General features: G+C 71.4%; 51 protein-coding genes and 1 pseudogene (1 of these 52 only partly in view). 28 read left to right on the forward strand and 24 right to left on the reverse strand.

The window, feature by feature from the left end:
* Positions 1-236: 236 nt before the first annotated feature.
* Positions 237-563, forward strand: coding sequence for a YiaA/YiaB family inner membrane protein (locus ACIBM5_RS11020; protein ID WP_391585007.1), 327 nt, complete (start codon positions 237-239; stop codon positions 561-563).
* A gap of 30 nt (positions 564-593) precedes the next feature.
* Here ACIBM5_RS11020 and hrpA read toward each other — a convergent pair whose 3' ends face one another.
* Positions 594-4,547: an ATP-dependent RNA helicase HrpA gene (hrpA, locus tag ACIBM5_RS11025; protein WP_396006546.1), complete on the reverse strand. Its 3,954-nt coding sequence runs from the start codon at positions 4,545-4,547 to the stop codon at positions 594-596.
* A gap of 311 nt (positions 4,548-4,858) precedes the next feature.
* On the opposite strand from hrpA, the gene ACIBM5_RS11030 reads away from it, so the two are divergent.
* Together ACIBM5_RS11030 and ACIBM5_RS11035 are read left to right on the forward strand one after the other, a co-directional pair.
* Complete coding sequence (locus ACIBM5_RS11030; RefSeq protein WP_391585009.1) at positions 4,859-5,650, forward strand: dioxygenase; 792 nt, start codon at positions 4,859-4,861, stop codon at positions 5,648-5,650.
* Positions 5,651-5,874: 224 nt separating this feature from the next.
* The gene (locus tag ACIBM5_RS11035) at positions 5,875-6,384 is read left to right on the forward strand and encodes a hypothetical protein (protein ID WP_391585010.1); all 510 of its coding nucleotides are present in this window, start codon (positions 5,875-5,877) and stop codon (positions 6,382-6,384) included.
* 174 nt (positions 6,385-6,558) lie between these two features.
* Here the strand turns inward: ACIBM5_RS11035 and ACIBM5_RS11040 are convergent, their stop codons facing one another.
* From ACIBM5_RS11040 to ACIBM5_RS11060, 5 genes are all read right to left on the reverse strand, one after another.
* A complete protein-coding gene (locus tag ACIBM5_RS11040; protein ID WP_396006547.1) occupies positions 6,559-6,867 on the reverse strand; it encodes an antibiotic biosynthesis monooxygenase family protein in 309 nt (102 codons plus the stop codon).
* 120 nt (positions 6,868-6,987) lie between these two features.
* Positions 6,988-7,788: a peptidase gene (locus tag ACIBM5_RS11045; protein ID WP_396006548.1), complete on the reverse strand. Its 801-nt coding sequence runs from the start codon at positions 7,786-7,788 to the stop codon at positions 6,988-6,990.
* Positions 7,785-9,059 carry a VWA domain-containing protein gene (locus ACIBM5_RS11050; protein ID WP_396006549.1) on the reverse strand — a complete coding sequence of 425 codons (1,275 nt, stop codon included), beginning with the start codon at positions 9,057-9,059 and terminating at the stop codon, positions 7,785-7,787. The genes ACIBM5_RS11045 and ACIBM5_RS11050 overlap by 4 nt, the downstream gene beginning before the upstream one ends.
* A 67-nt stretch (positions 9,060-9,126) precedes the next feature.
* On the reverse strand, positions 9,127-11,322 hold the full coding sequence (locus ACIBM5_RS11055; RefSeq protein ID WP_396006550.1) for a glycosyltransferase family 39 protein: 2,196 nt from the start codon (positions 11,320-11,322) through the stop codon (positions 9,127-9,129).
* Positions 11,319-12,818, reverse strand: a complete 1,500-nt coding sequence (locus tag ACIBM5_RS11060; protein WP_396006551.1) for a glycosyltransferase — start codon at positions 12,816-12,818, stop codon at positions 11,319-11,321. Before ACIBM5_RS11060 ends, ACIBM5_RS11055 begins: the two co-directional genes overlap by 4 nt.
* A 238-nt stretch (positions 12,819-13,056) precedes the next feature.
* On the opposite strand from ACIBM5_RS11060, the gene ACIBM5_RS11065 reads away from it, so the two are divergent.
* Both ACIBM5_RS11065 and ACIBM5_RS11070 read left to right on the forward strand, forming a co-directional pair.
* Positions 13,057-13,929, forward strand: a complete 873-nt coding sequence (locus tag ACIBM5_RS11065) for an alpha/beta fold hydrolase (RefSeq protein ID WP_396006552.1) — start codon at positions 13,057-13,059, stop codon at positions 13,927-13,929.
* Between the two features lie 253 nt (positions 13,930-14,182).
* Positions 14,183-14,623 carry a PaaI family thioesterase gene (locus ACIBM5_RS11070; protein ID WP_396006553.1) on the forward strand — a complete coding sequence of 147 codons (441 nt, stop codon included), beginning with the start codon at positions 14,183-14,185 and terminating at the stop codon, positions 14,621-14,623.
* 85 nt (positions 14,624-14,708) lie between these two features.
* Here the strand turns inward: ACIBM5_RS11070 and ACIBM5_RS11075 are convergent, their stop codons facing one another.
* A complete protein-coding gene (locus ACIBM5_RS11075; RefSeq protein ID WP_396006554.1) occupies positions 14,709-16,115 on the reverse strand; it encodes an ATP-binding protein in 1,407 nt (468 codons plus the stop codon).
* A complete protein-coding gene (locus ACIBM5_RS11080) occupies positions 16,115-16,843 on the reverse strand; it encodes a response regulator transcription factor (RefSeq protein ID WP_396006555.1) in 729 nt (242 codons plus the stop codon). The genes ACIBM5_RS11075 and ACIBM5_RS11080 overlap by 1 nt, the downstream gene beginning before the upstream one ends.
* A gap of 359 nt (positions 16,844-17,202) precedes the next feature.
* On the opposite strand from ACIBM5_RS11080, the gene ACIBM5_RS11085 reads away from it, so the two are divergent.
* Together ACIBM5_RS11085 and ACIBM5_RS11090 are read left to right on the forward strand one after the other, a co-directional pair.
* Positions 17,203-18,030, forward strand: coding sequence for an enoyl-CoA hydratase family protein (locus ACIBM5_RS11085; RefSeq protein ID WP_396006556.1), 828 nt, complete (start codon positions 17,203-17,205; stop codon positions 18,028-18,030).
* Positions 18,031-18,135: 105 nt separating this feature from the next.
* On the forward strand, positions 18,136-18,789 hold the full coding sequence (locus ACIBM5_RS11090; protein ID WP_396006557.1) for an alpha-ketoglutarate-dependent dioxygenase AlkB family protein: 654 nt from the start codon (positions 18,136-18,138) through the stop codon (positions 18,787-18,789).
* Between the two features lie 856 nt (positions 18,790-19,645).
* On the opposite strand, the gene ACIBM5_RS11095 is transcribed toward ACIBM5_RS11090, so the two are convergent.
* Complete coding sequence (locus tag ACIBM5_RS11095) at positions 19,646-20,209, reverse strand: TetR/AcrR family transcriptional regulator (protein WP_391585026.1); 564 nt, start codon at positions 20,207-20,209, stop codon at positions 19,646-19,648.
* Between the two features lie 77 nt (positions 20,210-20,286).
* Here ACIBM5_RS11095 and ACIBM5_RS11100 point away from each other — a divergent pair, with 77 nt between their 5' ends.
* The 4 genes from ACIBM5_RS11100 (at position 20,287) to ACIBM5_RS11115 (ending at position 26,228) form a co-directional block, all read left to right on the forward strand.
* A complete protein-coding gene (locus ACIBM5_RS11100) occupies positions 20,287-21,891 on the forward strand; it encodes a carboxyl transferase domain-containing protein (RefSeq protein WP_396006558.1) in 1,605 nt (534 codons plus the stop codon).
* Between the two features lie 11 nt (positions 21,892-21,902).
* Entirely contained in the window at positions 21,903-23,972 is a 2,070-nt protein-coding gene (locus tag ACIBM5_RS11105) for an acetyl/propionyl/methylcrotonyl-CoA carboxylase subunit alpha (protein ID WP_396006559.1), read from the forward strand.
* Entirely contained in the window at positions 23,969-24,961 is a 993-nt protein-coding gene (locus tag ACIBM5_RS11110; RefSeq protein WP_396006560.1) for a hydroxymethylglutaryl-CoA lyase, read from the forward strand. Before ACIBM5_RS11105 ends, ACIBM5_RS11110 begins: the two co-directional genes overlap by 4 nt.
* A gap of 106 nt (positions 24,962-25,067) precedes the next feature.
* Positions 25,068-26,228 (forward strand): acyl-CoA dehydrogenase family protein, encoded by a 1,161-nt coding sequence (locus tag ACIBM5_RS11115; RefSeq protein ID WP_391585146.1) that lies wholly within the window; start codon positions 25,068-25,070, stop codon positions 26,226-26,228.
* Positions 26,229-26,321: 93 nt separating this feature from the next.
* Here ACIBM5_RS11115 and ACIBM5_RS11120 read toward each other — a convergent pair whose 3' ends face one another.
* Both ACIBM5_RS11120 and ACIBM5_RS11125 read right to left on the reverse strand, forming a co-directional pair.
* Positions 26,322-26,555, reverse strand: a complete 234-nt coding sequence (locus ACIBM5_RS11120; protein ID WP_396006561.1) for a hypothetical protein — start codon at positions 26,553-26,555, stop codon at positions 26,322-26,324.
* Positions 26,555-26,881 carry a DUF6247 family protein gene (locus tag ACIBM5_RS11125; protein WP_396006562.1) on the reverse strand — a complete coding sequence of 109 codons (327 nt, stop codon included), beginning with the start codon at positions 26,879-26,881 and terminating at the stop codon, positions 26,555-26,557. Before ACIBM5_RS11125 ends, ACIBM5_RS11120 begins: the two co-directional genes overlap by 1 nt.
* Before the next feature lie 220 nt (positions 26,882-27,101).
* Here ACIBM5_RS11125 and ACIBM5_RS11130 point away from each other — a divergent pair, with 220 nt between their 5' ends.
* A complete protein-coding gene (locus tag ACIBM5_RS11130) occupies positions 27,102-27,893 on the forward strand; it encodes an SDR family NAD(P)-dependent oxidoreductase (protein WP_391585032.1) in 792 nt (263 codons plus the stop codon).
* A gap of 240 nt (positions 27,894-28,133) precedes the next feature.
* Here ACIBM5_RS11130 and ACIBM5_RS11135 read toward each other — a convergent pair whose 3' ends face one another.
* Entirely contained in the window at positions 28,134-29,723 is a 1,590-nt protein-coding gene (locus ACIBM5_RS11135) for a PucR family transcriptional regulator (protein WP_396006563.1), read from the reverse strand.
* A 340-nt stretch (positions 29,724-30,063) separates the two neighbouring features.
* Here ACIBM5_RS11135 and pruA point away from each other — a divergent pair, with 340 nt between their 5' ends.
* The 4 genes from pruA (at position 30,064) to ACIBM5_RS11155 (ending at position 33,737) form a co-directional block, all read left to right on the forward strand.
* Positions 30,064-31,692 (forward strand): L-glutamate gamma-semialdehyde dehydrogenase, encoded by a 1,629-nt coding sequence (gene pruA / locus ACIBM5_RS11140; protein WP_396006564.1) that lies wholly within the window; start codon positions 30,064-30,066, stop codon positions 31,690-31,692.
* Between the two features lie 36 nt (positions 31,693-31,728).
* Positions 31,729-32,658, forward strand: a complete 930-nt coding sequence (locus tag ACIBM5_RS11145) for a proline dehydrogenase family protein (RefSeq protein ID WP_396006565.1) — start codon at positions 31,729-31,731, stop codon at positions 32,656-32,658.
* A 225-nt stretch (positions 32,659-32,883) separates the two neighbouring features.
* On the forward strand, positions 32,884-33,123 hold the full coding sequence (locus ACIBM5_RS11150; protein ID WP_396006566.1) for a type II toxin-antitoxin system HicA family toxin: 240 nt from the start codon (positions 32,884-32,886) through the stop codon (positions 33,121-33,123).
* Positions 33,120-33,737: a hypothetical protein gene (locus ACIBM5_RS11155; protein WP_396006567.1), complete on the forward strand. Its 618-nt coding sequence runs from the start codon at positions 33,120-33,122 to the stop codon at positions 33,735-33,737. The genes ACIBM5_RS11150 and ACIBM5_RS11155 overlap by 4 nt, the downstream gene beginning before the upstream one ends.
* Before the next feature lie 202 nt (positions 33,738-33,939).
* On the opposite strand, the gene ACIBM5_RS11160 is transcribed toward ACIBM5_RS11155, so the two are convergent.
* Together ACIBM5_RS11160 and ACIBM5_RS11165 are read right to left on the reverse strand one after the other, a co-directional pair.
* The gene (locus tag ACIBM5_RS11160; protein ID WP_396006568.1) at positions 33,940-34,146 is read right to left on the reverse strand and encodes a hypothetical protein; all 207 of its coding nucleotides are present in this window, start codon (positions 34,144-34,146) and stop codon (positions 33,940-33,942) included.
* Positions 34,147-34,499: 353 nt separating this feature from the next.
* Positions 34,500-34,700: a hypothetical protein gene (locus tag ACIBM5_RS11165; protein WP_396006569.1), complete on the reverse strand. Its 201-nt coding sequence runs from the start codon at positions 34,698-34,700 to the stop codon at positions 34,500-34,502.
* 176 nt (positions 34,701-34,876) lie between these two features.
* Between ACIBM5_RS11165 and ACIBM5_RS11170 the strand changes: the two genes are divergently transcribed.
* The 6 genes and pseudogenes from ACIBM5_RS11170 (at position 34,877) to ACIBM5_RS11195 (ending at position 38,161) form a co-directional block, all read left to right on the forward strand.
* Complete coding sequence (locus ACIBM5_RS11170) at positions 34,877-36,157, forward strand: Twin-arginine translocation pathway signal (RefSeq protein WP_396006570.1); 1,281 nt, start codon at positions 34,877-34,879, stop codon at positions 36,155-36,157.
* 10 nt (positions 36,158-36,167) lie between these two features.
* Positions 36,168-36,461: a 4a-hydroxytetrahydrobiopterin dehydratase gene (locus tag ACIBM5_RS11175; protein ID WP_396006571.1), complete on the forward strand. Its 294-nt coding sequence runs from the start codon at positions 36,168-36,170 to the stop codon at positions 36,459-36,461.
* Positions 36,462-36,733: 272 nt separating this feature from the next.
* Complete coding sequence (locus tag ACIBM5_RS11180; protein ID WP_396006767.1) at positions 36,734-37,300, forward strand: HD family hydrolase; 567 nt, start codon at positions 36,734-36,736, stop codon at positions 37,298-37,300.
* Between the two features lie 93 nt (positions 37,301-37,393).
* Positions 37,394-37,519, forward strand: a pseudogene (locus ACIBM5_RS11185) (NUDIX hydrolase); the annotation flags it as partial.
* A 136-nt stretch (positions 37,520-37,655) separates the two neighbouring features.
* Positions 37,656-37,919, forward strand: coding sequence for a hypothetical protein (locus ACIBM5_RS11190; protein ID WP_396006572.1), 264 nt, complete (start codon positions 37,656-37,658; stop codon positions 37,917-37,919).
* Positions 37,916-38,161, forward strand: a complete 246-nt coding sequence (locus ACIBM5_RS11195; RefSeq protein WP_396006573.1) for a hypothetical protein — start codon at positions 37,916-37,918, stop codon at positions 38,159-38,161. The genes ACIBM5_RS11190 and ACIBM5_RS11195 overlap by 4 nt, the downstream gene beginning before the upstream one ends.
* A gap of 44 nt (positions 38,162-38,205) precedes the next feature.
* On the opposite strand, the gene ACIBM5_RS11200 is transcribed toward ACIBM5_RS11195, so the two are convergent.
* Positions 38,206-38,628 (reverse strand): hypothetical protein, encoded by a 423-nt coding sequence (locus tag ACIBM5_RS11200; protein ID WP_391585038.1) that lies wholly within the window; start codon positions 38,626-38,628, stop codon positions 38,206-38,208.
* A gap of 38 nt (positions 38,629-38,666) precedes the next feature.
* Positions 38,667-43,961, reverse strand: coding sequence for a tetratricopeptide repeat protein (locus ACIBM5_RS11205; RefSeq protein WP_396006574.1), 5,295 nt, complete (start codon positions 43,959-43,961; stop codon positions 38,667-38,669).
* Positions 43,962-44,172: 211 nt separating this feature from the next.
* Here ACIBM5_RS11205 and ACIBM5_RS11210 point away from each other — a divergent pair, with 211 nt between their 5' ends.
* Positions 44,173-44,736: a hypothetical protein gene (locus tag ACIBM5_RS11210; RefSeq protein ID WP_396006575.1), complete on the forward strand. Its 564-nt coding sequence runs from the start codon at positions 44,173-44,175 to the stop codon at positions 44,734-44,736.
* Between the two features lie 18 nt (positions 44,737-44,754).
* Here the strand turns inward: ACIBM5_RS11210 and ACIBM5_RS11215 are convergent, their stop codons facing one another.
* A complete protein-coding gene (locus ACIBM5_RS11215; protein ID WP_396006576.1) occupies positions 44,755-45,717 on the reverse strand; it encodes a LysR family transcriptional regulator in 963 nt (320 codons plus the stop codon).
* Between the two features lie 229 nt (positions 45,718-45,946).
* On the opposite strand from ACIBM5_RS11215, the gene ACIBM5_RS11220 reads away from it, so the two are divergent.
* Positions 45,947-47,020, forward strand: a complete 1,074-nt coding sequence (locus ACIBM5_RS11220) for an alpha/beta hydrolase family protein (protein ID WP_396006578.1) — start codon at positions 45,947-45,949, stop codon at positions 47,018-47,020.
* 9 nt (positions 47,021-47,029) lie between these two features.
* On the opposite strand, the gene ACIBM5_RS11225 is transcribed toward ACIBM5_RS11220, so the two are convergent.
* From ACIBM5_RS11225 to ACIBM5_RS11240, 4 genes are all read right to left on the reverse strand, one after another.
* Positions 47,030-47,677, reverse strand: coding sequence for a response regulator (locus ACIBM5_RS11225; RefSeq protein WP_396006579.1), 648 nt, complete (start codon positions 47,675-47,677; stop codon positions 47,030-47,032).
* A complete protein-coding gene (locus ACIBM5_RS11230) occupies positions 47,674-48,978 on the reverse strand; it encodes a sensor histidine kinase (RefSeq protein WP_396006580.1) in 1,305 nt (434 codons plus the stop codon). The genes ACIBM5_RS11225 and ACIBM5_RS11230 overlap by 4 nt, the downstream gene beginning before the upstream one ends.
* A 1-nt stretch (position 48,979) precedes the next feature.
* Complete coding sequence (locus tag ACIBM5_RS11235; RefSeq protein WP_396006581.1) at positions 48,980-51,505, reverse strand: FtsX-like permease family protein; 2,526 nt, start codon at positions 51,503-51,505, stop codon at positions 48,980-48,982.
* 279 nt (positions 51,506-51,784) lie between these two features.
* A complete protein-coding gene (locus ACIBM5_RS11240; RefSeq protein WP_396006582.1) occupies positions 51,785-52,675 on the reverse strand; it encodes a helix-turn-helix domain-containing protein in 891 nt (296 codons plus the stop codon).
* Positions 52,676-52,844: 169 nt separating this feature from the next.
* On the opposite strand from ACIBM5_RS11240, the gene ACIBM5_RS11245 reads away from it, so the two are divergent.
* Both ACIBM5_RS11245 and ACIBM5_RS11250 read left to right on the forward strand, forming a co-directional pair.
* Positions 52,845-53,144 carry a putative quinol monooxygenase gene (locus ACIBM5_RS11245; RefSeq protein ID WP_396006584.1) on the forward strand — a complete coding sequence of 100 codons (300 nt, stop codon included), beginning with the start codon at positions 52,845-52,847 and terminating at the stop codon, positions 53,142-53,144.
* A gap of 181 nt (positions 53,145-53,325) precedes the next feature.
* Positions 53,326-53,631 carry a cupin domain-containing protein gene (locus ACIBM5_RS11250; RefSeq protein ID WP_396006585.1) on the forward strand — a complete coding sequence of 102 codons (306 nt, stop codon included), beginning with the start codon at positions 53,326-53,328 and terminating at the stop codon, positions 53,629-53,631.
* A 239-nt stretch (positions 53,632-53,870) separates the two neighbouring features.
* Here the strand turns inward: ACIBM5_RS11250 and ACIBM5_RS11255 are convergent, their stop codons facing one another.
* From ACIBM5_RS11255 to ACIBM5_RS11265, 3 genes are all read right to left on the reverse strand, one after another.
* Positions 53,871-53,966 carry a DUF397 domain-containing protein gene (locus ACIBM5_RS11255; protein ID WP_396006586.1) on the reverse strand — a complete coding sequence of 32 codons (96 nt, stop codon included), beginning with the start codon at positions 53,964-53,966 and terminating at the stop codon, positions 53,871-53,873.
* A gap of 258 nt (positions 53,967-54,224) precedes the next feature.
* Positions 54,225-54,419 (reverse strand): DUF397 domain-containing protein, encoded by a 195-nt coding sequence (locus tag ACIBM5_RS11260; RefSeq protein ID WP_396006587.1) that lies wholly within the window; start codon positions 54,417-54,419, stop codon positions 54,225-54,227.
* Positions 54,416-55,276 carry a helix-turn-helix domain-containing protein gene (locus ACIBM5_RS11265; protein WP_396006588.1) on the reverse strand — a complete coding sequence of 287 codons (861 nt, stop codon included), beginning with the start codon at positions 55,274-55,276 and terminating at the stop codon, positions 54,416-54,418. The genes ACIBM5_RS11260 and ACIBM5_RS11265 overlap by 4 nt, the downstream gene beginning before the upstream one ends.
* Before the next feature lie 437 nt (positions 55,277-55,713).
* Here ACIBM5_RS11265 and ACIBM5_RS11270 point away from each other — a divergent pair, with 437 nt between their 5' ends.
* Together ACIBM5_RS11270 and ACIBM5_RS11275 are read left to right on the forward strand one after the other, a co-directional pair.
* Positions 55,714-56,031 (forward strand): hypothetical protein, encoded by a 318-nt coding sequence (locus tag ACIBM5_RS11270; protein WP_396006589.1) that lies wholly within the window; start codon positions 55,714-55,716, stop codon positions 56,029-56,031.
* A 47-nt stretch (positions 56,032-56,078) separates the two neighbouring features.
* Positions 56,079-56,182 carry the 5' portion of a phosphotransferase gene (locus ACIBM5_RS11275; RefSeq protein ID WP_396006590.1) on the forward strand. 622 nt of this gene lie beyond the right edge of the window, so only the first 104 of its 726 coding nucleotides appear in the window; its start codon is at positions 56,079-56,081; its stop codon lies beyond the right edge, outside the window.

Genomic DNA, 56,182 nt, shown 5'->3' on the forward strand with positions numbered 1-56,182 from the left:
CACCCACCCGGGGCGGCCCTTTAGCCCCCCCCGCCCCCCCCGGCCCCCCCCCCGGCGCCCGCCCCCCCCCGGGCGCCCCCCCGCCCACCGCGCTCGTCCGGCCACGAGCGGCGGACCACCCGGCCGCCGGCCGATTGCCGGGCGGCAACGACCCGGACCCCCGACGTGATCCACCCGATCCCGATCCCGACCTCCGGCCCTCCGCCGGGGGTCGGGCCACTTGAGTACACGTACTCATGTGCGCAACGCCCGTCCGGCCCAACACTGTTGCCATGACATCGCCGCTGCGCACCAACAACACCCATGGCTTCTTCGTCCAGGCCGCGCTGTCCTTCGGCGTGTCCGTGAGTGCGGTTCTGATCGGGATCGTCTATCTGCCGGTGGACCGCTGGATTCGGGCCTTTCTCGGTCTCGGCGTGCTCTACGTCGTGACGTCGAGCATCACCATCGCCAAGGTCGTGCGTGACCGGCAGGAGAGTGAGGCCGTGGTCAGTCGGGTCGACCAGGCGCGCTTGGAGAAGCTGCTGACCGACCACGACCTGTTCAAGAACGACCTGGTCTGACGCGGCGCCGGCGCCGGAGCGTGAGACCGGCTACGACCCCAATTCCTCGATCGTCTTCAGGATCCGCTTGTCCGACACCGGTTGCGGCGTGCCCAGGGACTGGGCGAAGTAGCTCACCCGCAGCTCCTCGATCTGCCACCGAACCGCCGCGACGTCGGCCGGCATCGGCGCACCCTTGGTCTGGCGGTCCATCAAATCCCGGTAGGCAGCCTGGATCTGATGGACCTTCAGCATGCGCTCGCGGTCCCGCACCGGATCCGCCTCCAGGCGCTGCAGGCGCCGCTCCATGGCCTGGAGGTAACGATGCACGTCCGGCAGCCGCCGCCAACCCGCCGCGGCCACGAAGCCCTTGTGTACCAGCGCCGTGTACTGCGCCTTCAGGTCGGCCAGTGCCGGGGCCAGGGCCGGGCTCCGGGTCGCCTTCAGTCGCCCGGCGACGTTGTGCGACGCGCCCAGGATGCGTTCGACCTTGACCACGGTGTCCTCGGTCAGCCGAGGCAGCCCCGCCTTGACCCGGTCGCGCAGCCGGACGAAGCCCGCCTCGTCCCACACCGGGCCGCCCGCGTCCTGGATCAGCATGTCCGCCGCGCACGCGAGGATGTCCTCGAAGAGCGCATCGATGCCACCGTGCGGGTTGTGACTCAGCGTCAGCTTGGCCATGTTGGGCAGCCGACCCTGGATCTGCTTGACCGGCGACTGCACGTTCAGCAGCACCAGGCGCCGCGTCCCGAGCCGCATCGCGCGCAACTGCTCCGGCTCGCTGTCGAACAGCCGGACCGCCACCGAGGTGCCCTCGTCGACCAGCGCCGGATACGCCTTGACCACCAGCGGCCCGCGTCGCTGCTCGACCACGCGCGGCAGTTCGCCGATGGTCCACGAGGTCACGCCCGTGCGCTCGATGTCCAGCGTGCTCGCCGCCTCGGACACCGCGGCCCGCATCCGGTCGCGCAGCTTGAGCTTGAGCGCCTCCAGGTCCTTGCCCTCGGCCAGCGTGCGCCGGTCGTCGTCGAGCACGCGGAACGTCATCCGCAGGTGGTCGGGCACCTTCGCCAAGTCCCACGTCTCGCGCTTGACCGGCATGCCGGCCATCCGGCTCAGCTCGCGCTCCAGCACGTCCACCAATGAGCCCCGGCGGGCCGGGATCCGGGCCAGGATCGCGCGCGCGTAGTCCGGCGCCGGCACGAAGCCGCGGCGGATGCCCTTGGGCAGCGCGCGGATGTACGAGGTCACCAACTCCTCGCGCAGGCCCGGGATCTGCCAGTCGAAGCCGTCACCGGTGAGCTGGTTGAGCACCGCGACCGGGATGTGCGCGGTGACCCCGTCGGCGTTCGAGCCGGGCTCGAACTGGTAGGTCAGCTTGAGCTCCAGGCCCTGCTCGACCCACGTGTTCGGGTAGTCCTCCTCGGTGATCCCGCCCGCCTTGGCGTTGATCAGCATGGACTTCTCGAAGCTCAGCAGGTCCGGTTCGGTCCGGTGGGCCTTCTTCCACCACGCGTCGAAGTGCCGCCCGGAGACCACGTCGGCGGGGATGCGCTCGTCGTAGAAGTCGAACAGGGTCTCGTCGTCGACCATGATGTCCCGGCGCCGGGCCCGGTGTTCGAGTTCCTCGACGTCGGCGAGCAGTCGCCGGTTGGCGGCGAAGAACCTGTGGTGCGTACGCCAGTCGCCCTCCACCAGGGCATGCCGGATGAACAGCTCGCGGGACAGCTCCGGATCGACCTTGCCGTAGCCGACCTTGCGCGCGGCCACGATCGGCACGCCGTACAGCGTGACCTTCTCGTAGGCCATCACCGCGGCCATCTTCTGTTCCCAGTGCGGCTCGCTGTAGGTGCGCTTGATCAGGTGCCCGGCCAGCGGCTCGATCCACTCGGGTTCGATCCGGCCGGCGATCCGCGCCCACAGCCTGGACGTCTCGACGAGTTCGGCCGCCATCACCCACCGCGGCGGCTTCTTGAACAGCGCCGAGCCGGGGAAGACCGAGAAGCGGGTGCCGCGCGCGCCGCCGTACTCGCGCTTGGCCGGGTCCATCAGGCCGATGTGCGAGAGCAGACCGGACAGGATCGCGGTGTGGATGTGCTGGGTGTTCGGCTCCTGCGGCTCGCCGGTCGCCTCGATCCCGAGCGACTTGGCGGCCGAGCGCAACTGGCTGTGCAGATCCTGCCATTCGCGTATGCGCAGGTAGTGCAGGAACTCGCTCTTGCACAACTTGCGGAATCGGCTGGAGGACAGCTCGTCGCGCTGTTCCTTGATGTAGTTCCACAGGTTGAGGTACGCGAGGAAGTCGGATTCCTTGTCCGCGAACCGTGCGTGCAACTGGTCGGCGTGCTGCTGGTGTTCGACGGGTCGCTCGCGCGGGTCCTGGATGGACAGCGCGGACGCGATGATCAACACCTCGCGGACCACCCCGTTGCGGTCCGCCTCCAGGATCATCCGGGCCAGCCGCGGGTCCACCGGAAGCTGGGACAACTTGCGCCCGACCGGGGTCAGCCGCTTGCGTACGTCCGGCTCGTTCGGGTCCAGCGCGCCCAGTTCCTCCAGGAGCTGTACGCCGTCCTTGATGTTGCGCCGATCCGGCGGCTCCACGAACGGGAACGCGGCGATGTCACCCAGGCCCAGCGCGGTCATCTGCAGGATGACCGAGGCCAGGTTGGTGCGCAGGATCTCCGGGTCGGTGAACTCGGGCCGCGACTCGAAGTCCTCCTCGGAGTACAGCCGGATGCAGATGCCGTCCGAGGTACGCCCGCTGCGGCCCTTGCGCTGATTGGCCGAGGCCTGCGAGATGGCCTCGATCGGCAGCCGCTGCACCTTGGTGCGCAGGCTGTACCGGGAGATGCGCGCGGTGCCCGGGTCGATCACGTACTTGATGCCCGGCACGGTCAGCGAGGTCTCCGCGACGTTGGTCGCGAGCACGATCCGGCGGCCGGTGTGCTGCTGGAAGACCCGGTGTTGCTCGGCGGCGGACAGGCGCGCGTACAGCGGCAGCACCTCGGTGTTGCGCAACTGTCGTTTGTTCAGCGCCTCCGCGGTGTCCCGGATCTCCCGCTCGCCGCTGAGGAAGACCAGGATGTCGCCGGACGCCTCGCCGAGCAGTTCGTCCACGGCGTCGCTGATCGCCTGGACCTGGTCACGATCGTCGGGTCGGCGCTTGGCCCCCGCCTCGTCGTCGTCCTCGTCCTCGTCGAGCTCCGCGACGAGCGGGCGATACCGCACCTCGACCGGATAGGTCCGGCCGGACACCTCGATGATCGGCGCGTCGTCGAAGTGTTGCGAGAAACGCTCCGGGTCGATCGTGGCCGAGGTGATGATCACCTTGAGATCGGGGCGGCGCGGCAACAGCTGTTTGAGATAGCCGAGCAGGAAGTCGATGTTGAGGCTGCGCTCGTGTGCCTCGTCGATGATCAGCGTGTCGTACTGCCGCAACAGCCGATCGTTTTGCACCTCGGCGAGCAGGATGCCGTCGGTCATCAGCTTGACCAGCGTGTTGTCGCTGGACTGGTCGTTGAAGCGGACCTTGTACCCGACCACGTCGCCGAGTTGGCCGCCCAGCTCCTCGGCGATCCGGTCACCGACCGTGCGCGCGGCGATCCGGCGCGGCTGGGTGTGTCCGATCAGGCCCTGTACGCCGCGACCGAGTTCGAGGCAGATCTTCGGGATCTGGGTGGTCTTCCCGGATCCGGTCTCGCCCGCGACGATGACGACCTGGTGGTCGCGGATCGCGGCCAGGATGTCGTCCTTCTTCTGGCTGACCGGCAGCGCCTGGGGGTAGGCGATCGCGGGCACGGCGGCGCGCCGGTTCGCGACCCGCATCTCGGCGGCGTCGAACGCGGTGATCAGGCTCTCGGTCTCGGCGACCTGCTGCGGGCCCTTGCGGTTCTTGCGGGTCCGGTCGAGGCGACGGCGCAGACGGTCCTGATCCCGAAGCATCAGGTGGGGCAGGCGCGCCTGGAGGTCGGCGAGCTGAGATGTGGCTACTGGCGTTCCCATTACGGGGTCAAGGATAAGTGGCACCCCCGGGGCGCAGGCCAGTGGATTACTCCCGACGGCGATCCGCGCCGAATCCGCACGTGATCCCGTGCCGAATGGGGCCTGGGTCCCGCGCCGCATCCGGCCTGGATCGCGCGCCGAAACCGTGCGCGATCCCCAGGCGAATCCGGCCGTGATTCCGCACCGACACCGTGCGTGATCGCGCGCCGGTCCCGCCGGTGACGGCGCGTCGAGTTCTCCGACGATCCCCTTGGCCGATTCCTCCTGCCGTGTCAATTGTTGAACGTAGAACTACTTGGTATCCTGGCCCCATGGACACCACCTCGCCCCGGCCCAGTGCGCAGCGCATGCCCGTCGTCTACCTCGGCCACGGCGCGCCGCCGCTCGCGGACGACCCGTTGTGGACCGGCCAGCTCGCCGCCTGGTCCGCCGACCTGCCCCGGCCCACGGCGATCCTGATGGTGTCCGCACACTGGGAGGACGCCCCGATCGCACTAGGCGCGACCCGCACGATCCCGCTGGTGTACGACTTCGGCGGCTTTCCCGAGCACTACTACCGGGTCACCTACCCCGCACCCGGCGCTCCCGAGTTGGCGGCGCGGGTGCGGGCGCTGCTCGGGCCGGACGTGCGGGACGCGCCGGAGCGCGGCCTGGACCACGGCGCGTACGTACCGCTGGTCGAGATGTATCCGGACGCCGACGTGCCGGTCCTGCAGATGTCGCTGCCCACGCTCGACCCGGTCCGGCTGTATCAGGTCGGCCGACGGCTCGCGCCGCTGCGCGACGAGGGGGTGCTGATCGTGGGCAGCGGGTTCTTCACCCACAACCTGCGCGGCCTCGATCCCCGCGCGGATGCGCCGGCGCCGGGGTGGTCCCGCGAATTCGATCACTGGGGCGACGAGGCGTTCCGGGGTGGCGACGTGGACGCGCTGCTCGACTTCACCCACAAGGCGCCCGCCGCGCGCCTGGCGCACCCCCGGACCGAGCACCTCGCGCCGCTGTTCGTCTCGCTCGGCGCGGGTCACGAGGACCTGGACCGACTGAACCAGGTCATCGACGGCTTCTGGTTCGGACTCTCCAAGCGGTCCATTCAGCTGGGGTGACGGTCGCGGTGACGGCCGCGCCGGCGCGCGTGGTGGCGCGCCTGGTGGCCTGTCCGGTGGCGTGCGGGTGCGGGCGGTGCCGTGCCGCCGGCTCCCGATGCGCCGCGCCGAGGTCGGCCGGGGCGGCGCGTGTCGACTTCGATACGTGATGCTCCGAAGTAGGCCGATGTCGTAAATAAGAGGAACTGCGCCACCGCGCGCCACCGGAGCCGTAACGTAGCCGCATGGCTGCCAGAACCCTGCCACAGAGCTGCGTGGGAGTCGGCTGCATGCTCGTGCGCGAGCACCTGAACACCGAACAGCGCTTCTGGGATGCGAGGTTCTTCCCGTCCGGCGGTGTGCGGGAGGACAGCGGGTTGCTCGTCGCGCTGCTGATGGCGTCGGCCCTGCATCGGGTCGCGCGCAGCATGGGCATGGCCGATACCGACCCGGACGCGGTCATGCGGGTGCCCGTGGTGCCGACGCACGCGCTCCTGCGCACCGACCACGACGCGCTCGAAGCGGCCCGGACCTTCACGAATCCGGCCGAACTCGACGAGTTCCACACCCGCCTCACCCGGCTGTGCCCGGGTCGGGACGCCGTCTGGCCCTCGGTCCGCTGGACCGCCGAGGACCTCCTGCTGGTCTACGCCCACGCAGCCGCGACCCACCGCGTCCTCCCGACCCTGGACCCCACCCGAGCCCTGGCCGACATCGACCCGGCCCTGACCGTGGCGGGCCTGTGGGAGAAATGAGGACGACGTCGCGGCGGCAGGGCCTGTCGGGCGAGTCGGGTGCAGCCGCCGGAGTCGGGTGAAGTCGGTCGCGTGGCGCACCTGCGCGTGACTCGTGCCGTTCGGCGGTCGCAACCACGCCGAGACCCCGGCTCCGCGTGGGAACCGGGGTCTCGGCTGTGGCGGCTTCCGGGGTCAGGTCTCGTCGGTCGGGGTGAGGTTGCTTTCGTAGTGGACGATTGTCGGGGGCACCGCGAAGAACTCGCCGACGATGGCCCGCCACTGGGGGAACAGGTCGGATTCGCGGAAGCCGACCGTGTGGGCCTCCAGGGTTTCCCAGCCGATCAGCAGCAGGTACGACGTGGGCGACTCGATCTGACGGATCAGGCGCGCCCAGCGGAAGCCGGCGGACTTGGCGACGACCTCGCGGCCGCGCAGGAACGCGGCCTCGAATTCGGCCTCGCGGCCTTCCGCGACGGTGATGTCCGCGTGTTCGATGATCATGGCAGGCTCCGTGCTCGGTCGGATCGGGTCAAGGCGACACGAGGATCATGGCGAACCGCCCCGGCGCGGATCGCGCCGGGGCGGTTCGCCACGCCGACGCCGAGCGCCGGTCGATCACCCTCAGCTGAACCAGTTCCGCTTCTTGCGGGTGAGCTGGTAGCCCAGGATGCCGAAGACCACCGCGACGAAGGTCGCCATCGCGGTCCAGAACCACCGCGCGTTCGGGCCGTCCATCCAGTCCCACTGGTACCAGTGGTCCTCGTCCTGGTCCCAGGCCACCGACCGGGTGTCCGCGGTCTGCCCGCTCTTGAGCACCGAGCCGGCCTTGGTGATCGGCACCAGCGGGTCGGCCAACCGGCGGTCCGAGGTCGGCACCTGGTCGTCGCCGTCCTTGGTGTCCACCCGTACGGTCACCTTGGTCGCGGCGCCCGCGTCCAGGTCGGGCACGGCCATCGCGGCGACCCGGACGAAGTACATCCCGGGCAGCGGGTCGGTGGACCACGGCTCGGCCCAGTCGCGGACGGTGCGCGGCGTGCAGGTCAGGGCGATTTTGCTGTCGGTCTTCTGCGCCGTGGCGACCTGCCTGCCCTCGACGCACGGCTGGCGCCGGCGCAGGCCGTCGTAGATCTCGATCCGGTAGGTCACCGGGCCGCTGCGCGCGTTGCCGGGGGCCAGCTCCAGATCGACCTTGGCGTGGATCTCCTTGCCCGCCCTGGCCGGGAACTGCCAGTACAGATACTCGCCCTGGGACGCCGACCAGCGCGCCTCCTCGCCCGGTTTCAGCGTGCCCGCGCCCAGGAACGAGGTGCCCGGCGGCACGTCCTGATCGGCCATCGCCGGCGCGGCGAACAGCGTCACGCCCACGAACGCCGCGGCGACGGCCGCCAACGCCCGCTTGATTCCACGGATTGCGTTCGTCATGACATCGCCTTCCCGAGAGCCTTGAACGCCCGGCGCAGCCAACCGGCCAACAACCCGGCGATCAGGCCGAATCCGGCGAGCACCCCCAGGAACACCCAGCCCCGGCCCAGGCCGTGCACGTTCGCGGCCTTGCTGTCCGTGGCCTTGACCAGGTCCACCGTCAACTCCAGCGGCAGACCGGGCTTGGTGGCCACGTTCGGCTGCGCGGCGAACGCGTTGGTGACGACCAGGCAGATCGTCCTGGTCTTCGCGTTGTCGCTGTCGGTCTTGTACGGGTAGCGCAGACCGGCGGACTGCACGTCCGTCCGGCCGTTGCCCGCGCCCGCGTTGCCGACCAGTTCGCGGCCGTCCTCGCTGAACGCGGTGATGGTCACGTCGTAGTCGCGCGCCACCTTGCGGTCCGAACCGACCGTCGCGGTGGCCCGCAGCTCCTGGTTCGGCTGGAGCGGGACCTTGTACCAGAGGTGCTGGCCGAACTCCTCGCGGTCGCTGTACACGCCGGGCGCCAGCAACGGCGCGTCCTGGCAGCCGTTCGGGCTGCCCTTGACCGATGCGGGCGTCTCGTCCGCCTCGCGGACCGCGCGCTTGACGATCTGCTGGACCTTCTGCGACAGCTCGTCCGCGTTCAGCACCGAGGTGTAGGTGCCGCCGGTGGCCTCCGCGATGCAGGAGAGCTGACGACGGGTGTTCTCGTCCGGGACCAGGCCCAGCGTGTCCACGATCAGATTGAGGCCGGACGCGGCCAACTCGCGTGCCACGTCGCACGGGTCGGGCGGCGCGCAGGTCTCCTCACCGTCGGTGATCAGCACGATCCGGCGGCTGCCGGCCCCGGTGCCGAGGTCCTTGGCGGCCTCGCGCAGCGACAGTGCGATCGGAGTCCAGCCGGTCGGCGCCAACTTGGCGATCTCGTTCTTGATCACGACCTTGTTCGGCCTGCCGACCGGGGCCAGTTGCTGGGTGTCCACGCAACCCTTGGCCTTGTCGTTGCCCGGGTACGTGGCACCCAGCACCCGGACGCCGAAATCGGCGGGCTCCGGAACGCTGTCCACGACCTCGTTGAAGGCCTTCTTCGCGGCGTCCATGCGGGTCATCCCGCCGGCGTCGTTGGCCTTCATCGAACCGCTCACGTCGAGGACCAGCTCGACTTTCGGCGGTGGCCCGGTCGGATTCGTCTCGTCGGCCATCGCGGACGGTGCGGAACCGCCCACGACAGCCAAGGTCGTCAGCAGGCCGATCAAGCCGGCCCCGACCTTTCGCATCTTGATCGTCACGGGGGAGGATCCTACGGATCAAATCGGCCCGCCGTTTGCCGCACACCGTAGGTGGATTGACAGCCCGTCAGGCGGTTGGTGACGATTCGTCGGAAACCTTCCCCGGCGACGCGGTCAGGTCGTACAGGGTCACCCCGCCCATGGTGCTCGCGGTGAACGTCTGCTCGACCCAGGTCGCGATGGCCTGCGACGCGTTGCTGCCGCCCATGCTGCGCATGCCGCCGCCCATGCCGCCGCCGGCTCCGCCGCCGATGAAGTAGTGGATCCGACCATCCCTGACCAACTTTTGGAACTCGGCCAGGGTCGGCGAGGGATCGCTGCCGTTGAAGCCGCCGATCGGCATGACCGGCTTCCCGGTGGCGAGTTGGTAGCCGGAAGCGCTGTTGGAGCCGACCGAGGCGGCCACCCACGTATAGGAGTCGCCGTCCCGCTTCAGCGCGGCGACCACCTCCTTGCCGGGCGTACTGCCGTTGAGCAGCCCGCCCATGCCGCCCGCCCCGCCGCCCCGGCGCGGCGTCGTGCCCGGCGGGACGGTGCCGTCGCCGGGGGCGGTCCACTGACCGCGGGGGCCGCCGGTGCCGTCGGGCGCCTGCCCGTTCCGTCCCGGAACGCCCGGGAACGCCGGTGCTCCCTGGCCCGGTTGGCCACCCGGTACCTGTCCGGGCGGAGCGCCCTGGAACCCGCGCTGCACGCCCCCGAAGCCGGGTCCACCCGGTCCGCCCGGCCCGCCTCGCCCGAAGCCCATCCCGGCCGGCCCCGCGCTGGGGATCGACCCGCCCTTCGCGGTGGCGACGGTGTCCCACGTATACGCGGCCGGCCCGGCCAGCAGTGCGGCCACCGAGACCGTGGCGGCCACCGGTGCGAGCCCGCGCAGCGCGACGAACGCGGCGCCGAACACGGCCAGGGCACCGAGGATTCCGCCGACGAGTACGACGTGGCGCAACCACGGATGCCAGTCCGGTGTCCGGGCGAGCAGGTGGAACGACCACCACGCGCCCAGCGCGATCGTCAGCGCCGCGACTGCCGCCGCGTGCGGTACCCGGCGCCGCTCCCACAGCAGCGCGGCACCCATCGCCACCACCGCGGCGATCGCCGGTGCCAACGCGATGTTGTAGTAGGCGTGGAAGATGCCGGCCATGTAACTGAAGACCAGGCCGGTGATCAGCAGCCATCCGCCCCACAACACGATCGCCGCCCGGGCGGGATCGGTTCGCGGAGCGCGTCGGGTCAGCCACAGGCCCACCGTGAGCAGGATCAGCGCGGCGGGCAACAGCCAGGAGATCTGGCCGCCCATCTCCGCATTGAACAGCCGATCCCACCCGGTGGACCCCCAGTTGCCCCCGCCGCCCCGAGGACCGCCGCCTCCGCCGCCGACGCTGCCGGTCTCGTTGCCGTTGAGCCGACCCAGTCCGTTGTAGCCCAAGGTCAGTTCGAGGATCGAGTTGTGCTGCGAGCCGCCGATGTAGGGGCGGGACGATTCCGGCCACAATTCGACGATCGCGATCCACCAGCCGCCGGCGATCGTCAACGCCAGGCCCGACCAGAGCAGTTGCCGCACCCGCCGCCAGAAGCCCACCGGCGCGCACACCAGATACATCAGCGCGAAGACGGGCACGATCAGGAACGCCTGGAGCATCTTGGCCAGGAACCCGAAGCCCACGCACGCACCGGCCAGTACCAACCACCGGGTACTCGCGGACTCCTGGGCGCGCAGCGCCGCGTACGCGGCGACGGTGAGCAGCAGAACCAGCAGCGCGTCCGGATTGTTGAACCGGAACATCAGCGCCGCGACCGGCGTCAGGGCCAGCAGCGCACCCGCCAACAGACCGGCCCAGGCCGGGAATCGGCGTCGCACCGCCAGGTAGAGCACGCCGACCGTGGCGACGCCCTCCAGCGCCTGCGGGATCAGGATGCTCCACGCGTTGACGCCGAAGACGCGGGCCGACAGGCCCATCACCCACAACGACGCCGGGGTCTTGTCGACCGTGATCGAGTTGCCCGCGTCCGAGGACCCGAAGAAGAACGCCTTCCAACTATCCGTCCCGGCCTGGACGGCGGCCGAATAGAACGAGTTGGCCCACCCCGAGGCGCCCAGGCCCCAGATGTACAGAAAACCGGTCCCGACCAGCAGAGCGAGCAACGCGGGCCGCACCCACGGCGCATCCGCGGTCCGGCCACGAACCAACCGGACGAACCAGGGCTTTACGGTCGCGGTTCCGGTCTCGGGAACCGGCATCGGCAGTGGAGCCACTGCGGCGGTCATGCGTCCTCACCCGCCGCGCCGGAAGAACCGGAAGAATCGGAAGAACCAAAAGAGCCGACGGAGTCGATCGAGTCGATCGAGGTGGTCGAGGTGGTCGAAACGATGGAGTCGGTCGAGTCGGTCCGGCCGAGCACGCCCGTCATGCCGCTCGACTTCGCCGAATCAGCCGATCCCCTCGCCGTGTTGCACGTGATCGAAGTCACCGAGGCGATCCGGTCGCCCGGGCCTGTCGCGGTCGCCGCATCCACCCGGCCACCCGGATCCACGGGGTTCGCCGGGTCGGGTGGATCGCCACGATCGACCGGATACCCCGAGCGTCCGACGCCCGCCGCGCGAAACACCCACACCCGCAGCAGCAGGAACCGCACGATCGTGGCCACGGCCCCCGCACCGACCAGCGCACCCAGTTCGACCGCGCGCGCCGGATGCGCGACCACGGCGTGCAGACCGGCCAGGGTCGCGCTGCTCAACGCGAGTCCGACGACGAAGGCCAAGCCACCCTGGGCCTGATGGCGCCACACTCCGGCACGCCCGCGGATCCCGAAGGTGAACCGACGGTTGGCCGCGGTGTTCGCGATCGTGGTCATCGTCAGGGCCAGCGCGTTCGCGGCCAGCGCCCCCATGTCGCCGCGCAGCAGGGTGTACAGCACCAGGTGCGCCAGCGTGCTGACCAGCCCGATCAGCGCGAAGCGCGGGAGTTGGGCGCGCATCGCCGGTGGCAGCCGCGCCTCGCGCACCCGCGGCGGGACCGAGACCCGGAACGTGCCGGCCGCGATCCGCCGGGCCACCCGCGCCATGCCGCGCAGATCGTCCAGCGCGGTGTGCAGCACGTCGACCCGGCTGTCCGGATCGTCGATCCAGTCCACCGGGACCTCGTGGATGCGCAGCCCGTTGCGCTCGGCGAGCAACAGCAGTTCGGTGTCGAAGAACCACTCCTCGTCGTGTACGTGCGGCAGCAGCGCCTGGGCGACCACCGTGCGGGCGGCCTTGAATCCGCACTGCGCGTCCGAGAAGTGTGCCGCGAACACCCCGCGCAGCAGCAGGTTGTACGACCGCGACACGACCTCGCGGCGTGGCCCGCGGACCACCGCCGCCGAACGGGCCAGCCGGGTGCCGATGGCGAGATCGCTGTGGCCGCTGACCAGCGGCGCGACCAGCGGCAGGAAGGCGTCCAGATCGGTGGACAGGTCGACGTCCATGTAGGCGACCACGTCCGCGTCGGACTCGGCCCACACCTTGCGCAGCGCCCGGCCGCGGCCCTTGCGGTCCAGGTGCACCGCGCGTACGTGCGGCAGTTCGCGGGCGAGGTCGCGGGCCACCTGCCAGGTCGCGTCGGTGCTGGCGTTGTCGGCGACGACGACGCGGAAGGCGTACGGGAATCCGTCGAGCAGATAGGCGTGCAGGCGGCGCACGCTCGCGGCCAGGACGTGTGCCTCGTTGTACACGGGCACCACCACGTCCACGATCCGGGTGCGAATGGGTGTCGTCAGGCTCATGCCGTGACGGTGTCGAGGCGGCCTGGGAGCCGTCTGAGGCGTTTCTTAAGGTGGGATGAGAATCGCCGTGGCGGCCGGAAACCGGGGTGCCGTGGACATGTGGCCGGACGGGGGCTGGCGCGGGACGGTCGTGGGATGCGAATCTCGCGTTCCGAGACGCCTATGCTGCCGGTCGGAAGACCGGCACAGCGCGGCACAGCGATCCGGAGGTCGAATGAACACCTCGGCGGGTAGGTCAGTGGGCGCGGAATCCGCGCAACCGTTCGTGGAGGCCGCCGAGATCCCGGCCGGGGGATGGGTCTTCAACGCCCGAGTGGCCGGTCCGGCGGACGGCCGACCGGTGTTGTTCCTGCACGGGTTCCCGCAGATGTCCGCCTCCTGGACGGCGCAACTCCTGGGCCTGGCCCGGGCCGGCTACCGGGCGATCGCGTTCGATCAGCGCGGCTACTCGCCGGGCGCCCGACCGCCCCAGGAATCGGCCTACGGGCGCGACGAGTTGGTCGGCGACGTGATTGCCGTGTTGGATGCGCTCGGCGTGCCCCGGGTGGATCTGGTCGGGCACGACTGGGGCGGCGCACTCGCGTGGCAGGTCGCGGGCCTGCGACCGGAGCGCTTGCGCACGCTGACCGTGGTGTCCACGCCGCACCCGGTCGCGTTCACCGCGGCGGTCCGCGACGATGCCACCGGTCAGCGGGAACAGTCCTCGTACATGCGGCTGTTCCGCACCCGCGGGGTGGCCGAGGAGAAGCTGCTGGCGGACGACGCGGCCTACCTGCGCGCGGTTCTCGCCTCGCTGCCGGCCGAGATCACCGAACGCTACCTCGCGGTCCTGCGCGAACCGGGCGCACTGACCGGGGCGTTGAACTGGTACCGGGCGATCGACCCGAAGGTGTTGCGCGACATCGGCGACATCGACGTCCCCACCCTCTACGTCTGGAGCGACCGGGACGTGGCCTTCGGTCGCGCCGCCGCCGAGGCCACCGCTGCCTCGGTGAGCGGTCCGTACCGCTTCGAGGTGCTCGCCGGCGTCGACCACTGGGTCCCGGAAAACGGCGCGGAGGCCCTTACCGGCCTGCTGCTGGAGCACCTGGCGGCCTTCGCGCAGGAGTGACGCGGATCGCGCCCGGGTGCGGTGGGCGCCGGGATGCGCTCCACCCGGGCCCACCGGCGGACCCGGCCGGGCCGCGTCACGGTCGGGAACGAGCGTCGAGGCGGGCCGTCCCGGTGCCGGCCACCGGGTGTCGTCATGGCGACCCGACCCGGGCCGACGAGAGCTGAGGCGCGGCGGCGGGGACGGTTCGGGCCGAACGAGGGTGCGGTGGTACCCCCGCCGACCTGTCGGTGACGTGGCGTTCACTGGGGGCATGGATATCGACGGGCAGCGCAGGCGGGGACCGTTCTGGGATGTGGTGGAGGGGCGGGTCACGCCGCCGCCTGCCGCGGTGTTGCTCGGGTGGGAACTGGTCGAGGTCGATCCGGAGGCCGGGACCATCGAGGTGGCGTTCGCCGCCGACGAGCGGTTCGTGAATCCCGTCGGGGTGATCCAGGGCGGGTTTCTGGCCGCGATGCTCGACGACACCCTGGGGCCGGCGCTGGTCGCCACGTTGCCGGCGGATCGGTTCGCACCGACGCTGGATCTGCACGTGCAGTTCCTGCGGCCCGCCCGCCCCGGACGGCTGCTGGGGCGCGGGCGGGTCGTGCAACGGGGCCGGGAAGTGTGCTTCCTGGCCGGTGAACTCGTCGGCGCGGACGGCAGACCCGTGGCCGTGGCGACCGCGACCGCACGCATCCAGGTGATTCGTTAGCGGCGACCGGTGATCGTTCGTCGGCGGCGACCCGTGATCGGCGGGAGCGGCGGGCCGGCCGGGGTCGGCCATGCCCGACGCGCGCTTACCCCGCCGTTCCCGGCAGTCGGACCCTGGCGATCGTGCCGGGCCCGTCGTCCGCCGGTTCCAGGGTCACCGTGCCGCCCGCGTCGGCGACCGTACGGGCCACGATGGCCAGGCCGAGGCCGGAGCCGGGCAGGCCGCGGGCGGCGGGCGCGCGCCAGAAGCGTTCGAAGACGTACGGGACGTCGTCGGCGGCGATGCCGGGTCCGTGGTCGCGCACGGTGAGTTCGCCGTCCACCAGTCGCACCTGCACGGATGCCTCGCTGCCGGAACCGCCGAACTTGAGCGCGTTGTCGAGCAGGTTGACCACCGCCCGCTCCAGCGCCGCGGGTTCGCCGCGTACGTACCAGGGCTCGATCTCCACCTCGATCCGCGCGTCCGGTGCGCGCAATCCGGCCCGCTCCACCGCCCGTTCGATCGCGGTGTGCAGCCCGGCGCTCGTGGTCGGTGGCGTGCCGGCCACGTGCTCCGGACGTGCCAGCGACAGCAGGTCGCCGACCAGGTCGGAGAGTTCGACCAGTTGCGCCTTGACGTTGCGCAGCAGACGCTCCTTGTCGGCGGGCGGGATCGGCCGCCCGGTCTGCTCGCTGCGCAGCAGCAGGTCGGTGTTGGTGCGCAACGACGTGAGCGGTGTGCGCAGTTCGTGTCCCGCGTCGGCGATCAAGCGCTGCTGGCGCAGCCGGGAGGCCTTGAGCGAGGCGGTCATCGCATTGAACGAGCGGCCCAGGCGCGCGATTTCGTCCTTGCCGGCGACCGGGATCACGGTGTCCAGATCCTCGGTGCGGGCCACGTGTTCGGCCGCCTCGGTGAGCCGGTCGACCGGCCTGAGCGCGGCCCGGGCCACCAACAGGCCCAGCGTCGCGGCGCCCAGGATACCGATCGCGCTCACCATCGCCAGCCACACGGCCAGGCTGTCCAGCGAACTCTCGATCTCGCCCAACGGCCGGGACACCGACACCGCCGTATCCCGGCTCACGTGTTGCGTCATCACCCGGACGTGCTTGCCGTCCCTGGTCGTCGCGTCGTGGAAGACGACCTTCCGGCCCTCCGCCGCGTTCGCCGCCGCGACCTCCTTGTCCGCCGCGCTCACCGGCACCGGGCCGACCGGGTCGGTCGCGGTGCCCAACTGGGTGCACGACCACCCGTCGGCCCGGATCACCTGGTAGGTCAACAGGCCGCGCTGGAACTGCGGTGCGGGGTGGGCGCAGATGTCGGAGATGGTGGAGCCGGGCCCGCCGCGCGGATTCAGGAACGGCGTCCCGGTGGTGGCCAGGGTGCGGTCCATCTGCTCGTGCAGCTGATTGCGCGTCAGCACCCAGCAGGTCACCGCGGCCGCCGCGACGGCCAGCGCGACGGCGAGCGCGGTGAGCAGCGCCAGGCGGGCGCGCAGCGGCAGGTGACGATGCATCAGGCCGGTGTCTCCGCCGCACGCAGTACGTAGCCGACGCCGCGCACGGTGTGCACCAGTCGGGGAAGCCCGCCCGCCTCGGTCTTGCGGCGCAGGTACATCACGTAGACGTCGAGCGAGTTGGACGCGGGTTCGAAGTCGAACCCCCAGACGTTGCGCAGGATCTGCTCCCGGGTCAGCACCTGGCGCGGGTGGGTGAGCAACAGCTCCAACAGGGAGTACTCCGTTCGGGTCAGATCGATCGGCCGACCGGCCCGGGTGACCCCGCGCGCGGCGGTGTCCATCCGCAGGTCGGCGAACACCAGCGCGTCGTCCACGGCCTCGCTCGGTCCGGACATCGCGCTGCGCCGCAGCAGCGCCCTTACCCGGGCCAGCAGTTCGTCCAGTTCGAACGGCTTCACCAGGTAGTCGTCCGCGCCCGCGTCGAGCCCGGTGACCCGGTCGCCGACCGCGTCGCGGGCGGTGAGCATCAGCACCGGAAGCGTGTCGCCCCGCGCGCGTAGTCGCCGGCACGCGGTCAGGCCGTCCATCCGCGGCATCAGGACGTCCAACAGCACCAGGTCCGGCTCGTCGCCGGCGATCGCGGTGAGCGCGGCCACGCCCTCGTCGGCGAGGGTGACCCGGTAGCCCTCGAAGCGCAGGCTGGATTCGAGCGCCTCGCGGACGGCGGGTTCGTCGTCGACGACGAGGATGTGCGGCGGCGTACCGGTGTCGGCGGCGGGCGTCATGGCGGCGACTCCTTGATTCGGCGGATCCGGGGGAACGATTACTGCGGGTGGCCCCACGGTCGCACGCGGATACCCTCCGTGTGGATTCGGCACAAAGCGTGTCGTCCCAATGTGCGTGCTCGACATGAAAGGAACATGAAAGCGACGCGGTTCGATCGAAGGTGAGCCGCTCGTGTGAGGATCTAGGACGTGTCTTCGATCGCCGGTCGGGCGTCGTGGTGCTCGGCGGGGGTCGAAGACACGCCCCCACGGCACCAGTATCGCGACGGGCAGGCATCGCCGGTCGCGGCGCTGGGCCTGAGCGCGGCCCGGGCCACCCCCGGCCGTCGCGCCGACCGCCCCGAACCCGGAGGAGAACCGTGGACGCCGAGCCGGTACGCAGCACCCCGAACGCCGAGCCGGGACACCCGACCCCGACCGACGACCCGGTGCGCATGAGCCTGGACGACGGTATCGCGACCATCACGCTGGATTCGCCCGCCAACCGCAACGCGCTCTCCGCGCGTCTGGTCGCCCGGCTGCGTCACCACCTGGCCGAGGCCGGCGTGGACGAGCGGGTGCGCGCGGTGGTGCTCACCCACACCGGACCGACCTTCTGCTCGGGCATGGACCTGCGCGAGGCCGCCGCGGGCGGCATGGCCCAGGGCGCGGAGCAACTGCTCGCGCTGCTGCGCCTGGTGGTGGAGGTACCGGTGCCGGTGGTCGCGCACCTGCGCGGCAACGCGCGGGCGGGCGGCATCGGTCTGGTCGGTGCCGCCGACCTGGCGATCGCGCCCGCGCAGGCCACCTTCGCCTTCACCGAGGCGCGTCTCGGGCTCAGCCCGGCGGTGATCTCGCTGACCACGGCGCCGCGGATGGACCCGCGCTCGGTGTCGCGGTACTTCCTCACCGGCGACGTGTTCGACGGTGTGGAGGCCGAGCGGATCGGTCTGCTCACCCGCGCGGTCGACGGCGTCGGCGGTGCGGACGACGCGGTCGAGGCGCTCGTCGCCTCGTTCCGACTGTGCTCGCGCCAGGGGCTGATCGAGTCGAAGAAGCTCACCACCGGCGCGGTCCGGGCCGGCTTCGACCGGGACGGCCGAGCCCTCGCGCAGCGCTCCGCCGAGTTGTTCGCCTCCGCGGACGCGACCGAGGGCATGGCGGCCTTCCGGGAGAAGCGCGCGCCGAAGTGGGTGAGCGGCGGGTGAGCGGTATGCGACCGGCCGAGTGCGGCGGACGGCGCGTCGGCCGGCCATCGGCGGGCGGCGCGCCGTGACTTGGCGTGACCCGTCTCGGGTGATGGGTTACCCGGGGTGAGCGACGGACTGTTCCCGCTGCCCCGGGAGCGGGCCGAGATCGCACCCGGGGCCTGGCACGTACCGGACTGGCTCTCGCTCGACGAGCAGCGCGAACTGGTGGTGGCGGCCCGGGCATGGGCCGCGCCGCCAGCCGGCATGGGGCGCGTGGTGATGCCCTCGGGTGGCGTGATGAGCGTGCGCAGCGTGTGTCTGGGGCTGCACTGGGAGCCGTATCGCTACAGCGAGCAACTGCCCACCGGGGAGCGGGTGAAGCCGTTTCCGCCGCTGCTCGGCGGGTTGGCCCGGCGGGCGGTGGCCGACGTGTACGGGTCGATCCCGACCGACCCGTACGACATCGGCCTGGTCAACTTCTACGACGCGGACGCGAAGATGGGGCTGCACCGGGACGCCGACGAGGACTCGCCGGCGCCGGTGGTGTCGCTGAGCATCGGCGACGCGTGCGTGTTCCGCTTCGGCAACACCGAGACGCGCACCCGTCCGTGGACGGACGTGGAACTGCTCGGCGGCGACCTGGTGGTGTTCGGCGGCCCGTCCCGGCTCGCCTACCACGGGGTGCCCAAAATCCGCCCGGGCACCGGGGATTCGGCCACCGGCCTGACCTCCGGCCGGCTCAACATCACCATCCGGGCGTCGGGTCGACGCGGCTGAGGGCCCGCACGCGACCGGATTCGGCTTCGGATCCGGTCGCGGCCGTCCCGGGCCCGACCGCCTCGGCACCGACGCCCGGCATCCGTCCAGGGGCCCGGCTCCCGCGCCGGCCCGAGGTGGTCGCGCCCGAACCCCGCGATCTCTTCCTGTGGGACGGGGTTGACGGATCACGCCCGGGAACGGAACTCTCGTACGAGTCACCGAACGGAGTCGGTCGATCACCCATCGGATTCCTCGGGGGTCCCGGGTCCACCACGAGGCATCGTCGCGGCCCGAACGGGACCGGCCGGGCGGGCCGTTGGGAGCGTCATGTCATCGCAACGCCGCCGGGTCGCTGCGCTCATCGCCTTGAGTGTCTCGCTCCTGGTGGCGTGCGGCGGGCCGTCCCGGTACCGGGCGGTGGTCTCCGCGTCGCCGGCGAGCGGCGCCGGACCGTGCGCGTCCGTCGCCCGCGGGGAGTTACCCGAGTGGGCGCGCGCGGGCCTCGCCCCGGGAGCGTCCGCCCCGCACGTGTTCGGCGCGCGCGGGGAGATCGTCGCGATACTGCTCGGCTATCCGTACTCGGCCCCGGCCCGGCCCGGTCGACCGAGCAGGATCCTGTGGGCGGCCCGCCCCGGCCCGGCCGACGACCGGCCGGGCCGAGCGCTGCGGATCGAGGCGACCCTGGTCGGCCGCGGCGACGTGGTCACCCGCGAGGTCGCGGACGGCCCGGGCCCGTCGAACATCGACCTGCCCGCGCCCGGCTGCTGGCACCTGGACCTGTCCTGGTCCGGCCGCACCGACGCGGTGGACATCCCGTACGAAGCCGGCCAGGTGTATTCACCCGTGAGGTTGGTGACACGGGCCGGGCCCGCGGCTACGGCGTGGCCGCCGCCGACAGTGCGCCCAGGGCCATGCGGCGCAACATCGGCGCCAGGATGCGCTGCGGGGTGCGCAGGGTGTGCGGGGTCGAGTTGATCAGGCCGAAGGCCGCATGCACCGCCGCCCGCGCCTCGCGGTCGTCGAACCGGCCCGGGTGGGCCTTGAGGGCGACCTCGACCCAGATCTCCACGTAGGCGCGCTGCACCCGGCGGATCCGGTGCCGTTCGGCCGTGGGCACCTGGTTGAGCGCGTGGTCGTGCAGCGTGATCAGGTCCGGGTGGCGCAGCGCGAAGTCGACCTGACCCTCGATCAGCGCCGCCAGCGCGTCCGCCGGGTCCTCGATCGCGGCCCGCTCCAGGCCCCGGGCCAGGAGTTTTTCGCTGATGTCGACCAGCAGCTCGGTCAGCATCGCCTCCTTGCCCCGGAAATGCTTGTACAGCGCGGGGCCGCTGATACCCACCGCCGCGCCGATGTCGTCCATGCCCACGCCCTGGTAGCCGCGCTCGGCGAACAGGCGGGCTGCCACCTGCAGGATCTGCTCTCGACGGCTCACGGTCATGTGTCCATGCTAGACACTCGGATTAACCGTGGTTAACCTCGGGGGCAGGTGAACGAAGGTTAACTTGAGGCGGTGTCATGGAGAGCGTGCTCGGCACAGCCGCCGACCCGGGGGCGAAGACGTACCGGGCCAACGCGGAAGCACACGAACGCGCGGTCGGCGAGCTGCGGGACCGGCTGGCGGCGACCGCCCTGGGCGGCGGCGAACGGGCCCGGGAGCGGCACACCGCGCGCGGCAAACTGCTGCCGCGCGACCGGGTGGAGGCGCTGCTCGACCCGGGGACGCCGTTCCTGGAGGTCGCGCCGCTGGCCGCCGACGGGATGTACGGCGGCGACGCGCCGGCGGCGGGCATCATCGCGGGCGTCGGCCGGGTGGCCGGGCGCGAATGCGTGATCGCGGCCAACGACGCGACCGTCAAGGGTGGCACGTACTACCCGATGACGGTCAAGAAGCACCTGCGGGCGCAGGAGATCGCGCTGGAGAACCGGCTTCCGTGTCTGTACCTGGTCGACTCCGGCGGCGCGTTCCTGCCGATGCAGGACGAGGTCTTCCCGGACCGGGACCACTTCGGCCGGATCTTCTACAACCAGGCGCAGATGAGCGCCAAGGGCATTCCGCAGATCTCCGCGGTGCTCGGCTCGTGCACCGCCGGCGGCGCGTACGTGCCGGCGATGAGTGACGAGACGGTGATCGTGCGCAATCAGGGCACGATCTTCCTCGGCGGCCCGCCGCTGGTGAAGGCCGCGACCGGCGAGGTGGTCAGCGCCGAGGAGCTGGGCGGCGGCGACGTGCACGCCCGGATCTCCGGCGTGGTCGACCACCTCGCGGCCGACGACAAGGACGCGCTGCGGATCGTCCGCGACATCGTCGGCACGCTCGGCGCCCGGCCGCAACTGCCGTGGGATGTACGCGAGGTCGAACCGCCGGCGGTCGATCCGGCCGGGCTCTACGGCGTGGTGCCGCCGGATGCGCGCACGCCCTACGACGTGCGCGAGGTGATCGCCCGGATCGTGGACGGCTCGCGCTTCCACGAGTTCAAGGGCGAGTACGGCACCACCCTGGTCACCGGGTTCGCCCGGATCCACGGCCACCCGGTGGGCATCGTCGCCAACAACGGCATCCTGTTCGCCGAATCCGCGGTCAAGGGCGCGCACTTCATCGAACTGTGCGACCAGCGCGGGGTGCCGCTGGTGTTCCTGCAGAACATCACCGGCTTCATGGTGGGCAAGGACTACGAGCACGGCGGCATCGCCAAGCACGGCGCCAAGATGGTCACCGCCGTGGCCACCACGCGCGTGCCCAAGTTGACCGTGGTGATCGGCGGCTCGCACGGCGCGGGCAACTACTCGATGTGCGGCCGCGCGTACAGTCCGCGTTTCCTGTGGATGTGGCCCACCGCCAAGATCTCGGTGATGGGCGGCGAGCAGGCCGCGACCGTGCTCGCCACCGTCAAGCGCGACCAGGTCGAGGCGAGCGGCGGAAGCTGGACCGGCGAGGAAGAGTTCAAGCAGCCGATCCGCGACCAGTACGAGCGGCAGGGCAACGCCTACTACGCGACCGCGCGGCTGTGGGACGACGGGATCATCGACCCGCTCGACACCCGCACCGTGCTGGGGCTCGCGCTGACGGCGTGCGGAAACGCGCCGCTGGCGCAGCCGCAATTCGGTCTGTTCCGGATGTGAGGGGTCACGACGTGTTCGAGGCTGTACTGGTCGCCAACCGAGGCGAGATCGCGGTCCGGGTGCTGCGCACGCTGCGCCGACTGGGCGTGCGTGCGATCACCGTGTACGGGCCGGGCGACGCCGACGCGCGGCACGTGCGCGAGGCGGACGTGGCCGTTGCGGTGCCCGGCTATCTGGACGGCGACGCGGTGGTCGCCGCGGCGCTGCGATCCGGTGCCCGGGCGATCCATCCGGGATACGGATTCCTCTCCGAGAACGCCGCGTTCGCCGCCGCCGTGGAGCGGGCCGGGCTGGTCTTCGTCGGACCCCCGGCGGGCGTGATCGAGCTGATGGGCGACAAGATCCGGGCCAAGGAGACGGTCGCGGCCTTCGGCGTGCCGGTGGTTCCGGGCGGCGGAGCGGCCGGCATGAGCGACGGCGAACTCGTCGACATCGCCCGCGAGATCGGGTTCCCGGTGCTGATCAAGCCGTCGGCGGGCGGCGGCGGCAAGGGCATGCGCCTGGTGCACGACGGCGCGCTGCTCGCGGACGAGATCGCGGCGGCCCGCCGGCAGGCCAAGGGCGCGTTCGGCGACGACACGTTGCTGATCGAGCGCTGGATCGAGAGGCCCCGGCACATCGAGATCCAGGTGCTCGCGGACACCCACGGCACGGTCGTGCATCTGGGCGAACGCGAGTGCAGCCTGCAGCGCAGGCACCAGAAGATCATCGAGGAGGCCCCGTCCGCTCTGCTGGACGCGGACACCCGGGCCGAGATGGGCGCCGCGGCCGTGCGCGCCGCGCGGGCCTGCGGCTATGTCAGCGCGGGCACCATCGAGTTCATCGTGCCGGCCGACGATCCCGGCTCGTTCTACTTCATGGAGATGAACACCCGTCTCCAGGTGGAGCACCCGGTGACCGAACTGGTCACCCGGGTCGACCTGGTGGAGAGCCAGCTGCGGATCGCCGCCGGCGCCGCGATCGGCAAGTCCGACGTGTCCATGCACGGCCACGCGGTCGAGGCGCGGATCTACGCCGAGGACCCCGATCGGGGCTTCCTGCCCACCGGCGGACGGGTGCTGACGGTGTGTGAGCCGGACCTGGAGGGCGTCCGGGTGGACTCCGGGCTGCGCGAGGGCGGCGAGGTCGGCAGCTCCTACGACCCGATGCTGGCCAAGGTGATCGCCTACGGCGAGGACCGTGCGACGGCGATCACCCGGCTGCGTGCGGCCCTCGCGCAGACCCGGGTGCTGGGCGTGACCACCAACCTCGGCTTCCTGTACCGCCTGTTGGGCGACCCGGCGGTGCTCGCGGGCGACCTGGACACCGGGCTGGTCGAGGCCCGGACGGACGACCTGACCGGGCATCCGGCGCCGCCGGAGGTGGCGGTCGCCGCGGCGCTCGCGGCGCGCGCCGAACGCAACACCGGCACCGGGTGGGTGGATCCGTTCTCGGCGCAGACCGGGTGGCGGGTCGGCGGGCCGGCCTGGGACACGCACGTGTTGCGGATCGGGCCGGGCGAGCCGATCGAGGTGCGGGTGCGCGGCGGTGAGGTCTCCGTGGACGGCGGCCCGCCGGTACCGGCGTCGGTGCAGGTCGTGCCCGGTGGGCTCGCGGTCGCGCACGACGGCCTGACCAAGCGCTTCGACTACGTCGCCGAGACGTCCGGGGTGCGCTGGCTCGCCTACGGGCCGGACACCTGGCGGGTCAGCGAGGTGGAGACCGTACGGGCCGAGGCGGCCGGCGGGGCGGCGGCCGGCGGCGCGCTGACCTCGCCGATGCCGGGCACGGTGACCGTGGTCAAGGCCGCGGTCGGGGACCGGGTCACCCGCGGCCAGACGGTGGTCGTGGTGGAGGCGATGAAGATGGAACACGCGCTGACCGCGCCCTTCGACGGCGTGGTCACCGAGATCGGCGCGCCGGCCGGTGCGTCGGTGGCGATGGATCAGACGCTGGCGGTGGTGACGCCGCAGGAGCCGTCGGCCGCGGACGGGAACGAGTCGGTGGAGGGGTCGGTCGCCGCGGCGCCGGGCGGGCCGGCTGCCGGGTCCTCGGATGCTCCGCTCGGCGGATCGCTCGACCTGGAGGCGAAGGCCCGATGACGCGACAGTTGCCGGACACCCACCGCGAACCCGGGCTGCCGGAGCGGGTGTTCATTCACGAGGTGGGTGCCCGCGACGGATTGCAGAACGAGTCCGGTGTGGTGCCCACCGAGGCCAAGGTCGAGTTCGTCCGCCGGCTGGCCCGCGCGGGGCTGGGCACGATCGAGGTGACCAGCTTCGTACCGCCCAAGTGGGTGCCACAACTCGCGGACGCCGCCGAGGTGTTCGCGGCGGTACAAGCGGACGCCGAGATCGCGACGGCGGATCGCCGGCTGCCCGTCCTGGTGCCCAACGAGCGCGGCCTCGATCGTGCGCTGGAACTGGGCGCGCGTCGGATCGCGGTGTTCGGCAGCGCCACCGAGACGTTCGCCCGGCGCAACCTCAACCGCACGGTGGCCGAATCGCTGGAGATGTTCCGTCCGGTGGTCGAGCGGGCCGGCGCCGCCGGCATCGATACGCGCGGCTACCTGTCCATGTGCTGGGGCGACCCGTGGGAGGGCCCGGTACCGCTCGACCAGGTGGTCCGGGTGGGCAAGGCCCTGGTCGAGATGGGCTGTTCGCAGCTCAGCCTGGGCGACACGATCGGCGTCGCCACGCCCGGACACGTCACCGCGCTGCTGACCGCCTTCGCCGAGGCCGGCGTGCCGGCCGAGAAGATCGCGGTGCACTTCCACGACAGCTACGGCCAGGCCCTGGCCAACACGCTCGCGGCGCTGCGCTTCGGAGTGACCACCGTGGATGCCTCGGCCGGCGGCCTGGGCGGCTGCCCGTACGCGGACAGCGCGACCGGCAACCTGGCCACCGAGGACCTGGTCTGGATGCTGCACGGCCTGGGCATCGAGACCGGCGTCGACCTGGGCGCGCTGGTCGCCACCAGCGTGTGGATGGCCGAACTGCTCGGCCGCCCCAGCCCCTCGCGCGCGGTTCAGGCGCTGGCGGGCAAGCGGGTGGACGCACACGGCCTGACGCTGACCGACCCGAACTCCTAGTACCACCCGGCTGCCCACCGGCGGCCGACCGACCCACCCCCATGGACCGGTGTCGCCACGAGCGCACCGAGCCGCCCCGCCACCGAATCCGGGAGCCTGCCCCATGTTGGACCACCGCCTCGACGACGAGTACGAGCAACTACGGCGAACCGTCGCCGAGTTCGCCAAGGACGTGATCGCGCCCGCGATCGGCGAGCTGTACGAGAAGCACGAGTTCCCGTACGCGATCGTGCGCGAGATGGGCCGGATGGGTCTGTTCGGGCTGCCGTTCCCGGAGGAGTACGGCGGCATGGGCGGCGACTACCTCGCACTCGGCCTGGTGCTGGAGGAACTGGCCCGGGTCGACTCCTCGGTCGCCATCACGCTGGAGGCGGCCGTCTCGCTGGGCGCGATGCCGATCCACCGGTTCGGCACCAAGGAGCAGAAGGAGACCTGGCTGCCCAAGCTGACCAGCGGCGAAATGCTCGGCGCCTTCGGCCTGACCGAGCCCGGCGGCGGCTCGGACGCCGGCGCCACCCGCACCACCGCACGCCTGGACGAGGCGACCGGGGAGTGGGTGATCAACGGCGGCAAGTGCTTCATCACCAACTCCGGCACCGACATCACCGGCTTCGTCACCGTCACCGCGGTCACCGGCACCAAGGGCGACGGTGGCAAGGAGATCAGCACGATCATCGTGCCCGCCGGCACCAAGGGCTTCACCGTCGCCCCGCCGTACTCCAAGGTCGGCTGGAACTGCTCGGACACCCGCGAACTGTCCTTCACCGACGTACGCGTGCCCGCCGAGAACCTGCTCGGCGAACGCGGCCGGGGCTACGCCCAGTTCCTGTCCATCCTGGACGAGGGCCGGGTGGCCATCGCGGCGCTGGCCACCGGGCTGGCCCAGGGATGCGTGGACGAATCGGTGCGCTACTCCGGCGAACGCGAGGCGTTCGGCCGGCCGATCGGCGCCAACCAGGCGATCGCCTTCAAGCTCGCCGACATGGAGATGCGCGCGCACAACTCCCGGTTGGCCTGGCGGCACGCGGCCTCGCTGCTGGTGCACGGCGAGCGATTCAAGAAGGAAGCCGCGCTGGCCAAGCTGTACAGCTCGGAAAGCGCGGTGGACAACGCCCGCGACGCCACCCAGATCCACGGCGGCTACGGCTTCATGAACGAATACCCGGTGGCCCGCTTCTGGCGCGACGCCAAGATCCTGGAAATCGGCGAGGGCACCAGCGAGGTGCAACGCATGCTGATCGCCCGGGAGTTGGGTCTGCCGCGCTAGTTCCACCGCGCAGGTGCCGGACGAGCCGATCGGGTTCGTCCGGCGCCTGCGGCCGAGCCGCAGTGCCGGGTCGTCGTGGTTGATCGGCCGGCGTCAACTGATCTGGACGATGGTGACGGTCACACACCGGTCCTCGATGACGAAGGTCGCGGTGCCCTCCACGCAGAAGGCGTACTCTCGCATGTTCGAGGACCTGGTCGGGGAACCGACGCGCCATGGGTCGGATGCGAGCCTGCCCACCATGTCGTAGTAGGCCTGCGCGGCGTGAGCCGGTGCGCCCTTGACCCACCTCTGCACGGTGTATGTGGACTCCACGCGGTAGCTCATCAGGGCCCTCCCCGCTCCACCTGATCCGCGGGCACGGTGTCGACGGGCAGGCCGGCCCTGAGCTTGCGCAGGGTTTCCTCGGTCTCCGGCCAGTCCGGGCTGCGGCGCATGCGTACCTCCGCCTGCCAGGGGCCCAGCATCTTGGCGAGGGGCTGCAGATCACCGTCGTCGCGAGCGGCGTCGAGAGCTGCTGCGTACTCGGCCTCGAACTCTTTGCGGAGTCCCGCGGGAAGTTCGGCCCGAATCTCGGCGGGGGTGGCGTGATGTGTCCCGCCGAAGCCGATCACGTGCTCGGGTTCGCGCGGGTCTGGGGTCTGCTCGTCCATACCCTCAGCGTGACAGCGCACCGACCGCGAACGACAGCCGGCGCACACGAACGGAGCACGCGCCGTGGTGTGCGCCCGGTTGCTCCGGGGGCATGCGTTCGGCGGCGGGGCGTGCGTCGTGGATTCCGGGTCGTGGGATTTCGGGTTCTGATGGTTGACCTAGTCCACTGTTGTGAGGATGGTGTCGGCAGGCAGTTGTCCGGAACCAGGGAGGGACGCCGTGGTCAAGCGGTTCGAGGGACGTAGGGCATTGATCACCGGGGCCAGCAGGGGTATCGGGGCGGCGTTGGCGGTGCGGCTCGCGGCCGAGGGTGCCGATGTGGCGGTGACCGCACGGACGTTGCGGCAGGGGAACCTGGCCGGGTCGTTGGAGCGGACCGAGACGCTGATAGCCCGGCACGGTCGGCGCAGCGCCGTGGTGGTGGCCGACCTGTCCGACGAGGCGCAACGGGCCAGGATCGTCCCGGCCGCCGAGGAGAGCCTCGGCGGGCCGATCGACATCCTGGTCAACAACGCGGCGATGGCCTCCTACGCGTCCTTGCGGGTGTATCCGCAGCGGCGTGCCCGGCTGCACTTCGAGGTGAACGTGCTCGCCCCGATGGAGTTGTGTCAGGCGGTGGTGCCGGCGATGGCCGGCCGAGGCGAGGGCTGGATCGTGAACGTGACCAGCGGCACCGCGCGGCCGTGGGCGGGGCCACCGTTCGAGTTGGGCGTGTTGGGCACCAAGACCGCGGTGTACGGGGCGTCCAAGGCCGCGTTGAACCGGATCACCAACGCGTTGGCCGCGGAGCTGTACGGGACCGGCATCCGGGTGAACACCATCGAGCCGCGCGCCGCGGTGCTCAGCGAGGGTGCCGAAGAACTGGTCGGCGGGCAGTTGCGGCCCGATCAGATCGAGACCATGGACCAGATGGTCTCCGCCACGCTCGAACTGTGCGACGGCCCGGCGTCGCGCACCGGGGGCGAGTACGTGAGCCTGGACCTGCTGGCCGAACTGGGCATCCGAGTCTGAGCGTTCCGCCACGGGGTGGCCGCGGCCGACCACCGGTTCGGCCCCACCGACCCGGGCTCACGGCTCGTTGACCGGGCCGATCGCGTCCCGAACCACGTGCGCTGCGCCACGTGCACCGAGTCACGTGCACCGAACCGACCGCAACCCACGCTTCGTTCGTCGAACGGACCGGCACCCCCCGGCCCGTTCCCCGGAGCGACCGTTCACCGAAGGCCCCACCGCCCCGACCACCGCGCGCCCTCAATCCGGCAGCCGCAGCAACAGCGCGGCGAGCAGACGGGTCTTGGGGTCGGCCCAGTCCAGGCCGGTGAGTTCGCCGGCCCGGCGAATCCGGTAGCGCAGCGTGTTGGGGTGGATGTGCAGCCCCGCGGCGGCGGCCCGCACGTCGCCCAGCGCATCCAGCCAGGCCAGCACCGAGTTCGCGTACTCCGTGTCGTGCTCGGCGTCGTGCGCCCGCAGCGCGATCAGCCGGGGGTCGCGGATCTGCCGCTGATCGGTCAGCAGCGCCTGGACCTCGCCGTACAACACCTCCGGGCGCACCTCGGACAGCGCCGCCACCTCGGCCGACACTCCGCCGGCCGCCATCGCGTCCAGGACCCGATCGGCCGACTCCCGGGCCGCCACCGCGCGGGCCAGGCTCGGCGCCGGATCGCCCACCGCGCCGCGCACGGTGAGGCCCAGGTGCCCGTGCGCGGCCTCGGCGATCTCGTGTGCCCAACCGAGCGCCACCGATTCGGCCGGCGGCGCGGACAGCAGTACGTACAGCCGCGGGCCCAGCGGCGCGACCTGCGCGTGGCTGTGCCGGGCCGCCGCGTACACCGAGACCAGGTTGGCCAACTCGGTCCTGGCCAGTTCCTGGGACGACTCGTCCGGCGTGCTCGCCCGTACCGCGAAGCCGAGGACCAGCACCGGCCGCACCGGATCCAGAGCCAACTGCGCGGCGGCGGTCCGGGCCGCGACCGCGCCGGTGAGCAGACCCGCGACGCTCTCCCGGGTCACGCCGGCCTCGGCGGGCAGCCGGGTACGTCGCCGGACCAGGTGCAGGGCGGCCACCCGTGCCGCGCCGAGCAGCACCTCCTCGGCCCGCTCGGCGAGCGGCTGCCGACCCTCCTGGACCCAGATCGTGCCCAGCCAACGCCCGCCCGCATGCACGCCGACCGCAAGCCGGCGGCGGATGCCCAGGTCCGGGCGCTCCTCGACGGCGACCACCTCGGTCGTGCTGCGCAGTCGGTGGAAGACGCCCCAGTCGCGCAGCCGGGCCATGTACTCCTCCGGCCCCTGCCAGCCCAGGATGGACAACCGGCGCAGTTCGTCCGCCTCGTCCGGCCCGGTCGCGCGCGAGTAGGCGAGCACCCGGTTGGCGCTGTCCTCGATGCTCACTCCGCCGCCGGTGAGCATCGCGGTGGTCTGGGCGAGCGAGAACAGGTCGCCGCCGTCCGGGGGTTCGGCGTCCGGCCGTTCGTCCAACGCGGCGTGCGCGAGGGCGGCGACCTGCTCCCAGCGGGCCTCCGGGCGCACCGAGAGCAGCACCACGCCGGCCGCGTCGGCCACTTCGCGCAGCGCCGCGTGTTCGCCCTTGACCGCGACCGCCACCGCGCCGGCCGCGCCCGCCGCCCGGACCGTGCCCGCCGCCGCCCGGCCGCGCAGGCCGACCACCAGGAGCAGGTCGCCCGGCATCGCGTGCGGCTCCTCCTCGGGGTCGAGGATCGACACGTGCCGGACCAGGCCCTCCAGGCCGCCGCCGGCCGTGGCCACCCGGACCGGGCCGTCGCCGACCGGGCCGCCGAGAGCGGCCAGCAGTTCGCGGAGTGGGACGCCGCTTTCGGGCACGTGCGGCCCCTTCGTGGATGTTGGCCGATGAGCCAAGCGGGAAGTTTCGAGTTTAACCGATCGGATAAACACCCGGAGTCACGTCCGGCCTACCGTTGAGCACGGGATCCACGCCCGAATCGCTCGCGGATCAGGCATTCGGCAGCGCGCCGGACACCTGACCGGCGGGCCGCCGGACACCACTCCCGCACCGCCGGACACCTCGACCGCCGGGCCGGCGCACCACCGGCGCCCCGGACCGCCGGACCGCGGCACCACCCGGGCCGCCGACGACCCGGATCGCCGCACCGTCGGACACCCGGATCGCCGCACACCCAGATCACCGAACAGGAGCGCCGTTTTGGACGCTGTGACCCAGGTCCCCGCCCCGGTCAACGAGCCGGTACACGACTACGCCCCCGGCACGCCCGCGCGGGCCCGCCTCGAAGCGAAGCTCAAGGAACTGGCCGCGGCCCCGATCGACCTCCCGATGACGATCGGCGGCGAGCGCCGGATGGGTTCCGGCGAGCGCGGCCACGTGGTCCAGCCGCACAACCACGCCGCCCGCCTGGGCACCTTCGCGCACGCCGGCACCCAGGACGCCCGGGACGCGATCGACGCCGCCCTGGCCGCCGCGCCCGCGTGGGCCGACCTGTCCTTCGACGACCGCGCCGCGATCTTCCTCAAGGCCGCCGACCTGCTCGCCGGCCCGTGGCGCGAGACGCTCGCCGCCGCGACCATGCTGGGCCAGGGCAAGAACGCGCAGCAGGCCGAGATCGACTCGTCCTGCGAGCTGATCGACTTCTGGCGCTTCAACGTGCACTTCGCCCGCCGGGTGCTGGCCGAGCAGCCGATCAGCAGCCCGGGCGTGTGGAACCGGACGGACCACCGGCCGCTGGAGGGCTTCGTCTACGCGATCACCCCGTTCAACTTCACCGCCATCGCGGGCAACCTGCCCACGGCACCGGCGCTGATGGGCAACGTGGTGGTCTGGAAGCCCTCGCCCACCCAGACCTTCTCGGCCGTACTGCTGATGCGCCTGCTCGAAGAGGCCGGGCTCCCGGCCGGCGTGATCAACCTGGTCACCGGCGACGGGATCGCGGTCTCCGAGGTCGCGCTCGAGCACCCCGCGCTCGCGGGCATCCACTTCACCGGCTCCACCGCCACCTTCCAGCACCTGTGGCGCACGGTGGGTGAGAACATCGCCCGCTACCGCACCTATCCGCGGATCGTCGGCGAGACCGGCGGCAAGGACTTCGTGGTCGCGCACCCCAGCGCCGACCACGACGTGCTGCGGACCGCGCTGGTGCGCGGCGCGTTCGAGTACCAGGGGCAGAAGTGCTCGGCCGCCTCGCGCGCCTACATCCCGCGCTCGATCTGGGAGAGCGGCTTCAAGGACGACTTCCTGGCCACCGTCGACGGTCTGTCGATGGGCGACCCCACCGACCTGAGCCACTTCCTGGGCGCGGTCATCGACGAGCGCGCGTTCGCCAAGAACAAGGCCGCGATCGACCGCGCGCACGCCGACGACACGGTCGAGGTCGTCGCGGGCGGCAGCTACGACGACAGCGTCGGCTGGTTCGTCCGGCCCACCGTGCTGGTCTCGGCGAACCCCGACCACGAGATCTTCAAGGACGAGTACTTCGGCCCGATCCTGGCCGTGCACGTCTACGAGGACGACGCGTACGAGGCGATGCTCACCCAGATGGAGTCGGTGTCCGCATACGGCTTGACCGGCGCGATCATCGCGCAGGACCGCGAGGTCATCGCGCACACGGCGCACGTGCTGCGCTTCGCGGCGGGCAACTTCTACATCAACGACCGGCCCACCGGCGCGGTGGTGGGTCAGCAGCCGTTCGGCGGCGGGCGCGCGTCCGGCACCAACGACAAGGCCGGCGCGATGCAGAACCTGATGCGCTGGACCAGCTCGCGCTCGATCAAGGAGACGTTCGTCCCGGCGACGGACCACCGCTACCCGCACATGGGCTGACCCACCCTCACCCCACCGGTACTTCGGGAGAAGAAGATGCTCCGCAGCCCCATCCTCGCGGCGGCCCGCTCGCCGCGGACCCGCTCGCTGGTCGAGCACCTGCCGCCGACCCGGGCGATCGTGGACCGCTTCGTGGCGGGCGACGTGCTCGCGGACGCGATCCGGGTGACCCGCGAACTGGTCGACACCGGACGCAAGGTGACGCTCGATCACCTGGGCGAGGACACCACGGACCGGTCCCGGGCCGACGCGACGGTGGACGCGTACGAGGCGCTGCTCGACACCCTCGGCGCGACCGGGCTCGCGCGCAGCGCCGAGGTGTCGGTCAAGCTCTCCGCCGTCGGGCAGTTTTTGCCCGGCGACGGTGAGCGGATCGCGCTGGACAACGCTCGGCGGATCTGCGTGGCCGCCGCGCGGGTGGGCACCACGGTCACCCTGGACATGGAGGACCACACCACGACCGACTCGACGCTGGGCATCCTGCGCGAGTTGCGCGCGGACTTCCCGTGGGTGGGCGCGGTGCTCCAGGCCTATCTGCACCGCACCGAGCAGGACTGCCGGGACCTGGCCCACGAGGGCTCGCGGGTACGGCTGTGCAAGGGCGCCTACCAGGAGCCGGAGTCGGTCGCGTTCCAGGACAAGGGCGACGTGGACCGCTCGTATGTGCGGTGCCTGCGGATCCTGATGGGGGGCGCCGGCTACCCCATGGTGGCCTCGCACGACCCGCGCCTGATCGCCATCGCGCGACACCTGGCGGACCTGGCCGGCCGGGCGCCGGGCAGCTTCGAGTTCCAGATGTTGTACGGGATCCGCCCGGAGGAGCAGGCCCGGATCGTCGAGCGCGGCGACCTGATGCGGATCTACCTCCCGTACGGCGCCGAGTGGTACGGCTACTTCATGCGACGCCTCGCCGAACGCCCGGCCAACCTGACCTTCTTCCTGCGAGCGATGGCCACGAAGAGCTAGCACCCGGATGCCCCCCAAGCGCCGGACGGACCCACCAGGCCCGTCCGGCGCTCGCGCGTCCGGAGGCGGCTCGGCTCGGTTGCACCGTCGGCATCGCGCCTTCGAGTGAACAATGCCCTTCTCCCGGCAAACACCCGAACGCCCTGCTTGACTCACCTGTCGTGAACTTCTCGACACCGGGAACTCGCCTGATCATCCGCGGCCCCCTCACCACATGGACGGCGAGTGCCCAATCCGTTCCCTTCGCTCAAAGCTGCGCAGATACTGAAGATCCTCTTCGGTCTCGGCTACGTCGTGGCTCGCCAAAACGGCTCGCACCGTAGACTCAAGACGGAAGGAATGCCTCCGCTTACGTTCGCCTTCCACGACGGCGAGAGTTTGGCACCCGGAGTGGTCCGCGACATCCTGGTGAAGCAGGTAGGTCTGAGCGAGAACGATGCACTGAAGGCGGTGGGCGCGAAATGAGCGAACTCTTCCACCTGATCATTCGGGATACCCAGACCGGTTTTTACGCGACGTCACCCCAGGCACCCGGTTTCATGCTGGGCCGATCGACCCTCGACGAATTGCGCGCGGACCTGCTCGACGCCTTGGCCTTCCATTTCGAAGAGGCCCGCCCGCTCGAAATCGTGGAGCATCACGAACGCCTGCACGACCTCGAAGCAGGCGAACTCGTCACGCGCTTGGCAACGGACAAGCACCACGGCGAGCGGTTGGAGGTCTACACCCGCATCGCCACCGCTCTTCAGGTCCCCGAGCATGTCCCCGAACTTCTGGGTGGGATCCGCAACAAAGTGGGCGAGGTCGTCTACGTCTGTGCTGTTTCCTCGGACACGCTCGATTGGCTGTTCACCCAGCTGGATGAGCAGGGTGATGCATTCTCCGTCGCGATTGCCATCTCGGAACCTTTCCTGATGACATTTCCCCTCTCCGTCGGACCGGAAGACGAGGCCGGCGGCGCCCGGGAGTCCGTCACCATCGGATCTCGTGGCTACACCAAGGACACGACGTTGGCCGAGATCATGAAGCGCACGGCCATCGTGAGCCCGGTGAATTCCATGGCCAAGGTGGCCTGCTGAGCAAGCACGAACCACGAACGCCCCTGTCATCGACCCGTGACAGGGGCATTCGTGTTCCGTAACCCACCCGAAGCGATCCGCACGGGCGACTCCGACGGGCTGGAAGTATCGAGTCGGCCGAGCCCACCACGGAAGCGTTGCCGAAGAGGGGCTTCCGCGCCCGGCCGCGCGAGGGGTGAACCGCTCCGGCCGGCGCCGCCATTCAGACCGGCCGGGTGATGGTGCCGCCCTTGTACATCTCGGCGGCGGGCGCGGTGACCGTCTCCCGTGCTCGGATGCCGTGTTCGTATTCGACCATCCACCGGGCGCCGTCGTGCCAGATCCTGGTGATGGTGCCGAGGTGGTGGTCGCGGGGGCCGAGCTTGCGCCACAGGTGGTCGCCGACCGACCAGGGGGGTTGGGCGGACATGAGCGCTCCTCGGATGCGGAAGGTGATGGCGGGGGGTGTCGAGCGCTGGGCGACACGACCCTGGGGTGGTGGTGCCTCGTCCGTGTGGCTCGGCTCCGGCACGACCGGGCCCGGCCGAGAGCGGCGCCGCCGCGTGTTCGGTGGCGGTTTGGGCGAGGCCGGCGGGGGCCCAGCGGCCGTGGGGTGGTTGGTGCACGACCACCGGGTCGGTGGCCTTGCCCGGCCGAGCGTGCGGGGGTCTTCAGGCGCCCGGCCGGGCAAGGGGTGGGGACCCGGCCCCGCGGCCTCGCCGAAGGCCGGGGACCGGGTGCCGCCCGCCGGAAACGGTCGGGACGGGCGGCATCGGGCGAGGCTCAGCCGCCCGAGTCCGGGACACCACCGGCGATCGGCGGGGTGGGGAACGTACGCATCAGATGCATCCGCGACTCGTGCACCAGGGTGGTGAGTTCCGCACGCGTCACGTCGAGGGGGTCGCGACCTGGTGCGGTGATCCGGATCGGGTGGTCCGGGTCACCAGAGGAGTTGACGGTGATTTTCGGTGTTTCGATGCTCATCACGCGTGCTCCCACCTGGCAGGTCGATCCGGACGTGACGATCATCGCGAGGAACGCCATGCAGATTGATGTCGCTGTCGATGGCAAACCGATGGCATTTCCACACCGATCCCGCGACCCCTGACCGCGGGGGTGGATAGCGTGGTGCCATCGTCGCCGCATATCTGGGGACCGCCATGGCGATCAATCGCTCACCGAACCTTCGCCTGCGCGCGGTCCGCGAGGACCAATGGAAGCAGTCCCGAGCCGAGTTCGCCCGGGAACTCCAGGCCAAGGCAGACGAGATGGGCGAACGACAGATCTCCGTCGATGCCCGACTGATCGCCCGCTGGGAAGACGGCGACACCACACGGCCCCGACCGATCTACCGGCGCGTCCTCGTCGCTTTGACAGGACTGACCGAAGCCGAGCTCGGCATCGGCCCCAAACGCCCCGAAGCGCCATCACAATGCCCGTCGCCGCTGCTTAGCGTGGAGCCCGTGGACCGAAGGCAATTCCTCGCCGCCTCAACTCTTCCCCTCGCCACCTTCGGCGCCGGGCCATCCGGTCGATGCGTGGATCCCGCGATAGTCGACTACTTCCACGAGCAGTTGGACGGGCACTATCGCGCCGACGTCATGCTGGGTCCGCATCACCTGGTCCCCACCGTGATTGTCCAATACCAGCTCATCGTCAAGCTTCTGAACCAGGCGAGCGGAGAGGTCAGGCGACCCCTCCTCCAGGTCGCCGCAGCCTACTGTGGCCTGGTGACCTGGCTGTATCAGGACACCGGTGACCTCAGGCAGGCGACCGCGTGGGCGAACCAAACCCTGGAGCTCGCGCATCGCGCCGGAGACACGCAACTCGTGAGCCACGCCCTGACCAACAAGGCGATGGTTGCGATGGACACGGGTGACGGGCGTGCCACGGTGGAGTTGTCGTCGTCGGCTCTCCGTGACGGGCGACGGCTGTGTCCGAAAGTGCGGGTACAAGCCATGCAACAGGCTGCCCACGGCCACGCAATGCTCGGCAACCGAGCAGAAGCCGACGCTTTCCTCGATGGAGCGGCCAAGCTCCTCGGGCGTGTGGACGACGATTATCCCTGGGGGAACGCGTGCCGCCGCACGGAAGATTACGTCGAAATCCAGCGCGCGACCTGCTACAGCCGGCTCCACGTGGGTGTGGAGGCGACCGTTCTGTGGGAACAGGTGTTGAGTGCCCTGCCGCCGACATCGCGCCGCGATGGCGGGGTCTTCCTCGCTCGCCAGGCGTCCGCGCTCGCGGATCAGCGGCGCCTGCCAGAGAGTGTCGATGCTCTCGTCGGCGCGGTCCGGGTCGCCCATGAGACCGCGTCGGCGCGCCTGCACGGCGAAGTCGAGGCCGCGTGGCGGCAACTGGCCCCCTGGCACCACGAGCCTGAAGTAAGGCAGGCTGAGCAGCTCGTGGCCGACCTGGCCGGCCGGCCGGCAAACGGCTGAGGAGAACTTCATGGGCAAGCGGACACCCCTCGACGCAGCCGAGGTGGCGGCGAAACTCGCGGCTCGGGAGGGGTGGTCCGGGGACACGACGCGCATCGCCAAGGTCTATGCCGTCGACTATCACGACGGTGTGCGGTTGATCGTCGAGGTCGCCGAGATCGCCAAGGAACTGGAGCACCACCCCGACGTCGAACTGCACTGGCAGGAACTGCGCTTCAGCATGACCACCTACTCCGCAGGTGGAGTGGTGACCGAACTCGACTTCAAGCTCGCCGACGCCATCGACGCAATCGTCAAGGGGTAGACCGGCGGGACCCGCCCATTGCAGCGGTACCCGTTGGCCACTTGCTTGCCGACCTGCAGCGACTGCTCCAGTCCGGTGCATCGCCGACCGCCCTCGACCGGCATCGGATACGACATCGTGGATGCATGGCCGACTGCGAACGGGTGGATGTCCTGTTGGATGGTGGGACGTTGTCTGCGCAAGCCCGGCGCGAGTTGGACGCCGTTCGCTATGCGATCCGCCTGTCGCAGACGTAGAACACAGGTGAGGGGCACCGGGTGGGCGACGACGGCATGAACAGCGTGGCGAATTTCCTCTTCGAGGCGGGCACGCTCAAGAACCACAAGCGCACCGGATGGTGGATTGCCGGCGTCAAGGACCCGGAGTCGGTCGCCGAACACTCATGGCGCGCCGCGCTCCTTGCCTCGATCATTGCCGAACTGGAAGGCGCCGACCCGGCGAAGGCCGCGCTCCTGAGCGTGTGGCACGACACCGGCGAGACCCGCACCGGGGATCTCGCGCACATCAGTCAGAAGTACGTCGGCAAGGGTGACGCCGAGCGGATCGCCGCCGACCAATCGCTGGGAATGCCTGCGGGGTTGGGCGCGCTGATGCGGTCGATCATCGGCGAGTACGAGGCCCGTGAAACCACCGAGGCGATCTGTGCCGGTGACGCCGACAAGTTGGAATGCCTCGTGCAGGCCTTGGAGTACCGCGACCAGGGCCACGTGAACGTCGATCGCTGGATCACCAACAGTCGGCAACGAATCCGAACCGAGTCCGCGAAGCGCCTCGCCGAGGAACTCTTGCGTACCGGCAGTCTCACCTGGCTGCGAAACGCCATGGGTGAAACCGAGTAGCGCAAGCACAGGTGCACACCGGTTCGCGTACCGCACCCGTGTGCGACGGTCATCGATCACGGCAGGCGGCTGGGCCGAGGAGACGCGCATGCGGAGGACGCGTTCGAATCCGATCGGGTCGAATGGGTGCCGCTGAAGGAGGCACCGGACCTGATTGCGTGCGGTGAGGTGCGGTCGGCGAATGCGCCGGCCGCGTTGCCGATGCTCCACCGGCTGCGCGGGTTGTGGCCTGCGGGGACTCCGGGGGTTGCCGGGGCGCACTCCGGGTCGTGTGTGCTCCACTCGTGTGCGCCGGGTGTCGATCGGGAATGGAGCGGTGCCATCCTGGGTGGTCACCGTGAATGGGAGGACGCCCATGCCCAGGACCACCGTCGTTCGTGGCGAGCGCATCGAGTTGCCGAACACGCTTGCGGAGATCCGCGCCGCTCTTCCCGAGGAGCGCCGCGAGGAGTTCGACAAGGTCATGTACGAGACCCCGCTCGATCGGCTCGAACGGGACGCCATCTTGCACTGGGCGCTCCCACCGGAGGCTCAGGAGGACGACGAGGCCGCGCACGAGCGTCTCAGGGCCGGCGACTTCGGCGACTGCGTCGACCGGGACGGGAACGCGATCACGTGAGCTACCGCGTGCAATACACGAATGAGGCCGAAGACGGCCTGAAGCCCCTGTCCTCCGGACAGGTCCGGTCCTTCAAGAACGCCGTGGACTCGTCCATCGGCCGTGACCCGTACGGGTCCGGCTCCGTGCAGGTCGGCGGCGATCGAGACCGCCGGGAGGTCACGATCTCAGGGGTGTTCGTCCGCTACACGATCAGCGCCGGAGTCCTGGTCGTCACCGTCACTCGCACCGTCGCACCGTGAACCCGGGCCGGGGATGGCCTCGTTTTGGGTGGGCTGTGGGGGTGTCAGTGGGGGATGTCGATCGGGGGGAGGACTTCGGGGGTGGGGGTGAAGCGGGTGGGGGTGGCGAAGGTGCCGTTGGTGGGTGGGGGTTCTTGGTGGTCGGCGGTGGAGTCGGTGCGGCGGAGGACGACCAGGCCGGCGATGGGTGGGGGAGGGGCGTCGGGGGGCAGGAAGGGCTCGTCGGCGACGCCGGCGAAGGCTTCGCGGGCGGTGGTTGCCGGGTCGGGCGCGGCGTACTCCAGGATGTCGGCGCCCAATCGGCGGCCGGTGTTGCGCAGGTGCAGGTAGGCCGTCGTGCAGGCCTCGCGCTCGGCGGTGCCGACGGCTTGGGCCAGTGCCCGCTCGTAGGCGGCGTGCACCTCGGGTGGGGTGGCCGCCGGGGTGATTCCGAGGACGTCGTAGGGCGATCGCTCCGATGCGGGCATGTTCCGTGCTCCGAGGTGCGGGTGGTCGGGATGGTCGGTCAGTAGTAGCCGTGGATGCGGGCTCGGATCTCGTCCAGGATCTCCCGGGTGCCGTCGGTCGGGTGATACTCGTTCGCGCGTTCCAGGTGGACGAGCGCCGTGTGGTTGTGGCCCATGTTCGCCTGCCGGACCCCTTCGTTGTGCAGCGCCAGGGCCAGCAGCACGGTGTTCTCGGGGGTCAACGGGATCGCCTCCAGGGTCCGGATCGCGTCCTGATAGCGCTCCTCGCGCAGGTACACCGCCACCAGAGCGTCCCGCAGTCGCGGCTCCTCGTGCTCGCCGAGCGCCCGGGTGAGCACCTCGATCGCCTCGTAGGCGCCGTCCTTGGCGAGCAGGTCGTAGGCCCGATCCACGACCACCACGATCCACGCCTCGCGCAGCGACTCGATCTCCAGGCCGCCGGCGATCTCGTGGCGCAACATCTCCTCGGCGACCTCGTAGTGCCGCGCGTAGTAGTGGTTGAACGCCAACGCGCGGCGCGTGGGCGGGTCGTCGCCGTAGTGCCGGGCCTCTTCGAGGAGGTCGATGGCCCGGTCGAAGTCCTCGTCCCGCTCGCGGGCCTGCGCCGCCGCCACCAACAACGCGGCCACCCGGCGACGCGCCTCGGCCGCGAGCGAGGAGCCGGCGATGGACGAGCCGGCAATGGACGACCCGGTAACCGACGACCCGGTGACCGGCGAGTCGGTGACCGGGGATCCGGGCACCGCCGATTCCGGGGCCGGCGGACCCGCGACCGCCGATTCCGCCACCGAAGAGACGGTGGTGGCCGAGGAATCCGCCCCGCCGCCCGTCCCTGCACCCGCAGCCGCGTCCGCACCCGCGTCCGCGAGTTCGAGTGCCTCGCGCATCGACGCCACCGCCTGTTCGCGCGCGCCGCCGCGCAAGGCGAGCCGTTCGGCGCTCAGGAACAGCGCGTTGGTCAGGCCGATCCGTCCCGCATCGCCGGGGTCCAGCGCGTACGCCTCGCGCATCGCCACGACCGCCTCCGCGACGGCCGCGTCGGTGTTCCTCGCCAACAACTCCATCACCAGCCCACGGAGTGCGCCGGCGGCCAACGCCCGGACCGACTCGTCGTCCGGAGTCAGCTCCAGTGCCCGGCGGACCAGTGCGATCGCGTCGCGGTACAGCTTGCGTTCGTGCGCCTGCCGGGCGAGTTGCGCGTACGCCCCGGCCAACGCCTCGCGCAGGCCCGGCCCGTCCGGAGCCAACGCCCACGCGCGTTCCAACAGCCTTGCCGCCTCGGTGTGTTCGGCCGGGTCGGCGGCCAACACGTCCTGGGCGGCCCGGATTCCGACCTCGGCCGCCAGGTTCGTCGCATCGGCCGGGAGCGGCGCTGCCTGCTCCAGACACGCCAGCGCCTGCGCCCATTCCCCGCGCCCGCCCAGGTCCCGGGCCCGGGCCAGCTGGGCCCGAGCGAGCAACGCGGCCACGCCGGGCGTCGCGGCCGGTCCGGCCAGTCCGGCCAGTGCGGTCAGGCCGGTGATCGCCTCGTCGAATCGACCCGCGTCGATCAGGTGGTGGTACACGCCCAACGGGCCGAGCAGGTCGGCGGTGTGCGGATCCACCGCGGCCAGGACGGCGTCGGCGAGTTCGCGGCCGGCCGGGGAACCGTGCTCGGGATCGGCGACCCGTGCCAGGAACAGTGGACCGCACGCGATCGGGGCCGGTGCCGGCTCGATGTGCGCGACGCGTTCGGTCGCGGCCACCTCCAAGGCCCAGTGCTGCGCCAGTTCGCGATACAGCGCGGACACCGCGCCCTCGCTGCGTTCGGCGCGCTCACGCAACTCGCGGTGCACCCGCTCGATCTGCTCGGTGCGCGCGTTCCGGATCTGCTCGGCGGAGATCTCCCGCCCGGTGCGCGCCTCCAGATCGATCCAGAACCTCGGGCTGTACAGCACCGCGGCCCACGTACCGCACACCAGTTGCCACATCGCGGTGGTGTGCCCCGCGTCGCCGGCCGAACCGGCGCGCAGTGCGGACAGGGCCAGACACTGGAGATTGCGTACATCGGTGGGCACCGCGCGTTCGAGGTCGAGCCGGATCGCGATCGAGGCGTCGTGCCGATCCGCGCGGGCGTGCGCGAGCGCCTGCCACGAGCGCAGCAGCGGCCGAGCCCGACGTACCTGCGGCAACTCCGGTACCAGCCGGGCGGCCCGTTCCACGTCCGCCGCCGCGGCGACCAGGTCGGCGCTGTGCACGGCGGCCCGGCGCACATACACCCGAGCCGCGATCAGCCTGCCCTCGTCGGTCGCTCCGGGGCCCGCCAACAACTGTTCCAGGCCCGCCAACGCCGCGTCGTGATCACCGCGTTGGGCGCGCAGCAGCGCCAGCAGGTGGTGCGCCGAGGTGCGGTCGCTGCCGCGGGCCCAGCGGATCAGCTCGGCCTCCGCGGCATCACCCGCCCCGGCCCGATGGGCGCACGCGGTCAACGCGGCCAACATCGCATCCACGCAACCACCACAACGCGCGGGGAGTTCGGCTCCGACGGCTCCGACGGCTCCGACGGCTCCGACGGCTCCGACGGCTCCGACGGCTCCGACGGCTCCGACGGCTCCGACGGCTCCGACGGCTCCGGCAGCCCTCAGCCCGCCGACGTCACCGACGCCACCGACCCCACCGACGCCGCCACCCCCACCCAACACCCCGTGATCCCCGCAATAAGCCCGCCCACACTGACCGCAAGCCGCCCGCGCCGATGCCGCACACCCGGCCGTCTCGCACATCGCCGCGTGCGGTTCCGGCTCCGTCGGACCGGGCACCACCAGCGCCTGCCGGTACGCCTCCGCCGCGTCGTCCCACCGGCGCCCGCGCGCCGCATGCATCCCGCGCACCGCCCACGCGGCCGGTTCGGCCTCCACCAGCGCACCCAGCGGTACCGTGCCCGCGCCGAGCGCGAGCCGGGCCAGCGGTGCCAGGTGGCCCACCCGCGGATCGGCCACCGGATCGAGCGCGGCGGACAACCGCACGGCGACCGCCGGTTCGCCCGCGTACAGCGCCGCGATCGCCAGATGCACCCGGATCCGCCGATCGCCCGGCACCAGCGCGGCCGCCGCGCCGAGCCGATCCCGCGCGGCCGTCAGCGGCGCGCCGCGATCGCGGCCGAACCGCAACAGCTCGGCGCCCTCGCGAAACAGCGTCTCGGCCAGCGCGACCCGGTAGCCCTCGTGGTCGGGAAACGCATCCCGACACGCCTGCCAGTGCTCGCGCGCGAGCGCGTGGTCGCCAGCGGTGAGCGCCGCGCGGGCCAGCATGTCCCGGGCGGTGGCCACATTGTGCGCGCGGATCGCGTCGTTGACCCCGCCCGGCGCCGCCCACAGCTCGTCCGCCCGCTCCACCCGACCCAGCCGGGCATAACCCAGGCCCAGGTGGAAGCGCGCCGCGCCGGTCGGCTCGGTACGCACCGGCCCCAGCACCTGGATCCCGTCCGCCACCCGGCCCGCCGCGATTCGGGCCGCGCCCAGGCGCACCACGCCCGGCGTCCAGTCCGGCCGGGCCGCCAGTCCGCTCTCGTACGCCTCGGCGGCGCGGCTGTGCTCACCGGCGTGCTCGCGCACCAGGCCCAGCCCGAAGCGGGCCGGCGCGTATCCCGGGTCGACCCGGACCGCGGTCTCGAACTCGCGCTGCGCCAGCGTCCATTCGTCCTCCAGGACGGCCAGCTGCCCGCGCGCGTAGTGGGCCCGCGCATCCCCCGGTGCGGCGGCCACCGCGGCCTCGGCGTCGGCCCGCGCCGCGCCCAGGTCGCCCTCGTCCCGATAGGCGATGCCGCGGAACAACAACGCCTCGGCGGCCAACGGCGAGTCGTCCTCCACCCGGTCCAACACCCGCCAGAACGAGGCGATCGCATCCTGCCGCCGCTCGCGCCGCAACCGCACGCACGCCTGCCGGTGGTGCGCGAGCGCGCTGTCGTCGCCCGCCTCGATCGCCGCCGAGAACGCGGCGTCGGCCGCCTCCAGCGCGCCGGTCGCGCTGTACGCGCGGGCCAGCAGGTGGTGCTGCGCCGCGTTGCGCCCGCGCACCTCGGCCAGGTGCGGCACCGCGCCCGCCGCGTCGCCCTGCTCGAACAGCGCACGACCCAGGCCGAACCGGGCCCGCGCATGGCCGGGTTCGGCGGCCACCACCCGCTCGAAGCAGGGCGCCGCCGCCGCGAAGTCGTCGTCCTGGTCGTGCAGCGTGCCCAGGGTCAGGTTGGCCGCGAGGTGCCGGGGCTGCTTCGCCAATACCCGGCGCAACACCGGGAAGGCCGCCGAGCGTTCGCCGCGGGCCAGGGTGAGCGTGACGAACTCCATCTGCACGTCCGCGTGTTCGGGCAACAGCTCGGCCGCCCGGCGCAGCGGTTCCAGGGCTGCCGCGTCCCGGCCGAGCGCGTGCTGGGCGCGGCCCAGCCCGAGCCAGGCCTGCGCATGGGTGGGGGCCAGCGTGCAGGTGCGGGTGAGCAGGGCCACGGCGGCTTCCAGCGCCGCATCCCGGGACACCTTGTCGGCGGGCTTGCGGCGCAGGTGGGTCAGCGCCATCGCGTACAGCACCTCGGGCCGCTCCGGCTCGATGGTCAGCGAGCGCTCGAACGCGGCGAGCGCCTCGTCCGGACGACCGGCGTCGCGGTACAACCTGCCCAGTTCGTACCCGGTGGCCGCGCGCGGCACGAGCCGGTCGGCGCGCTCGAACGCGGCGATCGACTCGGCCGCCCGACCGAGGTCGCGCAGTGCGCAGGCGCGGGCGTACACGGCCCATTCCAGCCGCGGTGCGCCCGCCTCGATCCGGCCCGCGAGTTCCTCGATCGCCACCAGCTCGCTCTTCGGCAGGCCGGCGGCGACCGCGCACCTGGCCTCCAGGAAGTCGTACGCGACGTGGTCGGGATCGGTGTCGGTGCGGACGACCAGGTCCACGCAGATCGCGACGTCCAGCGGCCCCGGCTCGGCCCGCCGGGTCGCTTCCGCGGCGGTCAGTTCCAGCGCGGCGGCGGGCAGCGCGGTCAGCGCGAACGCGGTGCGGAAGGCGGTGATCGCGTCGGCCGAGCGACCCTGCCTGCCGGCGACCTCGCCGAGCCCGATCAGCGCCCGCCCGCGCGTGTCGGAGAGCGTGTCCGGGGTATCGGGCCTGCCCAGAGCGTCGGCGACGCGTCGATAGCCGCGTTCGGCGGCGGCGAACCGGCCCGCTCGGTGCGCGGCCTCGGCCTGGGCCAACAGCGTCTCGGCGCGGGCCGCGACCGAGCCGGGTCTGCGGCGGAAACCGAACACCATCAGAGCGGCCACCAAGGCGATGAGGGCCGCGACGGCGGCGAGAAGCGGGACCGTCATCGGGCGGCCCGCGGGGTATGCCGAACTTCGTCGATCAACGGGTCCCCCGACCGTTTATCCCAACACCGTTCATGCAGATATCGAGCGCTCATGCTAGAACACCGATCATCGGACTTTCAGGTGCTCGGCGAGCCCGGGTTGGGCAAAATCGCGCCGCGTGCGGACAAGCCGACACCGATGCGCCGAACGGCTCCGACTACCCTCTGTGGCCATGACCTCCACACCGCCCCCGGATCGACCGACCGAGCAGGATTTCCGCCGGTTGTTGGAGCGTACCGGCGCCGAGATCACCCCCGGACTGACGGTGGACGAGTTCGATTCGGTGGAAAAGCACTTCGGTTTCCGGTTCGCCGCCGATCACCGTCTGTTGTTGTCGGTAGGCCTGCCGATCGGGAAGGGTTGGCCGAATTGGCGCGATGGCAACGCGCGCGGCCTCAAGGCCCAACTGGGCTGGCCGGGCGAGGGAGTGCTGTACGACGTGGAGCACGGCGCGTTCTGGCCGCCGGTGTGGGGCGCGCGTCCGGCGCAGTTGCGGCACGCGCTCAAGTCGGCGCGCTACCACCTGGCGCGGGTGCCGACGATGGTGCCGGTGTTCGGCCACCGCTACCTGCCCGGCACCGAGGGCCAGTGGGGTCACCCGGTGTTGTCGATGACGCAGACCGACATCGTGGTGTACGGCGCGAACCTGACGAACTACCTCACGGTGGAGTTCGCCGACGGCGGGATCGAATACGCACCGGCGACCGTCCCGTTCTGGTCCGACCTGGTCTCCTGAGCTCCGAAAGCTCCGGAGTCAGTCGGTGAGCCGCGCGTGCTCCGGGTCCGGCAGCCAGTCCCGGGTCGGGTCGTGGTCGAGCCAGCGTTCGCGGGCGCCGATCCGGGCGAACGCGCGGAGCAGGTCGGGCAGCCGCGGATGCGGCCGATCCGCGTTCCACAGCAGCGACCACGCGTACAGCGGGGTGGGCCCGACCAGCGGGATGGAGCGCACCCCGCGGGCACCGGCCGGCAGCGGGCGGTCGGCGGGCAGCAGCGTGAAGCAGGTGGGATCGCTACGCAGACGGTCGACGAAGTGCTCCAGGCCCAGATTGGGTCCGGTGGCCCACTCGGTGATCCCGAACGCGTCGGCGAATCGTTGGAGGAAGTCGAGCCGGTCCACCGCCGCCGGGCACCACAGCACACTGCCGCGCAATTCGCTCGGGCGCAGTTCGTCGGCGCCGGCCAGCGGGTGGTCGATGCCGAGCACGGCGTCCACCGGTTCGAGCCGGACCGGCCGATGGGTCAGCCCGCGCGGTGCGCCGATGGGCAGCGCGTGCACCCGGCCGAAGCCCGCGTCCACGTCGCCGCGTGCGATCGCGGCGGCCACCGTCGGCAGGTCGCGGCCCGCGCCCGGCTCCAGGTCCGGACCCGGTGCGGCGTCGATCACCCGGGCGAGTGTGCGCATCGGCGCGTACAGGTGCCCCCACACGTCCAGCCGCAGGACGGGCCGGATCTTTCCAAGCGCACCGACCGCGAGGTCGGCGGCGGCCAGCACCCGACGGGCCGGCTCCAGGAAGCGGGCGCCGGCCTCGGTGAGCCCCACGCCCCGGCCGCTTTTGCCGCCGCGGTCCACCAGCGCGACGCCGAGCTCGGCCTCCAGCCGGGCCAGCCGCTTGGACAGCGCCTGCTGGCTGATCGCCAACTGTTCGGCGGCCCGACCGAAGTGCCGCAGCTCGGCCACCGCGACGAAGGAACGAACCCGGGCGAGGTCTAGATCCATGCCGCTCACCATAGGCCGCCGCCTCATCAGGGCCGCTGCCCATCGGCCGCCGCGCACCCTGGGCCGCCGCCTACCATAGGCCACTCCTCACCACGGGCGACAACCGATGGTTGTCGGTGACGCGGGTCGGTTGTTGGACGCAGGCCCGGCCCCCGATGTTCTCTGGTCGTCTTGATCCCGACCGGGAGGCCGAGCAGTCCCCGACGAACAAGAGAGCGCAGCCGCCACCATGACCCCGCCTTCCCCTTCCGTCACCCCCACCGTCTTCGAACTGCCCGGCTTCCTCCCGCAGTTCGTCGCCGGCAATCGCTCCCGGGCGATCGTGTGCGGGTTGGACCCGCACGAGTACGACCGGGTCACCGGCGGCCTCGGCACCCTCCACGACTGGCTGCCCGCGTTCCGACGGGTCGGCGAGGCGTACCGCGCAGCGGGTGAGCGGTATGCGGCGGGCGGACACGTGGTGTCCGCGGGGGGCGCGTTTCGGACCGCCGCCCGCTGGCTGCACTGCGCGACGTTCCCGCCGCTCGCCGAGCACGCACGCACGATCGCGGCGGCGCGGGAGGCGGATGCCGCGATGGGGCGGGCGTTCGGCTACCTGGACCCGGAGGCGGTGCGGATCGAGGGGGAGGGGTTCGCCGGATGGTTGCGTCGGCCGGTCGATTCGGTGCGGCCCGTCCGGGTGGTGCTCGTGGTGCCCGGCCTCAACTCCGGCAAGGAGGAGTTCCACGCGGTCGACGAGGCCCTGCTGCGGCGCGGCGTCGCGACCTTCTCCTACGACGGACCGGGCCAGGGCGTCCTGGTCGACGGCGCGCCGCGAGCCGACCACCACCGCGTGGCCAGCCGGGTGATCGACGCCCTGGCGACCCGCGCAGACCTCGACACGACCGCCGGCGTGGGCCTGGTCGGGATGAGCCTGGGCGGCTTCCACGCGATCCTGACCGCCGCGCACGAACCACGCGTGGCCGCAACCGTCGCGGTCAGCGGCCCGTACCGACTGGACTGGGCCGAACTCCCGCTGTTCGTCCGGGAGACGCTCACCGTGCGGGCGGGCGGTGCGGGCGCCGCCGAGGAGTTCGCGCGCCGCGTCGACCTCGCCGGGATCGCCGCCCGCATCGGCACGCCGCTGCGGGTGGTCGAAGGCGGCGACGACGTCACGCCCGGGGTGCTTTCCGCCGAACGCGCCGGTCACGAAGCGGCCCGGGGCGAGGTGCTCGTGGTGCCGCACGGCGACCACCTGCTGTGCAACGCGCAGTCCGAGTGGCTTCCCGACACCGCCGATTGGCTCACGGACCGGCTCGGGTAGCCGGCGGCCTCAGCGGGTCAGCCCCGCGTCGTGGGCGATCAGGCCGGCCTGGGTGCGGTTGGTGCAGTCGAGCTTGGTCAGGGTGCGGGACACGTACGCCTTGACGGTCGCCTCGGTGAGGTGGAGGCGGCCGGCGATCTGGGAGTTGGACAGCCCCTCGCCGAGACAGCCCAAAATCTCGGTCTCCCGCTCGCTGAGGTCGCGGATGGCATGCCGGGCGGCCCGGCGCGCGCTGTCCCGGGCCGCGCTCGCGCCGATCAGATTGCGGGCGGCGGCGGGCGACAACACCGTGTTGCCGTCCGCGGCCACCCGCAGCAGCGCGACCAGGTCCTCGGGCGGGGTGTCCTTGAGCAGGAAGCCGACCGCGCCGGTGTCCAGCGCGCGCAGCACGTGGTCGTCGGTGTCGATTGTGGTCAGCACGACGACCCTGGGCGGCGCGTCGAGCCGGACCATCCTGCGCAACGCGGAGAGCCCGTCCACGCCGGGCATGTGCAGGTCGAGCAGGACCACGTCGGGGCGGTGTCGGACCACCTGCTCCAGCGCCTCGGCGCCGTCGTACGCCTCGCCGACGATCTCGATGTCCGGGGCGCCGCCGAGGATGGTGCGCAGGTGCGCGCAGACCATGCGTTCGTCGTCCACGAGCAGGAGTCGGATCATGCGGCACCTTCGTGGAGGTCTCGGTGGGTCGGGTGGGTCCGGTCGGGGGTGACGGGTGTGCCGATCGGGACGAGTGCGTCCACGACGAAGCCGCCGGTGTCGTCGGGTTCGGCGCGCAGCCGGCCGCCCAGGAGTTCGACGCGTTCGCGCAGGCCGAGCAGGCCGGTACCGCCGGCGCCGAGGTCGACGTCCGGGGGCCGTGCCGCGGCGGTGTTCGCGACGGTGACGCCGATGCCGGCGGGCTCGTACCGGATCGACACCTCGACGTGTGCGCCGGGCGCGTGCTTGTGCACGTTGGTCAGCGCTTCCTGCACCACGCGGCGCCCGGTACGCACGGCGGCCGGCGCGTCGACGTCGCCCGGGGTGCCGGTCACGGTCAGCTCGATGGGCACGCCCGCCGCCCGCGAGTCGGCGATCAGATCGGATACCTCCAGCCCGGTCGCCCCGCCGCCGCGCGCACTCGCGCCGGCCGGTGACGGGTCGTCCGGGTCCCGCAACATCGCGACCAACTCGCGTAGCTCGGACAGCGCCTGACAGCCGGTCGACCGCAACTCCTCGGCGGCCGAGCGCACGTCCTCGCGCTCGGCGATCGTGCGCAGGGCGCCCGCCTGGAGCACCATCAGCGAGACCCGGTGGGTGATCATGTCGTGCATCTCGCCCGCCAACCGCCGTCGTTCCTCGGCGCGTGCCTGCCGGTCGCGTTCGACCTGTTCGCGCTCGACCCGCTCGGCGCGCTCGGTCAACGCGAGCAACAGGCCCCGGCGGGAGGCCAGGTACATCCCGAGCAGCAGCGGGGTGCCGATGGCGAGGAACTCGACGAACAAGTCCGAGCCCGGCTGGGCCCGCCACGGTTCGCACATGGTCAGCGCGAGGCCGGCGACGAGTGCCCAGCGCACGCGGCGGGTCGGGGCGTACGCGCCGAGTGCGTAGGCCGAGAAGGGCGCGGCCACGACCGGCCCGCCGAGCGACAGCGCGAAGACGACCCCGGCCGAGGCGAGCGGCCGGCGGCGGCGCAGCACGAGGGCGAGGCCGGCGGCGACCTGGACGAGAATGCCCCACCACGGCACGTGTCGCGGCGTCTGCCACCCGTCGCCGTCGAAGGAGTCGAGCGCGCGCAGCAGTCCGGCCAGGGCGGCGACCGACGCCGCGAGCAGGACATCGAACACGACGGCGCGGGGGATCGGCGCGGCGGGTGGTCGCTGCACGTTCTGCACGTTCGCCAAGGTACCGGCACCCGTCCACCCGTCCGGCCAGTCGTCGGGCATGCCGACCGCGAGCCGGCCGGGGGCGATTCGCCGCACGTCACTCGGTCCCGAGTGCGCCGAGCACGGACATGCGCGCCGCCCGCCGGGCCGGCCAGGCCGCCGCGAGCACGCCGACGCCGATCGCGCCGAGCACGAAGAGGGCGATCCGCAGCCAGGGGATGGTCGCCGCGAGCGGCACGTTGCCCAGGTCGATGCCGCGCACCGCCAACGCACCCACCCCGACGCCGAGGCCGACCCCGAGCAGGGCCCCGAACAGCGAGATCAGCGCCGCCTCCAAGCGGATCAAGTCGCGCACCCGGCGGGCGTCCAGGCCGATCGCGCGCAACAGGCCGATCTCGCGGGTGCGTTCGAGCACGGACATGGCGAGCGTGTTGACGATGCCGATGACCGCGATCAGGACGGCCATGCCGAGCAGACCGTAGACGATGTTCAGGAGCAGGTCGATGCCGGCCGCGAGTCCCCGGCGCAACTCGCCCTTGGACTGCACGCGCAGGGCCGGATCGGCGCCGAACGCCTCGTCCAGGGTGGTCCGGAGCGCCTTGGTCTCGCCCGGTACGCTCCGGACGAAAACCTGGCGGCCGAGCGGGCGTTCCAGGTGCGGGTCGAGTATGCGGGTGGAGACCAGGTAGGGCGTCACGATCGGGTTGCCCCGGTAGATGCCGCCGACGCGCAGGGTGCCCGAGACCCCGTCGGGAAACGTCACGGGTACGGTCGAGCCGACCTTCAGCCCGCGTTCCCGCGCCTCGATCCGCTCCACCAGCAGGTCGGTGGCCAGCGCCTCGGGACCGCCCTCGACGAAGTCGAACCGCAACACTTGCGGGCCCGCCACCGGGTCCAGGGCGGCCAGTTCGCGTTCGCCGCCGGCGATCTCCGCGACGGTTGAGCGGTACACGCTCGCGGCGGCGACGTGCGGGAGGCGGCCGATGCGCTCGACGGTCGCGGGCGCGATCGGGTCGCGCAGGGTGGTGGACACCGCGTAGTCGGCGGTCAGCCCGCGGGCCGCCGCGTGGTCGAGGCTGTCCCGCAGCGAGGCGCCGATCACGGTCAGTCCGGTGACCAGGAACAGGCCGATCATCAGGGCCGAGGCGGTCGCGGCGGTACGGCGCGGGTCGCGCAGCGCGTTGCGGCTCGCAAGCCGGCCGGTCACGCCGAACACCCGGGTGAGCGGGTGGGCCAGCATGCCGATCACGGCCACGGACAGCAGCGGGATCAGCATCAGCACGCCGGTGACCGCCACCACCCCGCACACCACGATCAGCACGGACTTGGCGTCGCCGTCGGGCGCGGTTCGCACGGTCGCGTATCCGCCGCCGATGCCCAGCACGATCAGGAGCAGGCCGAGCAGATTGCGGCGCAGCAGTCCGGCCGGGCCGGGCAGGTGCGCCCGGAGCGCGGCCATCGGGGGGATCCGGGCCACCTTGCGGGTGGGCAGCCAGGCGGCGGCGACGGTGACGCCGACCCCCACGAGGAGGGACCACAGGATGGTGGCGGGCCGCACCACCAGTGGGCCGCGCGGCGGTTCGGCGTCGGTGCCCCGGAGCAGGGCGAGCAGTCCGGCGGCCAGCGCGATGCCCAGGAGGAGGCCGAGCAGCGCGCCGATCAGGCCGGTGGCCAGTGCCTCCAGGCGCACCGAGTTGGTGACCTGGCGCCGGGTGGCACCGACCGCGCGCAGCAGTGCCAGTTCGCGGGTGCGCCGGCCGATCAGCATCGTGAAGGTGTTGGTGATGATGAACGTGCCGACGAACAGCGCGATGCCGGCGAACACGAGCAGTCCGGTGGCCAGTCCGGCGGTGCCGGCGGCGGCCAGGTCGCGGCGCTCGCTGGTGAGTTCGGCGCCGGTGACCGCCTCGGCGCCGGCGGGCACCAGGTCGCGCACGGCCTGGGTCAGCGCGGCGACGGGCGCGTTCGGCGGGGTGGAGACGGTGATCAGGTCGTAGGCGCCGGGGGCGGCGAACAGGCGCTGCGCGGTGGCGGTGTCGAACAGGGTGAGGGTGGCGCCGAGCCGGATCCGGGCGTCGTCGGCGTGCACGGTGCCGACGAGGGTGGCGTCCAGGGTGCCGCCGCCGGCGACCACGCGCAGCCGCTCGCCGACCCGGTAGCCGGCCTCGCGGGCGCCCGCGTCGTCCAGGGCGACCTCGCCGGCGGCGGTCGGCGCGCGGCCCGAGGTCACCCGGTACAGCGGATCGGCGCCGTCCGGGCCGGGGGCGTGGTTGGTGCCGACCGCCTCCTCGACCCGGCCGACCAGGTGCCCGGCCCGGTCGACGACGACGGCGGGTCCGGAGACCGAGCCGCGTACGTCCCCGGCGCCGGGCAGCGTGCGCAGCCGATCCACCAACCGAGCGTCCAGGGCGGGCCGGTCGGGGGTGTCCCGGTCGGGGTCGGCCCGGATGCCGACGGCGACACCGGCGAAGTCGTCGGCGGCGGCCGACGCGGAGGCCCCGGTGATGCTGTCCTTGAGGGTGAGCACACCGGCCACGAACGCGACGCCGAAGACGATCGCGAGCACGGTCAGGGCCAGCCGCGTGCGCTGCGCGGCGAGGGTGCGAAGGGCGTTCTTGAGCATGGGCGACGTCCTGAAGGCGGCAGATTTTCCGCGACCGACACCGGTCCGGCCGCACCACCCTCGCGCGGGCCCGGGTGCGACCGATACGGCCGAGCGAAGACCGCCGACGCCGCCGATCGGGCGACGCCCGGTCCGATCGGACCGGGGCGATCAACGAAGGGAGTACCGGCGCCGGCCGGGTGAATCGGGGGTTCACCGGCCTCCGTGTCGGTCGGCCGAACTTACGCCCACGCCCACGTCTGCGTCCGTGCTACCGGGCGCCTGCGGCGGTTGCGCGTGTCACCGGTCGCCGGAGTCGAGTTCCCGCCGTGCCCGGGTGTCGGCCGCGGGCCGGATCGGGGCGGCGGTGAGGGCGGTCAGCAGGCGGAGGGTGGTGGCGGACTCGGAGCCGGGAGGCGCGGTGTAGATCATCATGGTCATGTCGGGGTCGTCCGGAGCCCGCATCGCGACGTAGTCGAGCGCGAGTTCGCCGAGTTGCGGGTGGGCGAACCGCTTGCGGCCGCGGGTCTTGCCGCGGACGTTGTGGTCGGCCCACAGACGGCGGAAGTCGGCGCTGCCGAGCGAGAGTTCGCCGACAAGGGCGGCCAGTAGCGGATCGTCGGGGTGGCGGCCGGCGTCGAGGCGGAGGTTGGCGACCGTGTCGCGGGCCTTGGTCTCCCAGTCCGGGTAGAGGTCCTTGGCCGCGTCGTCGAGGAAGACCAGGCGGGCCATGTTCCGCTCGGCCGGCGGGATCGCGGCGAAGTCGGCGATCAGGGTTCGGGCCGGTTCGTTCCAGGCCAGGATGTCCAGGCGTCGCCCGATGATGTAGGCGGGGGTGTCGGCCAGAGCGGCCAGGGCCTGGCGCAGTTCGGGGGCGACCTGCTGCGGGCGGGCGGCCCGCCTGCGGGATCCGGCGGGCTTGGCGAGGTTGTGCAGGTGGGCGCGCTCGTCGGCGTCGAGGCGCAGCGCGCCGGCCACGGCGTCGAGGACCTCCGGGGATACGTTGCGGGCTCGGCCCTGTTCGAGACGGGTGTAGTAGTCGACGCTCACGCCGGCCAGCAGGGCCAATTCCTCGCGACGCAGGCCCGGGACGCGGCGCTGACCGCCGAAGTTGGCCGCGCCGACGTCCTCCGGACGCAACCGGGCCCGTCGGACCTTGAGGAACTCGCTGAGCTGCTGTGCACGATCCATGCCCCAAGTGTCCGACACGGCCCTGCGGCCCTGCCTGGTTCTGCCGGACCCAGGCACGGGGGACCGGGGTGGAACAGCCCTCTGGGTGGTGCCGGTCCGGGCCCGCAGGATGTACCTCGTCAGCCGGTCCACACCGGCACCGAGCAACACGAAACCAGGAGTTGGCAGCATGTCGAACACCCTCACCCTCATTGCCGGCTTCACCGCCAAGCCGGGCCGGGAAGAGCGGTTGCGCAACGAACTCGACGCGATGATCGCGCCGTCCCTGGCCGAGGAAGGCTGCATCGCGTACCGGCCGTACGTCGACCCCGAGCGTGCCGACCGCATGATCATCGTCGAGGAGTGGGCGGACAGCGCGGCCCTGGAGCACCACTTCACCCTGCCCCACTTCAAGCACGTCGCCCGAGTCCTCGACGAAATCCTCGCCGAGCCCTTCACCCTGCGCCGCCTCACCGACGCCCCGGCCTGAACGACGGGCCGGCCGAGGCTCTTTCGTCCCCGGTCGCGGAAGCTCGCGTCGTGCGCGCGGCAGGTTTTGCCAAACGGTCGACCACGTCGCCGTCCCGGCCGGTTAGCTTTCAGGGCATCCATTGATCTTGTGTGCGGGCCCGTTCGGCATGACCGACCGGGTTCGCGAGGAGGGGTGTGCCATGAATCCGGTCAACCTTGCGGAGATTGCGGCCGGCCTGCCGCAGGCGTGGAGTTCTCGCACGCTGGGCACGGTGGGGGCGGCCTGCGTGAAGGTACTGCGCATGGACGAGATGCCGGTGCGGGAGGAGAGCCACGCGGCCACCGAGGCTTTGCTGGTCCTCGACGGCCGGCTGGAGATGAAGGTGGACGGCAAGCCGGTGTCGGTACGGGCGGGCGAGCTGTTCATGATGGCGGCGCGAACTCCCCACACGGTCCTCCCGGGAAGCCGCGGCACTCTGGTGATCGTGGACGTGCCGCAGGAGTGACGGCCTTCGAGCGGACCTGGACGGGATACTTGCTCTCGATGCGGATGGACGACTCCGAGGCGAGGTCGGTTTTCGGGTGTGTCTGGGCGTTGTTCGGGCGCGTGCGCATCGTCTGAACGACCGTCTCCCCGAACGATTGTGTTCGAGTTCCTCGACGACTGCGTCGGGCTGAACACCGTTGCGCAGGCGGTAGGACGAGCCCCGTCATGTGAGGTGACGGGGCTTCGTCGGGTGGCGGATCAGGAAGTGCGCAGCGTGGACGCGAGTGCGGACCATGATGCGTGGGTGACCACCAGGTGGCCGATGCCCGGGTGCGTGGAGTCGCGGACAGGCACAACCGAGAAGACCCGGCCGACCTCTACGCACTCCGCTCCTTGGGGGCGCTGTAGCTCGACTTACGCCACGTTGCCTGACCGAGTTCGGGCGCGATGGTCATAGTGAACTCCCTATACTTCCAGGACAAATTGTCGCTCTTCGTCATCGATTTGGGCAGCGGGTAGGGCGTACTCGATGCTGCGGCGACACCGTCGGTTGCGGAGCCGCAGGACGAAGCCCCGTCACCTCAGGCGACGGGGCTTCGGTGCTGCGGTGTGTCAGGCGGTGCGCAGTGTGGACAGCAGGGCCGACCAAGCTGTGGGGGCGACCACCAGGTGACCGACGCCCGGGTCTTTGGAGTCTCGGACAGGCACGGCGGAGAAGCCCGGGGCGACCTCAAGGCACTGTCCCCCGTCGCCGTTGCTGTAGGACGACTTGCGCCAGACTGCGGCGCGCGCATCGATGGTGTTCATTGTTTGAACTCCCTTATTGCTGCGATGATCATCTCTGCTGTGCGTGTCCGGTCGAGCGCATTGACACGCAGATGATCGTACGTTTGCTGGCGCATGTCTGCTTCCAGCGGGTCCTCTAATAGCTGCCCCGAATTGCTGTACTCCAGGTACGCGACCTTCGACCAGTCTGTGCGCGTCAGCAGGGTCAACGAGCCCCCGAGCGCGGGATGCGGACCATGGGAGAACGGTAGGACCTGAATCGTGGTCTGCCCCGAGTCGACGAGTGGCAACAGGGATTCGAGTTGTTGGTGCATCCCTGGGTGGCCTCCGACCGGTCTCCGGATCGTAGCCTCATCCAAGATCACCCAGTAGCGCGGCGGATTGGCGCCGGCCAGCCGCTCCTGCCGCGCGAGGCGACCCGCGACCAAATCGTCGATCCGCTCGTTGCTCGCAGTAGGATTGAATGCTCGGATCAAGGAGCGCGCGTACGTTTCGGTCTGAAGGAGCCCCGGGATGGTCAGTGCTGCGTATTCGGCGATCGTCCGAGCCTCAGCCTCGATCCGCATGAATGCGTCGTACTTGTCCGGGTGCGCTTCGCGTCGCGCGGTCTCCCACATGCGTGTCAGGACGCCTGTCGTTTCGTAGTACGCGTCCATCTCTTCGCTGAATCCCTTCGGAGCGAGCCGTCGCGCTGACTCGATGTCTCCGATCTTTGTCTTCGCACATTTCAGCTCCTCGGCAACCTGTACAAGCGTTAGTCCGGCTGCCTCACGGAATAGACGCAACTCGGTTGCATACAGCTTTCGTGCCGACGAAGTATCCGGGCGTTCGGTGCCGTTGACACGGCGATCTTCCGCAGTGCGGGGCCTGCGACCCATCATCAACTCCCTGGTTGGCCAATTCCGCATCTCCGAATGCGGACGCTCCGCGGGTTCCAGTCGACCTAACGCGGTGCAACAGTCCTGTACACACGGTAGTTAGGTGCAGTCGGGCGTGGAGGGAAAACTGATGAAAAACACCGCTAAGCGGGGCCAGTTGGACGCTGTACTTCCGGCCATCCCACGTCGCGAGCCGGTAGGCAACTCGGCGCCGTGGCCGTGGGGTGACGGCCTTCTCGATCGGGAACCGCCGTGTGCGTGTTCGCCGAACTGCCGGTATTTGCACGCGGATCACTGAACCGCGTTGTCGTTTCCGTGAACCGGAAGAAGAAAAGACCAGGGGGCCGAGCGTCGCCGCCCCGAAGAGCGACAGCGGCCGGGCGTCTCGATTCCAGGCGTGGGCCCGGCCGCTGTCTCCATCTATCCACCGTGAGGCAGTGATGGAGATTCAAGAGTATCGAGCGATCCGGGTCGGTTCGCGTGTTCGGCATGTGGACGAGCATGCGGAATTGCCGGAGGGGACGGTTGTTGCGCTTCCGGCCGCGTCGGAGCGGGTTGCCGTTGTTCAGCCGTCCGGGGCCGGGCGGTCACCGTACCTGTGCCCGATCGGTCATCTGGTTGCGCTTGATTCGGATGGCGAACTGGCGCGAGTGGTGCGGGAATTGCGGCGCGTCGATCAGTTCGGGTGCGCCGCCGGCGGGCCGCTTTCGGTGCCGATCGTGCCCGGCGGCGAGGCCGTGCGGGAGGCGAGGTGAGCAGGCGATATGGGTGGCATGAACTGCCTTGTCGGGTAGCTGAGTTCGTGGAGAAGGCAGTCGGGCCGGTGCGTTCGGTCGAATCCGTCGCCGGGCCACACACCAGTTCCTTTGCCGCGACCGTCACCGCTTCCACCGGTCTCGTGTTCGT

The organism is Embleya sp. NPDC050493, from assembly GCF_044458105.1.
In the GTDB taxonomy this organism is placed as follows: domain Bacteria; phylum Actinomycetota; class Actinomycetes; order Streptomycetales; family Streptomycetaceae; genus Embleya.

What these genes read in the sequence shown, in the direction of transcription:
- ACIBM5_RS11020 (WP_391585007.1), top strand. Translation starts at nt 237, where the DNA reads ATGTGCGCAACGCCCGTCCGGCCCAACACTGTTGCCATGACATCGCCG.
- hrpA (WP_396006546.1), bottom strand. Translation starts at nt 4,547, where the DNA reads ATGGGAACGCCAGTAGCCACATCTCAGCTCGCCGACCTCCAGGCGCGC.
- ACIBM5_RS11030 (WP_391585009.1), top strand. Translation starts at nt 4,859, where the DNA reads ATGGACACCACCTCGCCCCGGCCCAGTGCGCAGCGCATGCCCGTCGTC.
- ACIBM5_RS11035 (WP_391585010.1), top strand. Translation starts at nt 5,875, where the DNA reads ATGGCTGCCAGAACCCTGCCACAGAGCTGCGTGGGAGTCGGCTGCATG.
- ACIBM5_RS11040 (WP_396006547.1), bottom strand. Translation starts at nt 6,867, where the DNA reads ATGATCATCGAACACGCGGACATCACCGTCGCGGAAGGCCGCGAGGCC.
- ACIBM5_RS11045 (WP_396006548.1), bottom strand. Translation starts at nt 7,788, where the DNA reads ATGACGAACGCAATCCGTGGAATCAAGCGGGCGTTGGCGGCCGTCGCC.
- ACIBM5_RS11055 (WP_396006550.1), bottom strand. Translation starts at nt 11,322, where the DNA reads ATGACCGCCGCAGTGGCTCCACTGCCGATGCCGGTTCCCGAGACCGGA.
- ACIBM5_RS11060 (WP_396006551.1), bottom strand. Translation starts at nt 12,818, where the DNA reads ATGAGCCTGACGACACCCATTCGCACCCGGATCGTGGACGTGGTGGTG.
- ACIBM5_RS11070 (WP_396006553.1), top strand. Translation starts at nt 14,183, where the DNA reads ATGGATATCGACGGGCAGCGCAGGCGGGGACCGTTCTGGGATGTGGTG.
- ACIBM5_RS11075 (WP_396006554.1), bottom strand. Translation starts at nt 16,115, where the DNA reads ATGCATCGTCACCTGCCGCTGCGCGCCCGCCTGGCGCTGCTCACCGCG.
- ACIBM5_RS11080 (WP_396006555.1), bottom strand. Translation starts at nt 16,843, where the DNA reads ATGACGCCCGCCGCCGACACCGGTACGCCGCCGCACATCCTCGTCGTC.
- ACIBM5_RS11095 (WP_391585026.1), bottom strand. Translation starts at nt 20,209, where the DNA reads ATGACCGTGAGCCGTCGAGAGCAGATCCTGCAGGTGGCAGCCCGCCTG.
- ACIBM5_RS11100 (WP_396006558.1), top strand. Translation starts at nt 20,287, where the DNA reads ATGGAGAGCGTGCTCGGCACAGCCGCCGACCCGGGGGCGAAGACGTAC.
- ACIBM5_RS11110 (WP_396006560.1), top strand. Translation starts at nt 23,969, where the DNA reads ATGACGCGACAGTTGCCGGACACCCACCGCGAACCCGGGCTGCCGGAG.
- ACIBM5_RS11120 (WP_396006561.1), bottom strand. Translation starts at nt 26,555, where the DNA reads ATGAGCTACCGCGTGGAGTCCACATACACCGTGCAGAGGTGGGTCAAG.
- ACIBM5_RS11125 (WP_396006562.1), bottom strand. Translation starts at nt 26,881, where the DNA reads ATGGACGAGCAGACCCCAGACCCGCGCGAACCCGAGCACGTGATCGGC.
- ACIBM5_RS11145 (WP_396006565.1), top strand. Translation starts at nt 31,729, where the DNA reads ATGCTCCGCAGCCCCATCCTCGCGGCGGCCCGCTCGCCGCGGACCCGC.
- ACIBM5_RS11155 (WP_396006567.1), top strand. Translation starts at nt 33,120, where the DNA reads ATGAGCGAACTCTTCCACCTGATCATTCGGGATACCCAGACCGGTTTT.
- ACIBM5_RS11160 (WP_396006568.1), bottom strand. Translation starts at nt 34,146, where the DNA reads ATGTCCGCCCAACCCCCCTGGTCGGTCGGCGACCACCTGTGGCGCAAG.
- ACIBM5_RS11165 (WP_396006569.1), bottom strand. Translation starts at nt 34,700, where the DNA reads ATGAGCATCGAAACACCGAAAATCACCGTCAACTCCTCTGGTGACCCG.
- ACIBM5_RS11170 (WP_396006570.1), top strand. Translation starts at nt 34,877, where the DNA reads ATGGCGATCAATCGCTCACCGAACCTTCGCCTGCGCGCGGTCCGCGAG.
- ACIBM5_RS11175 (WP_396006571.1), top strand. Translation starts at nt 36,168, where the DNA reads ATGGGCAAGCGGACACCCCTCGACGCAGCCGAGGTGGCGGCGAAACTC.
- ACIBM5_RS11180 (WP_396006767.1), top strand. Translation starts at nt 36,734, where the DNA reads ATGAACAGCGTGGCGAATTTCCTCTTCGAGGCGGGCACGCTCAAGAAC.
- ACIBM5_RS11190 (WP_396006572.1), top strand. Translation starts at nt 37,656, where the DNA reads ATGCCCAGGACCACCGTCGTTCGTGGCGAGCGCATCGAGTTGCCGAAC.
- ACIBM5_RS11200 (WP_391585038.1), bottom strand. Translation starts at nt 38,628, where the DNA reads ATGCCCGCATCGGAGCGATCGCCCTACGACGTCCTCGGAATCACCCCG.
- ACIBM5_RS11205 (WP_396006574.1), bottom strand. Translation starts at nt 43,961, where the DNA reads ATGACGGTCCCGCTTCTCGCCGCCGTCGCGGCCCTCATCGCCTTGGTG.
- ACIBM5_RS11210 (WP_396006575.1), top strand. Translation starts at nt 44,173, where the DNA reads ATGACCTCCACACCGCCCCCGGATCGACCGACCGAGCAGGATTTCCGC.
- ACIBM5_RS11215 (WP_396006576.1), bottom strand. Translation starts at nt 45,717, where the DNA reads ATGGATCTAGACCTCGCCCGGGTTCGTTCCTTCGTCGCGGTGGCCGAG.
- ACIBM5_RS11220 (WP_396006578.1), top strand. Translation starts at nt 45,947, where the DNA reads ATGACCCCGCCTTCCCCTTCCGTCACCCCCACCGTCTTCGAACTGCCC.
- ACIBM5_RS11225 (WP_396006579.1), bottom strand. Translation starts at nt 47,677, where the DNA reads ATGATCCGACTCCTGCTCGTGGACGACGAACGCATGGTCTGCGCGCAC.
- ACIBM5_RS11235 (WP_396006581.1), bottom strand. Translation starts at nt 51,505, where the DNA reads ATGCTCAAGAACGCCCTTCGCACCCTCGCCGCGCAGCGCACGCGGCTG.
- ACIBM5_RS11240 (WP_396006582.1), bottom strand. Translation starts at nt 52,675, where the DNA reads ATGGATCGTGCACAGCAGCTCAGCGAGTTCCTCAAGGTCCGACGGGCC.
- ACIBM5_RS11245 (WP_396006584.1), top strand. Translation starts at nt 52,845, where the DNA reads ATGTCGAACACCCTCACCCTCATTGCCGGCTTCACCGCCAAGCCGGGC.
- ACIBM5_RS11250 (WP_396006585.1), top strand. Translation starts at nt 53,326, where the DNA reads ATGAATCCGGTCAACCTTGCGGAGATTGCGGCCGGCCTGCCGCAGGCG.
- ACIBM5_RS11260 (WP_396006587.1), bottom strand. Translation starts at nt 54,419, where the DNA reads ATGAACACCATCGATGCGCGCGCCGCAGTCTGGCGCAAGTCGTCCTAC.
- ACIBM5_RS11265 (WP_396006588.1), bottom strand. Translation starts at nt 55,276, where the DNA reads ATGGGTCGCAGGCCCCGCACTGCGGAAGATCGCCGTGTCAACGGCACC.